At 59.5% G+C, this 55,780-nt stretch carries 60 protein-coding genes and 1 tRNA gene (1 of these 61 cut by a window edge); 19 read left to right on the top strand and 42 right to left on the bottom strand.

Translation table 11 applies throughout. The annotated features are described in order from the left end of the window. The 16 genes from G9Q84_RS26920 to G9Q84_RS26845 form a co-directional block, all read right to left on the bottom strand. Positions 1–41 carry the beginning of a DUF2590 family protein gene (locus G9Q84_RS26920; RefSeq protein WP_122757059.1) on the bottom strand. The gene continues 277 nt to the left of window position 1, outside the view, so only the first 41 of its 318 coding nucleotides appear in the window; its start codon is at positions 39–41; its stop codon lies beyond the left edge, outside the window. Then, positions 41–2,326 (bottom strand): phage tail tape measure protein, encoded by a 2,286-nt coding sequence (locus tag G9Q84_RS26915; RefSeq protein ID WP_181644380.1) that lies wholly within the window; start codon positions 2,324–2,326, stop codon positions 41–43. Before G9Q84_RS26915 ends, G9Q84_RS26920 begins: the two co-directional genes overlap by 1 nt. A gap of 6 nt (positions 2,327–2,332) precedes the next feature. Continuing rightward, entirely contained in the window at positions 2,333–2,473 is a 141-nt protein-coding gene (locus G9Q84_RS26910; protein WP_032887507.1) for a DUF6890 family protein, read from the bottom strand. A 23-nt stretch (positions 2,474–2,496) separates the two neighbouring features. Next, positions 2,497–2,781, bottom strand: a complete 285-nt coding sequence (locus tag G9Q84_RS26905; protein ID WP_032887505.1) for a putative phage tail assembly chaperone — start codon at positions 2,779–2,781, stop codon at positions 2,497–2,499. A gap of 37 nt (positions 2,782–2,818) precedes the next feature. After that, positions 2,819–3,268 carry a lysis system i-spanin subunit Rz gene (locus G9Q84_RS26900; RefSeq protein ID WP_181644379.1) on the bottom strand — a complete coding sequence of 150 codons (450 nt, stop codon included), beginning with the start codon at positions 3,266–3,268 and terminating at the stop codon, positions 2,819–2,821. Then, positions 3,268–3,801, bottom strand: a complete 534-nt coding sequence (locus G9Q84_RS26895) for a glycoside hydrolase family protein (RefSeq protein ID WP_181644378.1) — start codon at positions 3,799–3,801, stop codon at positions 3,268–3,270. Before G9Q84_RS26895 ends, G9Q84_RS26900 begins: the two co-directional genes overlap by 1 nt. Then, positions 3,798–4,094, bottom strand: a complete 297-nt coding sequence (locus G9Q84_RS26890; protein ID WP_122757064.1) for a hypothetical protein — start codon at positions 4,092–4,094, stop codon at positions 3,798–3,800. Before G9Q84_RS26890 ends, G9Q84_RS26895 begins: the two co-directional genes overlap by 4 nt. After that, positions 4,091–4,303, bottom strand: coding sequence for a TraR/DksA family transcriptional regulator (locus G9Q84_RS26885; RefSeq protein ID WP_032887498.1), 213 nt, complete (start codon positions 4,301–4,303; stop codon positions 4,091–4,093). Before G9Q84_RS26885 ends, G9Q84_RS26890 begins: the two co-directional genes overlap by 4 nt. Further along, entirely contained in the window at positions 4,303–4,752 is a 450-nt protein-coding gene (locus G9Q84_RS26880) for a phage protein (protein WP_032887496.1), read from the bottom strand. Before G9Q84_RS26880 ends, G9Q84_RS26885 begins: the two co-directional genes overlap by 1 nt. 5 nt (positions 4,753–4,757) lie before the next feature. After that, the gene (locus tag G9Q84_RS26875) at positions 4,758–5,870 is read right to left on the bottom strand and encodes a DUF2586 domain-containing protein (protein ID WP_181644377.1); all 1,113 of its coding nucleotides are present in this window, start codon (positions 5,868–5,870) and stop codon (positions 4,758–4,760) included. 11 nt (positions 5,871–5,881) lie between these two features. After that, positions 5,882–6,565 (bottom strand): phage virion morphogenesis family protein, encoded by a 684-nt coding sequence (locus G9Q84_RS26870; RefSeq protein ID WP_032887492.1) that lies wholly within the window; start codon positions 6,563–6,565, stop codon positions 5,882–5,884. After that, positions 6,552–6,998 carry a phage tail protein gene (locus G9Q84_RS26865; RefSeq protein ID WP_181644376.1) on the bottom strand — a complete coding sequence of 149 codons (447 nt, stop codon included), beginning with the start codon at positions 6,996–6,998 and terminating at the stop codon, positions 6,552–6,554. The genes G9Q84_RS26870 and G9Q84_RS26865 overlap by 14 nt, the downstream gene beginning before the upstream one ends. Continuing rightward, a complete protein-coding gene (locus G9Q84_RS26860; RefSeq protein ID WP_131697326.1) occupies positions 6,995–7,456 on the bottom strand; it encodes a head completion/stabilization protein in 462 nt (153 codons plus the stop codon). The genes G9Q84_RS26865 and G9Q84_RS26860 overlap by 4 nt, the downstream gene beginning before the upstream one ends. Before the next feature lie 98 nt (positions 7,457–7,554). Then, positions 7,555–8,280: a phage terminase small subunit gene (gene gpM, locus G9Q84_RS26855; protein ID WP_181644375.1), complete on the bottom strand. Its 726-nt coding sequence runs from the start codon at positions 8,278–8,280 to the stop codon at positions 7,555–7,557. Further along, positions 8,277–9,296 carry a phage major capsid protein, P2 family gene (locus G9Q84_RS26850; protein ID WP_181644374.1) on the bottom strand — a complete coding sequence of 340 codons (1,020 nt, stop codon included), beginning with the start codon at positions 9,294–9,296 and terminating at the stop codon, positions 8,277–8,279. Before G9Q84_RS26850 ends, gpM begins: the two co-directional genes overlap by 4 nt. 1 nt (position 9,297) lies before the next feature. After that, the gene (locus G9Q84_RS26845; protein WP_181644373.1) at positions 9,298–10,221 is read right to left on the bottom strand and encodes a GPO family capsid scaffolding protein; all 924 of its coding nucleotides are present in this window, start codon (positions 10,219–10,221) and stop codon (positions 9,298–9,300) included. Between the two features lie 161 nt (positions 10,222–10,382). On the opposite strand from G9Q84_RS26845, the gene G9Q84_RS26840 reads away from it, so the two are divergent. The 12 genes from G9Q84_RS26840 (at position 10,383) to G9Q84_RS26775 (ending at position 21,110) form a co-directional block, all read left to right on the top strand. Next, positions 10,383–12,434, top strand: coding sequence for a terminase large subunit domain-containing protein (locus G9Q84_RS26840; RefSeq protein ID WP_181644372.1), 2,052 nt, complete (start codon positions 10,383–10,385; stop codon positions 12,432–12,434). Next, complete coding sequence (locus G9Q84_RS26835; RefSeq protein ID WP_181644391.1) at positions 12,346–13,215, top strand: phage portal protein; 870 nt, start codon at positions 12,346–12,348, stop codon at positions 13,213–13,215. The genes G9Q84_RS26840 and G9Q84_RS26835 overlap by 89 nt, the downstream gene beginning before the upstream one ends. 74 nt (positions 13,216–13,289) lie before the next feature. Next, complete coding sequence (locus G9Q84_RS26830) at positions 13,290–13,547, top strand: Ogr/Delta-like zinc finger protein (RefSeq protein WP_181644371.1); 258 nt, start codon at positions 13,290–13,292, stop codon at positions 13,545–13,547. Between the two features lie 734 nt (positions 13,548–14,281). Beyond that, a complete protein-coding gene (locus G9Q84_RS26815) occupies positions 14,282–14,494 on the top strand; it encodes a helix-turn-helix domain-containing protein (protein WP_122757077.1) in 213 nt (70 codons plus the stop codon). 29 nt (positions 14,495–14,523) lie between these two features. Then, positions 14,524–15,003, top strand: coding sequence for a YmfL family putative regulatory protein (locus tag G9Q84_RS26810; protein WP_274603015.1), 480 nt, complete (start codon positions 14,524–14,526; stop codon positions 15,001–15,003). Further along, positions 15,000–15,362 carry a hypothetical protein gene (locus G9Q84_RS26805; protein WP_181644368.1) on the top strand — a complete coding sequence of 121 codons (363 nt, stop codon included), beginning with the start codon at positions 15,000–15,002 and terminating at the stop codon, positions 15,360–15,362. The genes G9Q84_RS26810 and G9Q84_RS26805 overlap by 4 nt, the downstream gene beginning before the upstream one ends. A gap of 73 nt (positions 15,363–15,435) precedes the next feature. Continuing rightward, a complete protein-coding gene (locus G9Q84_RS26800; protein WP_032887471.1) occupies positions 15,436–15,669 on the top strand; it encodes a hypothetical protein in 234 nt (77 codons plus the stop codon). Between the two features lie 2 nt (positions 15,670–15,671). Continuing rightward, a complete protein-coding gene (locus G9Q84_RS26795) occupies positions 15,672–18,470 on the top strand; it encodes a toprim domain-containing protein (protein WP_181644367.1) in 2,799 nt (932 codons plus the stop codon). Positions 18,471–18,485: 15 nt separating this feature from the next. Beyond that, positions 18,486–18,779 carry a hypothetical protein gene (locus G9Q84_RS26790; RefSeq protein ID WP_181644366.1) on the top strand — a complete coding sequence of 98 codons (294 nt, stop codon included), beginning with the start codon at positions 18,486–18,488 and terminating at the stop codon, positions 18,777–18,779. Between the two features lie 65 nt (positions 18,780–18,844). Further along, entirely contained in the window at positions 18,845–19,093 is a 249-nt protein-coding gene (locus tag G9Q84_RS26785; protein WP_181644365.1) for a hypothetical protein, read from the top strand. Between the two features lie 266 nt (positions 19,094–19,359). Next, entirely contained in the window at positions 19,360–20,523 is a 1,164-nt protein-coding gene (locus G9Q84_RS26780) for an Arm DNA-binding domain-containing protein (protein ID WP_181644364.1), read from the top strand. Positions 20,524–20,621: 98 nt separating this feature from the next. Then, on the top strand, positions 20,622–21,110 hold the full coding sequence (locus G9Q84_RS26775; RefSeq protein WP_181644363.1) for a hypothetical protein: 489 nt from the start codon (positions 20,622–20,624) through the stop codon (positions 21,108–21,110). Positions 21,111–21,782: 672 nt separating this feature from the next. Here the strand turns inward: G9Q84_RS26775 and G9Q84_RS26770 are convergent. Beyond that, positions 21,783–21,872, bottom strand: a tRNA-Ser gene (locus tag G9Q84_RS26770). A gap of 319 nt (positions 21,873–22,191) precedes the next feature. On the opposite strand from G9Q84_RS26770, the gene G9Q84_RS26765 reads away from it, so the two are divergent. The 3 genes from G9Q84_RS26765 to G9Q84_RS26755 all read left to right on the top strand — a co-directional run bounded on the left by G9Q84_RS26765 (position 22,192) and on the right by G9Q84_RS26755 (position 24,932). Then, complete coding sequence (locus G9Q84_RS26765) at positions 22,192–22,884, top strand: crotonase/enoyl-CoA hydratase family protein (protein WP_032887461.1); 693 nt, start codon at positions 22,192–22,194, stop codon at positions 22,882–22,884. Positions 22,885–23,097: 213 nt separating this feature from the next. Next, positions 23,098–23,820 carry a lysophospholipid acyltransferase family protein gene (locus G9Q84_RS26760; RefSeq protein WP_032887459.1) on the top strand — a complete coding sequence of 241 codons (723 nt, stop codon included), beginning with the start codon at positions 23,098–23,100 and terminating at the stop codon, positions 23,818–23,820. Between the two features lie 140 nt (positions 23,821–23,960). Then, on the top strand, positions 23,961–24,932 hold the full coding sequence (locus G9Q84_RS26755; RefSeq protein ID WP_032887457.1) for a magnesium and cobalt transport protein CorA: 972 nt from the start codon (positions 23,961–23,963) through the stop codon (positions 24,930–24,932). On the opposite strand, the gene G9Q84_RS26750 is transcribed toward G9Q84_RS26755, so the two are convergent. The 3 genes from G9Q84_RS26750 to G9Q84_RS26740 all read right to left on the bottom strand — a co-directional run bounded on the left by G9Q84_RS26750 (position 24,929) and on the right by G9Q84_RS26740 (position 29,096). Then, entirely contained in the window at positions 24,929–25,642 is a 714-nt protein-coding gene (locus G9Q84_RS26750) for an amidotransferase (protein ID WP_032887456.1), read from the bottom strand. The two genes, G9Q84_RS26755 and G9Q84_RS26750, sit on opposite strands and share 4 nt — an antisense overlap. Positions 25,643–25,726: 84 nt before the next feature. Further along, positions 25,727–27,874, bottom strand: coding sequence for a 3-hydroxyacyl-CoA dehydrogenase NAD-binding domain-containing protein (locus G9Q84_RS26745; RefSeq protein WP_122757085.1), 2,148 nt, complete (start codon positions 27,872–27,874; stop codon positions 25,727–25,729). 16 nt (positions 27,875–27,890) lie between these two features. Further along, positions 27,891–29,096, bottom strand: a complete 1,206-nt coding sequence (locus G9Q84_RS26740; protein WP_095185331.1) for an acetyl-CoA C-acetyltransferase — start codon at positions 29,094–29,096, stop codon at positions 27,891–27,893. A 641-nt stretch (positions 29,097–29,737) separates the two neighbouring features. On the opposite strand from G9Q84_RS26740, the gene G9Q84_RS26735 reads away from it, so the two are divergent. Continuing rightward, complete coding sequence (locus tag G9Q84_RS26735; RefSeq protein ID WP_122757086.1) at positions 29,738–30,544, top strand: c-type cytochrome; 807 nt, start codon at positions 29,738–29,740, stop codon at positions 30,542–30,544. 202 nt (positions 30,545–30,746) lie between these two features. Here G9Q84_RS26735 and G9Q84_RS26730 read toward each other — a convergent pair whose 3' ends face one another. From G9Q84_RS26730 to G9Q84_RS26665, 14 genes are all read right to left on the bottom strand, one after another. Beyond that, positions 30,747–31,550, bottom strand: coding sequence for a transglutaminase family protein (locus G9Q84_RS26730; RefSeq protein WP_095185329.1), 804 nt, complete (start codon positions 31,548–31,550; stop codon positions 30,747–30,749). Further along, positions 31,547–32,497 (bottom strand): alpha-E domain-containing protein, encoded by a 951-nt coding sequence (locus G9Q84_RS26725; protein WP_032887448.1) that lies wholly within the window; start codon positions 32,495–32,497, stop codon positions 31,547–31,549. Before G9Q84_RS26725 ends, G9Q84_RS26730 begins: the two co-directional genes overlap by 4 nt. A 5-nt stretch (positions 32,498–32,502) precedes the next feature. Continuing rightward, positions 32,503–33,912, bottom strand: coding sequence for a circularly permuted type 2 ATP-grasp protein (locus tag G9Q84_RS26720; protein ID WP_032887446.1), 1,410 nt, complete (start codon positions 33,910–33,912; stop codon positions 32,503–32,505). A 457-nt stretch (positions 33,913–34,369) separates the two neighbouring features. Next, entirely contained in the window at positions 34,370–34,711 is a 342-nt protein-coding gene (locus G9Q84_RS26715; RefSeq protein ID WP_015885395.1) for a ribonuclease E inhibitor RraB, read from the bottom strand. Between the two features lie 214 nt (positions 34,712–34,925). Next, positions 34,926–35,162: a hypothetical protein gene (locus tag G9Q84_RS26710; RefSeq protein ID WP_032887444.1), complete on the bottom strand. Its 237-nt coding sequence runs from the start codon at positions 35,160–35,162 to the stop codon at positions 34,926–34,928. 103 nt (positions 35,163–35,265) lie between these two features. Next, positions 35,266–35,871 (bottom strand): START domain-containing protein, encoded by a 606-nt coding sequence (locus tag G9Q84_RS26705; RefSeq protein WP_181644362.1) that lies wholly within the window; start codon positions 35,869–35,871, stop codon positions 35,266–35,268. Positions 35,872–35,912: 41 nt separating this feature from the next. Next, entirely contained in the window at positions 35,913–36,167 is a 255-nt protein-coding gene (locus G9Q84_RS26700; RefSeq protein ID WP_032887441.1) for a YkgJ family cysteine cluster protein, read from the bottom strand. Positions 36,168–36,329: 162 nt separating this feature from the next. Further along, positions 36,330–36,821: a translation initiation factor 2 gene (locus tag G9Q84_RS26695; RefSeq protein WP_099602921.1), complete on the bottom strand. Its 492-nt coding sequence runs from the start codon at positions 36,819–36,821 to the stop codon at positions 36,330–36,332. 104 nt (positions 36,822–36,925) lie between these two features. Then, a complete protein-coding gene (locus G9Q84_RS26690; RefSeq protein WP_032887437.1) occupies positions 36,926–38,365 on the bottom strand; it encodes an aminotransferase-like domain-containing protein in 1,440 nt (479 codons plus the stop codon). 272 nt (positions 38,366–38,637) lie between these two features. Next, positions 38,638–39,453 carry an OmpA family protein gene (locus tag G9Q84_RS26685; protein ID WP_032887435.1) on the bottom strand — a complete coding sequence of 272 codons (816 nt, stop codon included), beginning with the start codon at positions 39,451–39,453 and terminating at the stop codon, positions 38,638–38,640. After that, positions 39,450–39,812 carry a DUF4398 domain-containing protein gene (locus G9Q84_RS26680; RefSeq protein ID WP_095185327.1) on the bottom strand — a complete coding sequence of 121 codons (363 nt, stop codon included), beginning with the start codon at positions 39,810–39,812 and terminating at the stop codon, positions 39,450–39,452. The genes G9Q84_RS26685 and G9Q84_RS26680 overlap by 4 nt, the downstream gene beginning before the upstream one ends. A gap of 9 nt (positions 39,813–39,821) precedes the next feature. Further along, positions 39,822–40,637, bottom strand: coding sequence for a substrate-binding periplasmic protein (locus G9Q84_RS26675; protein ID WP_032887431.1), 816 nt, complete (start codon positions 40,635–40,637; stop codon positions 39,822–39,824). Between the two features lie 83 nt (positions 40,638–40,720). Further along, positions 40,721–41,650 carry an electron transfer flavoprotein subunit alpha/FixB family protein gene (locus G9Q84_RS26670; protein WP_027603632.1) on the bottom strand — a complete coding sequence of 310 codons (930 nt, stop codon included), beginning with the start codon at positions 41,648–41,650 and terminating at the stop codon, positions 40,721–40,723. Positions 41,651–41,652: 2 nt separating this feature from the next. After that, positions 41,653–42,402, bottom strand: a complete 750-nt coding sequence (locus tag G9Q84_RS26665) for an electron transfer flavoprotein subunit beta/FixA family protein (RefSeq protein ID WP_032887429.1) — start codon at positions 42,400–42,402, stop codon at positions 41,653–41,655. Between the two features lie 506 nt (positions 42,403–42,908). On the opposite strand from G9Q84_RS26665, the gene G9Q84_RS26660 reads away from it, so the two are divergent. Beyond that, positions 42,909–44,573, top strand: coding sequence for an electron transfer flavoprotein-ubiquinone oxidoreductase (locus G9Q84_RS26660; protein WP_032887428.1), 1,665 nt, complete (start codon positions 42,909–42,911; stop codon positions 44,571–44,573). Between the two features lie 58 nt (positions 44,574–44,631). Here the strand turns inward: G9Q84_RS26660 and glyA are convergent, their stop codons facing one another. The 5 genes from glyA to G9Q84_RS26635 form a co-directional block, all read right to left on the bottom strand. After that, positions 44,632–45,870, bottom strand: coding sequence for a serine hydroxymethyltransferase (glyA, locus tag G9Q84_RS26655; RefSeq protein ID WP_122757090.1), 1,239 nt, complete (start codon positions 45,868–45,870; stop codon positions 44,632–44,634). A 10-nt stretch (positions 45,871–45,880) separates the two neighbouring features. Continuing rightward, positions 45,881–47,122: a threonine synthase gene (gene thrC, locus G9Q84_RS26650; RefSeq protein WP_181644361.1), complete on the bottom strand. Its 1,242-nt coding sequence runs from the start codon at positions 47,120–47,122 to the stop codon at positions 45,881–45,883. A 95-nt stretch (positions 47,123–47,217) separates the two neighbouring features. After that, the gene (locus G9Q84_RS26645; RefSeq protein ID WP_050442841.1) at positions 47,218–47,649 is read right to left on the bottom strand and encodes a Rid family detoxifying hydrolase; all 432 of its coding nucleotides are present in this window, start codon (positions 47,647–47,649) and stop codon (positions 47,218–47,220) included. A 30-nt stretch (positions 47,650–47,679) separates the two neighbouring features. Beyond that, a complete protein-coding gene (locus G9Q84_RS26640) occupies positions 47,680–48,852 on the bottom strand; it encodes an NAD(P)/FAD-dependent oxidoreductase (protein ID WP_122757092.1) in 1,173 nt (390 codons plus the stop codon). After that, positions 48,849–50,054 (bottom strand): benzoate/H(+) symporter BenE family transporter, encoded by a 1,206-nt coding sequence (locus tag G9Q84_RS26635; RefSeq protein WP_032887422.1) that lies wholly within the window; start codon positions 50,052–50,054, stop codon positions 48,849–48,851. Before G9Q84_RS26635 ends, G9Q84_RS26640 begins: the two co-directional genes overlap by 4 nt. Positions 50,055–50,403: 349 nt before the next feature. Between G9Q84_RS26635 and G9Q84_RS26630 the strand changes: the two genes are divergently transcribed. Next, a complete protein-coding gene (locus G9Q84_RS26630) occupies positions 50,404–51,795 on the top strand; it encodes an aminotransferase-like domain-containing protein (protein ID WP_181644360.1) in 1,392 nt (463 codons plus the stop codon). Here the strand turns inward: G9Q84_RS26630 and G9Q84_RS26625 are convergent. After that, entirely contained in the window at positions 51,792–52,685 is an 894-nt protein-coding gene (locus G9Q84_RS26625; RefSeq protein WP_181644359.1) for an AraC family transcriptional regulator, read from the bottom strand. The genes G9Q84_RS26630 and G9Q84_RS26625 overlap by 4 nt on opposite strands. Before the next feature lie 182 nt (positions 52,686–52,867). Here G9Q84_RS26625 and G9Q84_RS26620 point away from each other — a divergent pair, with 182 nt between their 5' ends. Further along, on the top strand, positions 52,868–53,920 hold the full coding sequence (locus tag G9Q84_RS26620; RefSeq protein ID WP_032887416.1) for an NAD(P)-dependent alcohol dehydrogenase: 1,053 nt from the start codon (positions 52,868–52,870) through the stop codon (positions 53,918–53,920). Here the strand turns inward: G9Q84_RS26620 and G9Q84_RS26615 are convergent, their stop codons facing one another. Together G9Q84_RS26615 and G9Q84_RS26610 are read right to left on the bottom strand one after the other, a co-directional pair. Beyond that, on the bottom strand, positions 53,921–54,724 hold the full coding sequence (locus tag G9Q84_RS26615) for an IclR family transcriptional regulator (protein ID WP_032887414.1): 804 nt from the start codon (positions 54,722–54,724) through the stop codon (positions 53,921–53,923). Positions 54,725–55,319: 595 nt separating this feature from the next. Beyond that, positions 55,320–55,780: ABC transporter permease subunit (locus tag G9Q84_RS26610; protein WP_420875429.1), on the bottom strand; the 461-nt coding region annotated here is incomplete at its 5' end.

Here is a 55,780-nt window from a genome sequence, read left to right as displayed (position 1 = left end):
AGGTCATTGCCGGAAATCAGCAGGTCGATGTATTCGCTCATCAGCCGCCCACCGCCATGGCCAGCATGTTTTCCATCTGCAGCGGCGTCATAGGTTCCTTGTTGTGGATCTCCACTTTCTCAATGTGAGGGCCGCTGCGCTGGTTCTGGGTCGTGTTCTGAATGCTTTGCATCAGTCCTCCTTTGGGTACGGCCAGGGGTTTGGTTGGGCTGATTGCCGGGGTGTTTTGGTTGAGGGATTCGCGGGCCTGGATGCCTTTGTCCACCTTGTCCGGCAGCTCGGCGGCCTTCTGCATCACCACCGGCAGCGGCATGGTTTTCGGCGATGTGGCCAGGTCGGCGGTCGCCGGCGGCAGCATGATCGGCGCCGGTTGCTTCACCTCTGGCGCGAGCTTCTGCAACGGCACGGCAGGTGCAGCCAGGGGCAACATAGGGGCCATCAGCGGTTGCTTGACCGCGACGGGCTCAGTGGCGCGTTGGGCGAGCATCAGCGGCGCCGGTGCAGCAGCTGCGGCGGCAGCGGTCGCCATCGAGGTCGCCCCGGGCAAACTGGAGACGTCCGCCGGCGCGACGGTGCCGGCCACCAGATCCGGCACGGCCGGGGGCGTCGGCATATCGCCGAAAGTGGTCTCAATGTTGACGCCCGGGATCTTGTTGAGCATGGCGATCAGGCCATTAATCGCGGCGTGAAAAATCGCCACAATGCCGTCCCACGCTGCCTTCGCCATGCCCGACCAGCCGCCCATGGAAGTGAACCAGGCGCTGAGTGCTTCCAGTTGGGCCGAGACCCACTGAAACGCGGCGGTGTTCATCAGCGCAGCCACCAGGTCGTCCCAATAGACGATTACCGCCGTGATTGCCGCGACCAGCGCGACGATGCCAATGATCACGACTCCCACCGGGTTGGCCATCATGGCGGCGTTGACCAGCCAAATGGCGCCCTGCCACAGCAACATGGCGCCTCTGACCAGGCCGATACCGGTGTACATAACCACTAGCCCGGCAGCAAAAGCGGTGATCATGACGGTGTGAAATAAGAACATGGCAATGGACCGGAAGCCGGTCCAGGTCAACACGTTCCAGACCGTCACCAGTGCCAGCCAGACGGTTTTGCTCAGGCCCACGACGAACGTCAGCAGGCCCATGGCCGTGGCCAGGCCCAGGAACGTCAGCGAGACAATGCCGATCAGGCGGGTGATGTTTGGAAACAGCTGGGTCCAACGGGTCAGCGTGCCGGCGATGCCCACCAGACGATCCATCAACGGGGTCAAGATCGGAATCAGCGATTGCCCGAAAGCGATACGCAACGCTTGCACGGCCGCGCCGAACTGCTGCCAGGGGTCAACCATGGCCTTGGCCATCTTCTCGGCCTGCTCCAAGCCCCGGACTTTGCCAAGTTGGTCGATACCATTGCGCAAGCGGCCGGCATCCTTGGCCAGCGCGGCAATGACCTGGGCACCCTCACCACCGAACGCCTCGGTCAGCTTCACGCCGGCCGAGGCGCTGGTAAGGTCGCCGAGCTTGCCCTTTAGCTTGTCCATAATGTCGAGGATTGGCAGCGCCTTGCCCTGCTGATCCGACAGTTTCATCCCCAGCTTTTCCGAGGCGGCGCCCATGTTTTCAAACAGCGCCTTGTAGCGCCCGCCGGCATCGCCCCCTTCCATGGTGCTGCTGAGTGTACCGATCACCGCCATTTGCTCGGCCAGATCGACGCCGGCCGTGGTCGCAATCGCTCCGGCCTCCTTGAAGGCGTCTTTCATCGCCGCGCCACTGGTACGGAACAACTGGGTAGCCAGGGCCGTTTGGCCGCCCAGCTTTTCCACCCAGGCGCCTTTGCCCATCGCATCCGCCTGGGACTTCTGCAGGTTGTAGAGGGTGCCGACGTACTCGCCCATGGTGTGGGCATCAGTCTTGGTGGCCTTGGCCAGCACGTTGCTCGCGTTGGTGAACGTGGCCAACTGGCTGCCCGTCAGGCCCTTGATTGCACCTTCAACCAGGTACGCGGACGCGACGAACGCCTGGGCGTTTTCGCCGTAGTTGACGGAAAACTCCAGGGCCTTGGCGTTGAGCGAATCTAGCGCGTCTTCGGCCACGTTTAGCGAGCGAACTTCGCCCAGGGCGCGGTTCATCTCCAGGGCGGGCTCCAACGATGCACCCATGGCCATAAAGCCACCGGTGACCCCTGCCAGGCCGATACCCATGGTCTTGAAGTGCTCCTGGCTCTGGCTTGCCAGGTCGGAAAACCCGGTTTTCACCTTGCCCAACGGGGCGGTGACTTTGTCAGTCAGGGCAAGGATGAAATCCAGTCGAGAGGAGCGATCAGCCATCGGTGCTTATCCGTTAAACGCGTGGGCAATGCCGTTGGCCACGGCAAATTCCATGCGTTTCCAGTATTCGTCTTCAAGCCACTTGGCAGAGCCCAGGTTTTCCACCGTGGGCTCCGCACCAGGTAACCAGCGTGCGGTCAGGGCCAAGAGCTGGCCCAGGCTGTTTTCGGTCAGGCGCTCGGCGTATCCGAGGGCTTTTTTACGGTGATCTCGACGTCAGGGCTGAACTCTTCCAGCAGTGCGCCGGCGATCTGAATGACGGTCACCGGGTTGACCAGGTACAACTTGAGGTCGTCGCGCTGATCCGCTTTCACGCTAGTGGAAAGCAGGTTATGAGCCGGGGCGATCTTGTTGGTCTGGGTCATGGCGTTGAAGTACTTGGTGACCTCGGGCGCCCCCAGGGTGAAGTCGAAATCTTTGTCGGCGATGGTCAGGGTGATGGTGCGGCGAGTCATGGTGTAGCTCCGTGTGGTTCAGGGAAAAGTGGGGGAATCAGTGCAGGCAGAGCCGCACCTGGTCCTGCAGGCCGAGGATCATTTGCCGACTGAGGGCGAGTTGATCGACGAGGGTGAAATAATCCGGTCGAGCGTTTGTTGCGAGTTCGGCGGGGGCTGCATCAGCCACGCCGCCGGCGCCGGCATGGGCGGGCACTGCGGCTGGACAGGCGGCTTTGACGAGCAACCGCTGATCGCCAGCATCAACAGCGCGGCGGCGATTAAGGTTTTTATCGCGTGCATCGGTCAGTTCCTGGGTGTGCTTAACGTCATTGCTCGCGGCCTGGGTCATGCGCTCACCGTTGATACGGGCGGCTTCACGTAGGGCGTCGCGTTCGTCTTGCGCCTGGTCACGCTCGGCGCGGGCGGTGTCGCGCTGGCCTTGCAGCAGGTGAACGCTGAACCAGGCCGTCAGGCATAGCACCAGGATCAAAATGGCATCGCGCATCACAGACCCTCCACGCACATGGCCGCTTCGGCGCGCCGACGGGCGTGCAGCCCTGGTACAAAGCGCTTGCGCCCCTGGCCATCAGTGACCGACGACCACACCGGGGTTTTGCCATCAGGCCCCCAGGCGAGCGCCTTGCAGCCGTCCTTGATGCGGCCGGCGTTGATCAGGCCAACGGCCCGACTGGCGCAGGTGCTGGGCACGCCGAAGTTATGGCCGTGGCTGCTGAGTGCGTCGAACGTCTGCTGGCCGATGGCTGGATTTGTCAGGCAGTCGGCAAGGGCCAACTGGCCCTTTTCAACCACCAGCTGCTCCACCTCGGCGCAACGTGCCGGCGACCAGTAGTCACCGATCACCAGCGGATACGGGCTGGTGTAACGCGTGATGCCCTTGCACACGGTGGGCAGGCCACGGGCGAGTTGGTCGGGGTAGACGATGTTCTGGCCCTTCCCTTCCCACTTGCCCAGGAAGGCGAGCAACGGCGCGCTAACCAGCACGATGGCGCCGGCGGCAATCTTGCTGCGCAGGCTCACGGGAACAGCACCCGCAGCAACGCGGCACCGATCATCTGCGCCAGAATGCCCAGCACGGTCAGCACCGCCAACATACGGGTGACCTTGGTGCCGATGTCGGCCACGGTTGCCGTCAGTTCGCGCTGGCCATCGTTCAGATCTGAGAGCTGTACCGCCATGTGTTCGAACTCGCCTTCCAACCGGGTGACGCGGGTTGGCACGGTTGCGTGGCGGTCTTCCAGGTCGCTGAAACGGTGTTCAAGCACGGCGACGCGGCTTTCCAGGTTGCGTTTGGGCGTGGCGCGAATGGTCATCGGCGCTGTCCTTGCTCAATAAGGGATTGGCACGGCACGCAGTGGGTCATTCCGCCCAGGGCACGGCGCTGTTCCGGGATGGGTTTGTCGCAGTCTTCGCAGTGGGTCAGGCTTGGCCCGCTCGGCCGTTTGCGGGCCAGCTGGGCGGCGATGGCTTGATCACGCTCGCGTTGCTCCAGGGCCTGGGCGCGGTCGAACAGGCAGGACATCAACGCAGACCCTCGGTCTCGGTGCTGTCGAGGTACGGCACGCCATTGATGCGGATGAAATCCGGGCTAGTGACGTCAAACGGCAGCTTGTGCTTGGACTTCTCACCGCCTTTAGGAGCAATGCTCAACAGGCTGGAAATACGGAATTTGCAGCCGAACGCCTCAACGCGCATTTCCTCGTCGGCGGTCTTGGCAAAGAACACCAGGTCGAAGGTTTCCAGCTTGCGGAAACTGCCCGCTTTGCCTGCCGCCTCGATCACCAGGTTGAAGTTTTGGGTGTCCAGCTCCAGCTCGCCGGCGGCAGCCACGTCGCCATCAATAAAGCCGTCCGGGACGCCCTTGGTCTGGGCCACCGCCGAGTTGTCGGTGATGTCCAGGGTCGCGTTTTCGACGTGAACAAGCAGGTCGCCCATGTTCACGTCGAAGTTCATACCGCCAATGCGGGCCATAAGGGTTACTCCGAGTCGTCAGTGGAAAGATCCAGGGCGATGTTCGCCGTCAGGTCTTTCGGGCAGTTGAGGGGGCGCAGGACCAGGTACGCATCGACGGCGGTTTTGCTCTTCCAGACCAGGGTTACGTCGCCATCTTTGGGCGGCTCGATCTCGCCCGGGAATTGCTGGCCGGCGAAGGTCACTGACTTGGCCATCTGGCGCAGGGGCGCCATCAACGCCGAGGTGGCGGCCGCCATCGAGTTGGGCGAGTTGTTCAGCTTGCGATCACCCACGCGCTGAATCAGCAACATGCGTACACGCCGCGCTGCCTTGTCGATCACGCGCAGGTGCTCGATCACCTGGAAGTCGCTGCCCGGGGCATCCAGCAGATTGCCGTCGCCCCAAAACACGCCTGGGTAGTCGGGGTAGGTCTGCGGCACCGAAAGGCGTGCGGCGTCCAGCTGGGTCAGCACAGCAGACGGCAAAGGGTCGCCGGCCCGATCCCTCGGTTCGGTACCGAGACCAATAACGGCACCGGTGGCGACTCGCATCGGCGTATCAGCGATGCTTACTGCCGCGTTTGCGAGCCGTCCGGCAAGCACGCCCAGGTTATTGCCGTGCAGCTGCGGCACCGGCAGAACGCGGGGCGCGGCGAGACCTTTCACAATCGCGGTTTGCTCAACGACGTAGGCGTCCCAAGTTTGTTCCAGGGCGATGCCCGGGGTAGCTGCCATCACAAAGACGCGACGACCCAGGCGGTTGCTCAGATCAATGGCGGCATCGTGCATGGCCGACAGCTCGGCACCGCTGGTAACTGGATAGGTGATCACCACGGCCTCGACGGAGTACGTGCGAGTGGCAGCGGCCAGGGCATCCTGCCAGGTGATGTCTTCGGCGATGGGCGCCGCCACACAGGCCCAACGGTCGCCGCCATTCAGGCGTGCGGCTTGGATCTGAGTTTTCAGGTCGCTGGCTGGGACGCCCAGCTGGGTGTCCAGATCGCTTTGGGTGTCGAGCAACACCAGCTTGCCGACGTTTTTCGCGGCGGGACCGATGAACAAGAAATAGCGCTCGATCTCGGTGACGGCGCCTTGGCCGAGGTTGAGATTGTTGACGCTGACTTTACCGATGGCCATGCATTGCCTCGCTAGCGGGGTGAATTAAGGATTTGTTGGAGCACCTGGTTCAACAGCAAGCCGGTATCGTGCTCAGTGCTGACCCCAATGAACTGGCGTTTTGGCAGGGTTATTTCCCAGCTTTGGGCGCCGGTGCTTTCTTTCTTTTCGTCGTCCAGGATGCGAATGAGCAGGCCCGCTTTGGCGTAGTTAACGTGCTCTTTGATCCAGGCCACCGAGGGCCTGGTCAGCGCCTTTTTCCCGGCCTGGCGCACCTTGAAACCGAGACGGCGCAGGCGCTTGGCCTGCTTGTCGGTAGCGGCCAGGCCGGGAGAAACGTTGTTCCACTTGCGCATCTGCGCGGCGGTACGGCGCTCGCTGGCCCCGTTGTGCTGCTGCGCGGCGACCCAACTGGTCAGGGCGTTACGCCAGCCCAGCACGGCTTCATCCGGGCTGACCCGCGTGACCTGCATCAGCTTGGCCAGGCCCGCCTCCATCTTCTTTTTGCCCTTGGTCTCGCCCTTACGGGCGGCGAACGGGGTGCCATCGGTGTTCTTCTGGTCGCGCACGTTTTTTCGGTTCATCGTGCGTACGCGCTTGGTCACGTTGTTCAGCAAACGCCGGCGCAACTGCGGCGACAACGTCAGCAGCGCGAGTTGTTCCTGGACGCCCAGGTATCCCCGTGCGTCCAGCTCAAGCGTGCTACGACCTGCCATTGCTGGAGACCTCACCGTGTTCAGCTACCCATAGGTCGAATGGGATAAACGACCAGGACTTACCGAACGCCTCGATCTCGCCGGCGGGGTCTTCGGCCAGGTACTGCGGCTCGATGAACTCCAGGGTGATGTCCACGTCCGCCAGATCGTTATCGAGCATGGTGATGTCGAAACTCGCCCCGGGCAGGTCGTCGCGGTTTTGGTCGTGGGTTTCAAGCCAACTGCCCACTAGCGCCATAAGGCGCCCCGGGTGATCGGCGAAACGCTCCAGGGCAATGGTGGCGAGGTAGCGCATGTCACCCATACGCATACCGCCAACGTCGGGCTTCCAGATCAGGTCTAACTTGACCTGGTCGGTCCAGCTGTCGAGCTGTTCAGGCTCGACCAGGCGGCGCTCGATCAGGTAGGCCGTCATGGCCTGCAGCTTGATCACAGCAACGCGGCCGTGATGCGGCCACGGCCCTGCAGAGCGCGCACGGCCTGCTGACTGAAAGCCAGGAAGGTTTCCGCACGCTCGGGCGCTTCTTTGCCGGTGTTCTCGGCGCTTTCGCGGCGGGTCACGGTGGGGAACTGCGGCAGCGCGTTCCCTTTGGCGCGGCAGTACACGGCACGCTTGTAAAGCCGCACCTGGAAGGCGCGTTCAGGCAGCACCGTGGAGTCCGCGGACTCAACACGCGTGACGCCGTTGGCTTGCCAGCGGGCTTTGCACTTGGCCAGGTCGGTATTGACCTCGACCATTGCAGTGTTCAACGCATCGGCCAGCAGCTCCACCAGGTACTCCGCCGGCAGGCGTTGTTCCTTCTGGAATTCGGACACGGAGAGGTCGGGCCAAAAGCCGTCGTTCTCTATCGCCTGTTCCACAAAGGTGGTGGGTTTCCCGGAAAAGCTCATTGCTGACCGCTCAAATAGGGCGGGGAGCCTGTTTTCAGTGGGACGGTCCATAAATGGGCGGCTCACTTCCACAAGTCCCCGCTGGGGGGGGTAGTCGGTTATTCGGTGGCCGGGTTAGCGGCCGCTTGTTTTGCCAGGGCCTTGCGGACCTTTTCGATACGGGTGTCGTTGCCGGCCTGGGCGTACAGCTCCGTTGAACGCTCCAGGTGCTTGAGTGCGACCTCAAACTGCCCTGCCTCCATGGCGCGCATGCCGATCAACTTGTGGTACTTGCTCGGGATCTGCTCCGTCAGTTGCCACTCACCGTCAACCAGCGGCAGCAGGTCGGAGAGGTAAGGCTCCGGGCTGCGGTTGGCTTTGTATTCGGCGTAGGCCCACTCGCACACGGCGTCGGCGACAAAGGTCTGGATGTCACGGCGCTTGAAGCGCTCCGGCATCTGCTGGCCCTGCTCGATCAGGAAGTCGGCCAGGCCCAGGGCGTCTTCGAACTGGGCCGTGTCGAACAGCCAGACCAGTACCTGCACCGCGACGCGGTTGGGAAAATTCAGCCCCGACTCGCAATAGCGCTGGACGTATTCCTGGTACTTGGGCAGCAGCTCTTCGCGCTTGAGGGCCTGGCGTCCGGCCAGACCGTTGATTGCGCTGATGCGCTCCAGATCCTGGTCCAGTGCGGCTTCCTGCAGCAGCAAGTGCTTGCGCGCATTGGCAGGGCTGCTCAGGGCTTCCGCCGGCGAGTAAGGAAGCGTTGCGCAGGCGGCAGCCGCCACAACGGCGGCGCCTCCAAGGGCGATGGTGCGGCGCTTGTGCGCCAGGGCCAGACTCACGCCACCAGCTCCACGTTTTCGGTCATGGCGAACTTTTCCAACTGCTCGATCACATAACCTTCGTTGCGGCTGTTGTAGTCCTCGACGCGGGAGCGCTTCGGATTGTCGATGGTCTGCTTACGCCAACTGGAGTCCTGGAAGTAGATCGACAGGTTGTCCCAACTGGTGACGACGACGCCGTTGACCGGGAAGAACGGCACGCTAAAGCTCGGCAAGCCGCCGTAGGTGGCGATTACCTGGGCCTCTTCGATGCGCTCTTTTTCGGTCGGGGTGTCGCCCTGCTTCGAATACAGCTTGGCCTTGTCAGCGGCCAACAGGTCGGTGCCGATGATCGCGATCAAGTCGCCGGCATCGCGCAGACGTTCGTCCACCAGTTGTTTGGTGTCGTGCACCAGGGCATCCAAGTTGGCGTAGTCGCCACCGGCGCCGAGGGTGACTTTGCCGGCGACCTTGCCTTCCTTGAGTACCTGGGCCGGGATCTGCTCACGGGCTTGTTGCAGCCAGCCTTTGTTGACGTCCTGCAGCATCGGGTATTGGGCAATATCAGTCTGCGGAGCAGCGTGAGTGCCGTGGAAGCCGACCATGATGCGGTCCAGCGCGATCTGCTTTTGTACAGCTGCGGAATAGCGCTGGTGGAAGTCCGGGAACTTGGCCCAGGCGTCGATCTTGGCGTACGGCATGCCCACATCTGACTCGGTAGACGACAGTTCGTAGGTCGTCTGATCGAGCGCGGATGCATCCTTGGCTTCGCGGTCCTTGCTGTTGGTGTTCGTACGGCCAGTGACTGGACCCGACACGCCAATGAAGACCTTCTGACCTTTGATCTCGGTCACCGGGATGACGTTGATCCGCCCCAGGAAGTCCGACTTAGCCGTGATGGCGTCGTTCAGCTCCTGGGCGATGGTCGGATCGACGCTGAACATCTTGGTGGCAAGGTCAACGCCGTAGGTTTCCGCAATAGCGAGCTGCAGTTGCGCGAACATTTGGGCGCCGTAGGCACTCAGGGAATAGGCCATGTCAGAGCACCCGCTTTTTGACGGTGGTTACCGGGCCGGGATTGCTCGGCAGGCGGCGACCGGTGGAGTTGTTCTGCAGTGCGCTGAATTGCTCTTCCAGTTTTTTCAGGCTTGCCAAAACGGCCTTGTTCGACGCGCCACCGTTACGGCGGAATTCGCGCTCTTGCTCGGCAGTAGTGACGATGTCGTCCACGGCCGTGCTGACATCGTCGATCAGGTCCTGGTCAGGTTCCGGTGCATCTGCGGCGGCCGGTTCAATGACGGCCTGAAGGCCGGCAGCGACAACCAGTAGCTGAGCCACCAGGGCCGTCAAAGCCGTTGCTGTAGCTTCATCCATTGGGGGGTTGCTCTCTGTTTGAGGTGGAGTGGTTTCGGTGGGCAGCACATCGGCCGCAAAACGTTTGAAGAAGCCGGTCAAGGCATTGATCAGTCCGGTTTCTGCGGTTGCTTTGCTGTCGTCCTGCAGGCGGCCAAGTTCGACCGAGGCGGCGTAATAGGAAGCGCGGGTGTTCTGGTGGGAGAAATACAGCTCCTGGGTGCCCACGCTGGCGGGCTGGTCGGTAACGCCCATGCCGGTCAGGTAGGCTTTGCCCTTGCCTCGGAAGTCGGGGGTGATCTCGATGCTGGTGAACAGCTTCTGGCCCTGGTCATTCAGGTACAGCAGGCGGTCGTTGGGCTTCAATTGCGCTTCCAACGCTACTTCGCCCGGCTCCAGGTCGTCGGCTTCTTCCACCAGGCGCACCGCGTAGACGGTGCCGTGGGAGCCAGGCCAGCGTTCGTGATCGCACCAGATCACAGCCGTGTAAAAGGACGGCTTGTAGGTTTCAGCGATGTCGCGCAGTTCCTGGGGAAGGATCACGCGCCCATCGACGGTGGCACCGCTGGTGGCGACACGTTTCCAGAAAGAAACAAGGGAACGGGGCATGGGTCTAACTGCGCTCAATCGCTGAATGAGCCGCCAAGATAGGGAGCCGCCGAGCCCCGAACAAACGGTTCAAATGCGCGTTTCTCCTATATTCGACATATAGGTGAATCGCGGAATTTAACCCCGCGTTTCCAGCGTTTTCGCCGCATAGACTGCGGCGCATGTACTACTCGACCGAAGTTAAAGAAGCCGCCAAACGCCTGTTCCTGCGCCGCTGTAAGGCCAAGGAAATTCAGGCGCAGCTCAACCTGCCCAACATCCGAATCGTCTACTACTGGATACGCCAGGGCGGATGGGAGGACATGCTGTCGGACGAAGAACCGCTGACCGCCGTTGGCCGGCGAATCACTCTCCTCTTGGACAAAGCCAGCAGCCTCACCAAAGACGAGCTGAACGAGCTGGACCGACTGACCACCGTTCGCGAGCGCCTGTTAAAGCAAGCGGTCAAACCGTTGCCGGCGCCGGCGGGGGAATCTGCCGGCGAGCCCCAGGAACGTCGCCCTGGTGCGCGTGGCGAGCGTTCGGGCCGTGGCGAAGGTGGCGGCAAGAAAAAGGAGAAGAAGGCCAAGAACGACATCAGCGGGCTGTCCGAAGTGGACTTCCTGGATAAGTTCATCAGCAAGATGTACCGCTATCAGCAGGAACTGTTCGCCGCCAAGCAAAACCCGCTGACCTGTCGCATCCGTAACGTCCTCAAAAGCCGCCAGGTGGGCCTGACCTACTACTTCGCTGGCGAAGCGTTCATGGACGCGGTACTGAGCGGCGACAACCAGGTGTTCCTATCGGCCAGCCGCTCGCAGTCGGAAATCTTCCGCAGCTACATCATCCAGTTCGCCAAGCAATGGTTTGACATCGAGCTGACCGGCAACCCGATCACTCTCAGCAACGGCGCCGAACTGCGCTTCCTCAGCACCAACAGCAGCACCGCCCAGGGCTACCATGGCCACGTCTACGTGGATGAGTATTTCTGGATTCGCGACTTCGACAAACTCAGCACCGTGGCCAGCGCCATGGGCACGCACAAGAAGTGGCGCAAAACCTACTTTTCAACGCCCAGCGCGGTGTCGCACCAGGCTTACCCCTTCTGGTCCGGTGAGGAATTCCGCAACAGCAAACGCGGCAAGAAAGCCGGCGGTGTCTGGCCCACCGAAGCGGCGTACACCCAGGGCGCGCTGTGCCCCGATGGTCAGTGGCGAAAGACCATCACCCTGGACGATGCCATCGCCGGCGGTTGCGATCTGTTCGACCTGGAGCAGCTGCAGCTGGAGTACGACGAGGACAAATTCCAGCAGCTGTTCTACTGCAAGTTCATCGACAGCAGCCAGAGCGCGTTCGGGCTCAAGGATCTGGAGCGCTGCTACTCCGACCTGTCCTTGTGGGAAGACTACGACCCGGAACTGGATCGGCCTTTCGGCAACAGCCCGGTGTGGCTTGGCTACGATCCAAGCCGTACCCGCGACGACGCCACCTGTGTGGTGGTCGCACCACCGCTGGAACCCGGGGCGAAATTCCGCATCCTGGAAAAGCACAGCTGGCGGGGGCATTCGTTCACCTTCCAGGCTGCCCAGGTCAAGAAGCTCACCGAGCGGTTCAACGTGCAACACATCGGCATCGACATCACCGGCGTGGGCTATGGCGTGTTCGACCTGGTGCGCGACTTCTACGCGAAGGCCACGCCGATCCACTACAGCCTGGAAACCAAAAATACCCTGGTGCTCAAGGCCCAGGACACGATCCAGGGCAGTCGCATCGAGTGGGATGCAGGCTGGACCGACATCGCCCAGGCGTTCCTGACGATCAAGCGCGGCACCACCACCAGCGGCCAAGTGACCTACAGCGCTTCGCGTACCGACGCCACCGGTCACGCCGACATCGCCTGGGCGGTCATGCACGCCCTGGCCAATGAACCCCTAAACCACAACAAGCGGCGCCGCAGCCGCTACGTTACGAGCGGAACCAATGCCCAAGCCACGACACAAAAAGCCCCAAGCCAACCAGCAGGTGCAACAGCCACAGCCCATGCGTGCTTTCACCTTCGGGGAACCCGAACAGGTGCTGTCCGGCAATATCGGCGAGTACCTGGGGGTGTTCCTCAGCGACGACGGCGAAATCTACAAGCCGCCAGTGTCGCGGGCGGGCCTGGCCAAGCTGCTGCGCGCCAACGCGCACCACGGCGCCATTCCCAAGTTCAAGCGCAACCTGCTGCTGCGTGAGTTCATCCCCTCCGAGGGCTGCACCACGCAAACCATGGGCCGGGCGAGCCTGGACTACATGGTGTTTGGCGAGGCGTATTTTTACCGCGACACCAACGCCTTCGGCGAAGTGCTGGAGATGCAGCACCTACCGGCGATCAACATGCGCGTGAAGGTCGATGGCGGGTTCAGGATGCTGCAGCCAGAGGGTAAGTACATGGACTTCGACCAGGACGAAATCGAACACGTCCTGGACTACGACGTGGAACAGAACATCTACGGCGTGCCCGACTATCTGGGCGGCCTGCAGGCGCTGTTGCTCAACGAAGCCGCAACCCTGTTCCGCCGGCGCTACTACAGCAACGGTGCGCACGCGGGTTACATCTTCTACACCAACGACCCGGACCTGACCGAAGAGGACGAAGAAAACCTGCGTGCCCAGATCAGCGCCAGCAAGGGTGTGGGCAACTTCCGCTCGATGTTCGTCAACATCCCCAACGGCAAGGAGAACGCGATCCAGATCATCCCCGTGGGTGATTTTCAGGCCAAGGACGAGCTGGAGAAGGTGAAGAACATCACGCGCAACGACGTGATCGCCGCCTGGCGGATGAACCCTGCACTGGCCGGGATCATCCCTGAAAACAACGGCGGGTTTGGTGATATTGAGAAGATCGATCGCGTGTACACCAGCAACGAGATCAGGCCGATTTGCCAGTTGTTCAACCAGGTGAATGACCGGCTACGACTAGACAGGCGCATCAACTGGAGAGAGCCCGAGAAAGCAGCGGAAAGCGCTACCTAATGTTTCAAAGATAGAGAAAAACCCTGCACCACATGCGAAAATAGTGGCAATTTGCTGCACCTTGGGGAGGGAACATGCGAGTAACCTGTAAATGCGGACACAAAGGCCGAATTGCATCACGTGAGGTGCTATCTGCCGATTTTGCGAAACTCTACTGCCAGTGCCTTGACGCCCAATGCGGGCATAGCTGGGTGGCAAATCTCACGTTCTCTCACACGCTCAGCCCGTCTGCGCAGACGTTCGACAGGATGCTGATCGATCGGCTTAGAGACATGCCCAGGGCACAACAGCGGGAGTTGTTTGAACAGCTTGGTTTGCAGGCAGTTGCATGATGCAAACCGCCGACAACCACATGTCGGCGGCTCAGGAATCAATCTTCGTCGGACGGATCCGGGTTGCTTATCAGCGCTTCGGTCAACCTGCGCAATTGCTCCTGGTCACGTTGACTCAACTGGCGATAGAAGCCAATCAAGCGTCGCTCAATATGCGAAAGCTCATACCGCGCAGATGCAGCTATTTCAACGTAACCGGCATCGGCGTTAGTGCGATCCAACATGCTTACCACTCCATAAAATCCATTGCTGACGCACTGATATGGGGGCAAGCGGCTGGCAAGGCGCAAACATCGAGGTCAGCTCAGCCCTTTGGCAGCATCGTCTGCCATGGCCTTAATGAAACGCCGAATGGCTCTTTGATCATCCGCCGGGATACTGCGGTACTGCTGAACAATGCTGTCTTCATCCTCATTCAGCGAATCGAGGGCCAGAGTGCTACGCAGTCCCGTGAGGATGTAGGGCACGTCGAATTGGAACTGAACCATAACCTTACTCAGGTACGACGCCGTGGCATCGCTAGATCCAGCCTCGTAGTTCGCCTGCGTTCGTTTGGCTATCCCAAGTGCTTCCGCGACCTGGTTCTGCGTCATGCCGCACCGCTTCCGCTCTTCTTGCAGCCGAGAACCGATCTCTTCAGAAAGATGCACTTTTTTTCATCCTTACTATTTACAAGTGCACCTAAGTGCATCATTGTGCATCTCACACCACATGAAATTGCACGGATCTGCACTATGCCGAACTCAAGCGTTACCGAGCAAGCCCGCCAGCAAGCACGGGAAGCATTAGAAAAAAGGGGTCAGTCCGCCAAAGACTTCGCGACCCAACACCAGCTCAACCCAAGCACCGTCTATGCGGTCCTGAGTGGCCAAAGCCAATGCCGTCGTGGGGAGGCACATCGCGCTGCCGTCCTGCTTGGTATCAAAGACGGCGTCATCGCACAGTAATGGGCAACGTACTGAGGGAACAGCAGAAGATGGAAAGCCAGGTTCTAAAAACACGTCGCGAAGTCGTCAGTGCAATTATTTGCATCTTCGAAGGTGGCCGCGAATGCGCCGCTGCCAGGATTGGCCTGCCGCTCAAGAAGTTTGATAACCACGCATATGAGAACAACAACTGCCGTCCTTTGACAGATGCGCAGATTTTCCAGTTGGAGCAAGTCACCGGCACACAACACTTTGCCAATTACGTGGCGGCTATGTACGGCGGCATGTTCGTGCCGGTTACCCACCCCGAGAACCTGGATAACGTGGAGATGTACGCACGGGCCATGCAGAGTTCGGCCAAACAGGGAACGGTCGATCAAGCCATTGCCCAGGCGCTTGAAGATGGCGTGATCACCGACGCCGAAGCCGAGTTGATTCAGAACGCACACACGTTGCACATGGCAGCACGAACTGCCGAAGTCTATGCCGCGATAGACCTATACCGCGCCAAATCGGGGAAAGCACAATGAACAACGCCTCAACGGACATGGACTATCGCAGCACCATCCGCGCCGCTGCACTCACATTCCTGGAACGCCACCAGGGGGAACATTTGGGTGATCAGGGCCAATTCATTGAACGGACCATCAGCCACCTGGTGGATAGCTTCCAAGCTGATAAAGCGCTTGCCCTGCGGCTCACATGTGAGGCTTTGGGCGATCTTGCTGAAATCAATGTTCGACAACAGATCGACATCAAGGCCAGCAAATCAGATGCCGTGGTTATCACCGATCCCGTACGCGGCTGCACCTGGTCAGTGCCTGTTCACTTGATCTATGAACACCTGATAGCCGCCGGCCGTGCCACTCGCATTACCCCCGCTACCTAACACCCCTTTAGCAATGTCCTGAGCCTACCTGCCGTGGGTTTGGGTGAGCTGCGCCCAAAAACGAGGTTTCACGATGGCAACCGCCGTAATTGTCACCACCCAACTGCCACCCGCAGAGGCCGAAGCGTTGTTGGCCAACTTGCGCGAACAGTACCGCTTGAGCCTCAACGAACACTGGTATGCCGACCAGTTCCGCCTTGTGGCGGACGGTCTACGCCACGGCGCAATTCTCGCCCATGTCCCGGTAATGGCTGCGCAAAAACGCCTTATGGCAGCCCTGTCCCACAGCCTGAAAGCAGTGAAGTAACCATGAAAGAAGATCTTCGCCACGACGTGTTGCAACGCCTCCAGTCCGACTTCGGGCTCAAGCACCGCACAGGCACCGATTACATGCGCGGCGGCACATGCCCCAAGTGCAAAAAAAAGGAGCTGTACTCCCGGTTTGACACGCCATGGATGGTCATCTGTGGTCGCCCTGAAAAGTGCGGCCACACCCTGCACGTAAAAGAGCTGTACGACGATTTGTTCGAAGACTGGAGCAAACGAGCGCCGGCAACAGATCAACACCCCAACGCGACCGCACGCGCCTATCTGGAGTTCGCCCGGGGCTTTCGGTTTGAGCTGATCCAGGGCTGGTTCACCCAGGAAACCTTCTATTCCGTCGAACACAACGCCGGCAGCGCGACCGTGCGCTTCGCCCTGGACAAAGGTGGCTGGTGGGAGCGCCTGATTGATCAACCGCACCGCTTCGGCAAGATGAAGGCCCGCTTCAAGTCCAAGGACAGCTATCGCGGCGTCTGGTGGTGCCCGCCCTGCATCGATCTGCTTGAGGCCAAGGAAATCTGGATTGTCGAAGGGATCTTCGACGCCATTGCACTGGTGCACAACGACATCGCTGCCGTGTCCGCAATGTCGTCCAACGCGTTCCCCGTGGACTCTCTCAAGGAGCTGGTTAAAACCCGGGAAGGCGGAAAGCTGCCCAAACTGGTTTGGGCTCTGGACAACGAACCGAGCGCAAACGCCTACACCCGGCGCTGGGTGCGCGAAGCCCGAGCCCTGGGTTTCATCTGCGAGTCCGCGCAGATCCCGCAACGCGACGGCCGCAAGTCTGACTGGAACGATCTTCACCAGCGTTGGAACTTCATCCAGGACGAAACCAAACGTGCTGACCAGATCGCCACAGACCTCAAGCAAGCCCGCCACCAGGGCGCCCTGCTGCTGGCCGAAAGCGCGGCGGAAAAAGCATTGCTCATGTACGACTGGAACAAGCGCGGGGAATTTCACCTGGGCTTCGGGAGTCGCCTGTACTGGTTCAAGTTGGACATGGAGAAATTCAACCGAGCCATGTCCGACATCGAGGACAGCGAGAACCACGACGACCAGCTGCTAAACCAGGCGCAACAGCGCGAAAAAGCACTGCAGCAGTCCGGCAGCGTCGTGGAGATTGCTAACTGCTACCCCCAGGCGCTGTATTTCCAACGTAACGAGGTGACGGACGAGTCCTGGTACTACATGCGTGTGGACTTTCCCCATGACTCCGAAAGCGTGAAAAACACCTTCACCAGCGGCCAGCTGTCGGCCGCGAGCGAATTCAAAAAGCGGCTACTCGGTATGGCGGCTGGTGCCATGTTCACAGGCAGTGGCCAGCAGCTCGACAAGCTCATGAAAGATCAGCTGTTCGGCATCAAAACCGTTTCGACCATCGACTACGTGGGCTACAGCAAGGAGTACGCCTGCTACGTCTACGGCGACATCGCGATCAAGGACGGCACCACCTACAAGGTCAACAGCGAAGATTATTTCGAGTTCGGCAAGCTGCGCCTGAAAACCCTGCAGAAAGGCGTTCCGATCAAGCTGCAGCGTGAAGCAAAGGGCTTTGACGAGAAGTGGGTGCAATTGCTGTGGACCTGCTTCGGCGCCCAGGGCTTCGTCGCGTTGGTGTTCTTCTTTGGCTCGCTGTACTGCGAACAAATTCGCGCCCGCTACCAATCCTTCCCATTCCTGGAAGCCACGGGTGAAGCCGGCGCCGGCAAAACAACCCTGCTGAACCTCCTCTGGAAATTGCTCGGCCGCGAAGGCTATGAAGGATTTGACCCGATGAAATCTACCAAGGCTGGGCGGTCTCGCCTGATGGGCCAGGTCTCCGGCATGCCGGTAGTGTTCCTAGAGGCGGATCGCCACGGCGATGATCGGGCGCACGCTAAAACCTTCGAATGGGACGAGTTGAAAGACTTCTATGGCGGCGGCACCCTGGCTACGAAAGGCGTCAAGACCGCCGGAAACGAGACATACGAGCCACCATTCCGGGGAACGATTGCTATCAGCCAGAACGCGGCAGTGGTTGCACACGAAGCGATCATGACGCGCATTGTGAAGCTGCACTTCGTGCGCCCGACCGTCACACCTGAAAGCCGTACTGCAGCGGATCAACTCAACGCCCTGGACGGTGGCACCCTCAGCCACTTCTTGTTGCGGGCCGTGGGCAAGGAGTCCGCGGTGCTTGAGCTATTCGCCCAGCGAATGCCCGAACACGAATCGAAGCTGCGTCGTTTGCACACCCATTGCTTCGCCTGCAGCACGGCTTATGCCAGTGACCAGGGCAATTGCACCAGCTGCGGCTATGACCTGCGGGGCTACATCCGCGTGGAGCGCATCAGCAAAAACCACGCACAAATGCTCTCGCTGTTGGACGGTATTCGCCTGGTCCTGAAATTGAGTGATCCCCAGGTCGCCGCCACCCAGCGCCAGATCGTGAGGATGGCCATCGAGCGCCAGGCGTCGATCAGCTCCGACCATGCGGCCGTGGCCGAGTTTTGGGAGGTTTACGACTACCTCGAATCCTTGAGCGAAGACCCGGTGGTGGACCACAGCAGCGACTCCACCGTGATCGCTATCAACCTCAACGAATTCTGTGAGCGTGCCGCTGAACACAAACAGAAGCTGGCCGACGTGGCCACGTTGCGCGACCTGCTCAAAGAGTCCCGTTCCCGCAAGTTTCTAGACAGTAACAAAGCCGTACACAGCGCTGTACGTGCTGCGTTCAACAGCCGAAACCCGTGTTCACAACCCCGGCCGACCACAGTGAAGTGCTGGACATTCAAGGCGTAGAGGAGAGCAAGACCGATGCAGATCCAAGTGTTTATGGGAAATGCCGGCGACGGCAAAACAAGCAAGCTGCAGTCCGTGCAGGACCGCCTGGAATTCACCGGCGAGAGCGCGCCGATCATCCAGGCCGGTGCTTATGGGGAAGATAGCTTGTTGGAGATTCTGGAAGTCCGGGCGGCCGGTGGCCAGCGCGAAATCCTGGTGGACGACTGCAGCAGGCAACAGATTTTGAGGGTACTGGAGTGGCAATCATGCGTTGAGCATGAGCCGGATTTTGACGGCCTGGTGATCCACCTGGCCCGTAAGGACTGACCTTAAAAAGCAGTGTCGAGGAGTTGCAGCTCCCCGACACCTAACCGCAACAGAGGGCTATACCCATGCAAGCACAGAACCTAAGCAGCAGCGGCGCGAAGGCTACCATACCGGCACGCCACCTGGTGGCCACCGCGATTATCGGCGCGGCCGTCATTGGTTACCTGGTACACAAAACCCCGGAATCACGAACCCGCCTTGAAAGCCTCAGCCAGATGGCTAGCACCCTGGGCGAACTCAGCGAAACGGATGCCGCCGTCGTCGCCCAACTCCTCGCCAAGCCGGCAACCCGGGGCGTATCGCGCAATGTCTGACAGTCCGGCAGCACCAGCACGGCGCTTTCCTTGGAACATTGACTACACCAGCGTTTGCGACCAATGCGGTAATTGGCGCGTCCAGGGCAATCACTTGAAATGCAGCCGGCGGCGCCAGCTGCAGAACGCCCATCTACGTAGCCACAAGCCTAAACGGTAAGCAGCGTCCACCAGAAGATGCGCTACCAGATACTTGGCCCGGAAACGGGCCTTTTTGTTTCCGATCGTCAGACTGTCGATACACAAGCACAGCGTTAGGGGTTTACATGAGTGGGGTCGAAGCTCGCGGGAAATCCGTGAGAATCTATTTTCAATACAACGGGGAGAAATGCCGGGAAGCAATCCCGGGCGGCAACACGCCGGCCAACGTGGCCCAGGCTAAGCGCATGGTTGAAATCATCGAGTACGAGATTCAGGCCGGCACCTTCGATTACGCACGGCACTTTCCCAACTCGGTCAAGCTGGTAGAAAACACATTCGGCCACTACCTGGACCTGTGGTTAAAGATCAAAGCCAACAGCGTCGCGGCTTCCAGCTATCGGGGTTACGCCAACAAGGCGGAGGTTCACGTACGGCCACGCTGGGGGAAGGTACAAATCCAGAATATCGACCACCTGGATCTGCAGGAATGGATACAGGTAACCCTGTCGAAAACGCTCAAAAATAAGACAATCCGCGACATCATCAGCAACGTCCGCCAAGTGTTCCGGCTCTATCGCACCAGGATGAAAGTGGCGCACGACCCGACCGAGGGTTTAATGGTGCGACTGCCAGATCCCGAGGCACCCGACCCGTTCACCAGGGCGGAAATCAAACAGATCCTGGAAACCCACACCAACCGCACACAAGAGCTGTTGATGGTTCAGTTCATGATATGGGGCGGCCCCCGGGTTTCCGAGACCATCGCCCTGGCCTGGGAGGATGTCGACCTGGAGCAAGGCACGGTGACATTCCGTCGGTCCAAAGTGCGCGGGGCTTACCGGGTGACCAAAACCCGGCGATCAACGCGTAAGGTCCGTCTACTCGCTCCGGCCTGGGATGCGCTGCAGAAGATCGATGCACTCAATCGAAAAAAGAAGGCAGAAACCGTTGATATCGTTGAGCGGGACAACAAGACGGTGCGGCAACATAAATTGCACTTCGTCTTCCTGAATACGAAAAGCGGTTTGCCGCACGTCAGCGACTTCGTGGTTAGGGATAGGTTTTTCAAGGCTCACTTGCTCGCGGCCGGGGTTCGCTATCGCGGGCCTGGCCAGTGCCGGCACACGTACGCCAGCCAGTTGCTGACCACGGGGATAGCGTCGATTGACTGGATCGCCGAACAGATGGGACATACCAACGGGAACATGATCCGCCAGCACTATGGGACGTGGATCAATGAGGATGGTCCGGATGTAGTGGGGATGCTGGAGTTAGCCTTAAAGCTTTAAAGGTCACATCTATAGGCTATCAAAACGGCATTCATCAGTTGACAGCACTACTCAATCGCATACCCTCGATCCTCTTGATCATGGGGGCAGAGCGGCAAATGAATTGGACTGATATCGTTGACCAGGGAAGGGTGTACGGAATGTCGCACCTGCATCCATTCACCCAGGTCTTCACGATTGGTGCTCTGAACATCACCATGAATTTCACTTTCGGTTTTCATTGTTTTACAGATGACAAGCAGGCCGGAAAACTGATCGTAAACCAGGGCGAGCGCCGCTACTTTAGCGTTGATAGGTGGCATAGCAGTCAACAGATTGTGCCGTGGATTCAGCAAAGGATGCTGGAGGCTACTGTTCTTCTGTACTTCGATAAAAAGCATAAACGTCGCTACTTTTGCCTGGATATCTATGATTTTGCTCTGTTTTTGCAGATCAGCAAGCCAGACAACACCACCCATACCCTGAAAATCCACGTCATCTCTGCCTATGAAGTAGACCAATGGGGACGGCCAACGCTGCCTACCAAAGGACCCCGCCACAATTTATCCTGGGTGTTGAGCCAACGGGCACAAGGCATCAACCTTTAGACAAAAAAAAGCCCTGCTGCTTACGCATCAGGGCTTAGGTGTTTCGTTATCGGTCTAATCTTTTCACGCATTACGCGTTTATCCAGCCAAGGCTCGGAGAGGCGTTTCGGCCTCCGAATCAGCACCCCTTGCTTGCAAGGTTCCGGTCTGTGCTGACGAAGTTATCTTAGCAAGTGCTAAGCACTTATTCAACGGATAGTGGAATAGATTTCTCACTGGTTAGCGGATTAACTAGCTTTTTACGAATCATTTTAAGTATTCGGCTTGCAATCGAATCGCTATCAGTCGGCCGTTCGGCCAGCCTGGTACTCCGACTTTTCCTCTGCCGTGAGAGCCTTGGTGCTTATTACCGCACTGGTCATCTCCGTGGCGACTGTGTGGCCACACGCCGGACAATCAATATCTTCCCTCTCCTTCCCACCCGGGAAATTGCCACTCAGATAGCTTTTACGGAACAGCTCAGCGCACTGGGTACAGGTATAAACAGTCATTGTTCAAGCTCCCTTTGATGATGGCCGATTGTAATCAAGGCCGGTTCGAAGGTGGAGCCCTTAATTAGGCGAAAAACGGCCATCTGTCCCAGATCTGTCCCATATGGCCATTTTTCAGACGCCAAAAACCACAAACCCCCGACTTTCTCTAGGAAAATCAGGGGCTTGCGTTTTCAAAATGTGGCGGTGAAGGAGAGATTCGAACTCTCGATACAATTTCTTGTATACACACTTTCCAGGCGTGCTCCTTAAGCCACTCGGACACTTCACCGTATCTCGTCAAACCAGTTCAGTCTGTCGAGGCGCGCTAATGTAGTCGAAAGCCTTTCTGATGGCAAAGGTTTTTTTCAGAATTTTCATGCGGTTAGACGGTTATACCGGAATGGGCCCGCGGGAGGACGGTGATTATGCCAATCTCGGGGAGGGTTCAGAGGGTCTTCGCTGGGCACTATGCCCTGCTGCAGGCCATTTGCGACCGGGGATGCGGGAAAAGGCTGACTGGCCAGTCAGTCATTGCGCTTTACCGGAACGGGCGTGCTGGGTAACGTCTGCTGCATTCTTCTATAACAAGTCCTACAAGGAACCGCGTCATGAGTGAGTTGATTGCCTACCACCTCGAAGACGGTATCGCGACCCTGACCTTGAGCAACGGCAAGGTGAATGCCATTTCTCCGGATGTTGTCAGTGCGTTCAATACAGCGCTGGACCAAGCCGAGAAAGATCGGGCGGTGGTGGTGATCACCGGCACGCCGGGGATTTTGTCGGGTGGTTACGATTTGAAAGTGATGACGGCAGGCCCTAAAGAGGCCATCGGCCTGGTCACGTCGGGCTCGACGTTGGCGCGTCGTCTGTTGTCGCACCCATTCCCGGTAATTGTGGCGTGCCCTGGGCATGCCGTGGCCAAGGGCGCGTTTCTGTTGCTGTCGGCCGATTATCGGATTGGGGTGGAAGGCCCGTTCAGCATCGGCCTGAATGAAGTGGCAATCGGCATGACCATGCACCACGCAGGGATCGAGCTGGCGCGGGATCGTCTGCGCAAGTCGGCGTTCCACCGCTCGGTGATCAATGCCGAGATGTTTGACCCGCAGGGCGCGTTGCAGGCCGGTTTCCTCGACAAGGTGGTGGCGCCTGAAGAACTGCACGCAGCGGCACTGGAAGCGGCGCGCCAGTTGAAGAAGATCAATATGAATGCCCACAAGCACACCAAGTTGAAGGTGCGTAAAGCGCTCCTGGAAGCCTTGGACGATGCAATTATCCAGGATCAGGGTCACAACCTGAGCTAAGTCCCTACACCTGCTGCGCCAGAGCCCGACCTTGTGTCGGGCTTTTTCTTACACGTAAATCCGAAACGCCCCTAGCCGCTCTAGCCAGCCAGTGTCGGCACATGTTGAAACATACGCTTAAACATCGCCTATCTCCGACCTCTACCTGGGTAATTGCCGAAGTCAGTGCACATCCGTACACTGCGCCACCTTTTGTCCCGATAGGCCGTGTCGATGCTTTTTCTGCTGCGTATGTTGTTGATGGGCCTGCACTTTATGGTGGCAGGTGTGCTCGGGGTTCTTCTAGGTATCTGCCGGCCGTTCAACCCGGACAACAGCCGCCTGTGCGCGCGCCTGTATGCGCTGCCCGCGATGCGCATCTTGCGACTGAACGTGAAGGCCGATGTCGACTCGCTGCGCAACAAGCCCGGCACCTGCGTGGTCATCGCCAACCACCAGTCCAACTATGACCTGTTCGTGGTGGGCACTGTAGTGCCCCATCGCACAGTGTGTATTGCCAAAAAGAGCCTGAAATGGGTGCCGTTGTTCGGCCAGTTGTTCTGGCTCGCAGGCAATGTGTTGATCGACCGCGGCAATGCGCACAAGGCGCGCCGTGCGATGCTGACCACCACCCATACGCTGCAACACAAAGACACGTCGATCTGGGTGTTCCCGGAAGGCACGCGCAATCTGGGCAAGGGCCTGCTGCCGTTCAAAAAAGGCGCGTTTCATATGGCGATTGCGGCGGGTGTACCTATCGTGCAGGTGTGCGTCAGCAATTACGTCGTTCATATGAAGCTTAATCGCTGGAACAGTGGTGATGTGCTCATACGTTCTTTGCCACCCGTTCCTACAGCCGGGCTGACAGCGAATGACGTCCCTGCGTTGATGCAGGCGTGTCAGGCGCAGATGGATGCATGCATTGCAGAACTGGACCGCGAAGTGCAGTCCGCCTGAACACGTTATTTGGGCGCTCCTTCCCCATCGCGAGCAACCTCGCTCACCACACAAAGCTCGCCGCAACGACGTCTACAACGGAACGCCATTCAAGCTAAGCTGCCCAACATCTGTCCTCCAAACAAGAAGTGATCAGCACCATGGGTAGAGTTGTTGCGGCCGCCGTCTACAGCGCCGGTAAGAAAGTCTCTGATATCACCCTTGATGAAGGCGCCGCCTGGGCCGCCAAGCCCGGGCATTTTGTGTGGATCGGCCTGGAAGAGCCCGATGCCCAGGAGCTAGCCAACCTGCAGCGCCAGTTCAACCTGCATGAACTGGCCATCGAAGACGCCCTGGAAAAACACAGCCGCCCCAAGCTCGAAACCTTCGGCGATGCGCTGTTTATCGTCACCTATTCACCAGTGCGCGAGAACGGCAAGCTGGAGTTTATCGAGACCCATATCTTTGCCGGCACCGGCTATATCATCACCGCCCGCAACGGTCACTCAGCGTCCTACGGCTTTGTGCGCCAACGCTGTGAGGCGCGCCCGCTGTTGCTGGAGCATGGGGAAGATTTCGTACTCTATGCATTGCTGGATTTCGTCACCGAAAACTACCAGCCGGTCAGCGAGGCGATCCACGCCGAGATCGATGAACTGGAGCGCAACGTACTGTGCAGTTCACTGAGCGAACGCGATATTCAGAAGATCCACGGTCTGCGCCGCGATGTGCTGCGGCTCAAGCGGTATGTGGCGCCGATGGTGGAGATCAGCCAGGAGTTGCAGAAGCTGAGCTTCCCGTTTATCGACAAGAACATGCGCCCTTATTTTCGTGATGTGCAGATCCACGTGACACGGCAGATGGAGGACCTCACCACCCTGCGCGACATCGCCAGCCAGACGATCGAAATCGGTGTGTTGCTGGAGGCGTCACGCCAGAGCGTGGTGCAGCGCAAGTTTGCCGCGTGGGCGGCGATCCTGGCATTCCCCACCGCGGTGGCAGGGATTTATGGGATGAACTTCCAGAACATGCCCGAGCTGCAATGGCACTATGGCTATTTTGCGGTGCTCGGGTTTATTGCGGTGGGATGCACCAGCCTGTGGGCCAGTTTCAAACGCTCGGGCTGGCTTTAAGCTTTGTGCGCCACAAACCGCATCATCCATTCCGCCACGGTGGCGCCGTGGTGGTCGCGCTCCAGGCTGGCGACACCATTCGTGTAAACCGTTTCCCCGAGGGTTGTCTGAAGAATCTCCAGCAACTCGCGCGAATAGTCGTGGATAAATTCCGGGTGGCCTTGGAAGCACAGCACCTGGTCGCCAATGTGATACGCCGCAAACGGGCAAAAATCGCTGGAGGCGATGACCGTGGCATTGTCCGGCAAGCTGGTGACTTGGTCCTGGTGACTGATCAACAGCGTCAACTCAGGCACCTCAGGGCTCATCCACGGAGCCTTGGCATCGAGTTTGTAGTCATGAATGCCCATGCCCCAGCCTTTGCTGGCGCGCTCAGTCTTGCCGCCGAGCAGCAATGCCAACAACTGGTGACCGAAGCAGATACCGAGCAATTTGTCGCCACGCTCATAGCGCTGCAGCAAGTAGGTCTTGAGGGTCTGGATCCAAGGGTCGGTACCGAAGGAATCGGCCTTGCTGCCGGTAACGAGGTAGGCATCAAACACTTCATCGTCTGACGGATATTCGCCCTGCACCACGTTGTAAACCACAAACTCGGCAGCAATCGGCTGCTTGGAGAACAGGCGCTTGAACATCTGCCCGTAACCTTGGTACTGATCGATCAAGCCTGGACGCAGGATATCGGTTTCCAGGATGCAGACGCGTAGCGACATAAAAAATACCTGACACGGCGATGGGAATATTGAACACCCAGAGCCTGCCTTGAAACACCCCTTCAAGGCAAGCCCCTCCATTAATCACCGAAACACTTCACTCCTCGCCGCTTTCTCCAGCAACAACACTGGCGGCGCAAAGCGCTCCCCATATTGCTCAGCCAGATAACGCGCACGGGCGATGAAGTCGTTCAAGCCGTACTGATTGATAAACTGCAACGCCCCACCGCTCCACGCCGCAAAACCAATGCCGAAGATCGATCCCACATTGGCATCAGCGGTGGACATCAACACGCCCTCCTCCACACAGCGCACAGTTTCGATGGCTTGGATAAACAGCAAACGGTCGCGCACATCCTGTGGCGAAATCTGCTGGCCCGGCCGTTCAAAGCGGGCTTTCAACTCCGGCCACAGGTACTTCTGCCCTCCAGCGGGATACTCGTAAAAACCGCCACCCGCCGCCTTGCCCGCGCGTTTGTATTCATTCACCAACAGATCGATGACCGCCGTTGCCGGATGCCCTGGCACCGTCTTACCTTCGGCCTGCAAATCCTTGGCCGTCTGCTGTCGGATATGGCTCATCAGGCTGAGGGACACTTCATCGGACACCGCCAGCGGCCCCACCGGCATACCGGCCTTGCGCGCCTCGGTCTCGATCATCGGCGCGGCCACACCTTCACCGAGCATGGCGATGCCTTCATTGGTGAACGTGCCGAACACCCGCGAGGTGAAGAAGCCGCGACTGTCGTTGACCACAATCGGAGTTTTCTTGATTTGCAGGACGAAATCGAAACCTCGGGCCAGGGTTTCGTCCGAGGTCTGGGCGCCCTTGATGATTTCAACCAGAGGCATCTTGTCCACCGGGCTGAAAAAATGCAGGCCGATAAATTTGCCTTGATCCGCCACAGCTCTAGCAAGGCCGGTGATGGGCAACGTTGAGGTATTGGAGGCGATCACCGCATCTGCTCCGACCACACGTTGCGCGGCGGCCGAAACCTTGGCCTTAAGTTCACGGTCTTCGAAAACGGCCTCAATGATCAAATCGCAGCCGACCAAATCAGCATCCGAGGCAGTAGGGTAAATCCGCGCCAAGGTGGCTTCCCGCTGCTCGGCGGTCAATTGCCCACGGCTGGCCTTCTTGTCCAGCAGCGCGGCCGAATGTGCCTTGCCCTTCTCGGCGGCGGCCTGGGTGACGTCCTTGAGCACCACCTCGATCCCCGCACAGGCGCTGACATACGCAATTCCAGCCCCCATCATCCCGGCACCAAGCACACCCACTTTGCGTGTCACGTAAGGTGAAAAACCCTTGGGTCGCGAGCTGCCGGCGTTGATTTCATTGAGTTGGAACCAGAAGGTGCCAATCATGTTTTTCGCCACTTGCCCGGTGACCAACTCGGTGAAGTAACGGGTTTCGATCAGGTGCGCGGTGTCGAAGTCCACCTGAGCGCCTTCAACGGCAGCACAGAGGATTTTCTCTGGAGCCGGAAAACAGCCATTGGTTTTGCTGCGCAGGATCGACGGTGCAATCGCCAGCATCTGCGCGACTTTTGGGTTCGAGGGAGTGCCGCCGGGAATCTGGTACGCCTTGCTGTCCCAGGGTTGTTTAGCCTCGGGATTGCCGAGAATCCAAGCGCGGGATTTGGCCAGCAGCCCATCGCGGTCCACCGCCAGTTCGTTGATCAACCCCGCCTGGAGCGCCTGTTGCGGCCGTACTTTTTTACCTTCCAGCAAATACGGCAGGGCTTTTTCCAAGCCGAGCATGCGCACCATACGCACCACGCCACCGCCGCCCGGCAGCAAGCCGAGGGTGACTTCCGGCAATCCAAGCTGCACCGATTTGTCATCCAGCGCGACACGGTAATGACAGGCCAGGCAAATCTCCCAGCCGCCGCCCAGGGCCGCGCCGTTGATCGCGGCCACCACCGGCTTGCCGAGGGTTTCCAGGCGACGCAGCTGCGCTTTAAGCACCAACACGCTCTCATAGAAATCCTTGGCGTGGGACTTCTCGACCTTGATCAATTCATTGAGGTCACCGCCCGCGAAAAAAGTCTTCTTTGCAGAGGTGATAATCACACCGGCAATGTGGTCCTTTTCCGACTCCAGGCGCAGAACCGCAGCGGCCATGGCATCGCGGTAAACACCGTTCATGGTGTTGGCGCTCTGGCCGGGCATGTCGAGAGTCAGCACCACAATTTGGTCCTGGCCTTTTTCGTAACGAATGGCATCGGTCATTAGAAATTCCTTAGGCTCAGAGACGTTCGATAATAGTGGCGATGCCCATGCCACCGCCGACACACAGGGTGGCCAGGCCGTAGCGCTGCCGGCGCACTTCAAGCTCGTCAAGCAGAGTGCCAAGGATCGCGCAACCAGTGGCGCCCAACGGGTGGCCCATTGCGATGGAACCGCCGTTGACGTTGACGCGTGCGGCATCGATGCCCATGTCCTTGATGAATTTGAGCACCACTGAGGCAAAGGCCTCGTTGACCTCGAACAGATCGATGTCTTCCACGCGCAAACCGGCCTTGGCCAAGGCTTTTCGTGTGGCTGGCGCGGGCCCCGTGAGCATGATGGTGGGATCAGTGCTGGTAACTGCCGTGGCGACGATGCGCGCCCGCGGTTGCAAGCCCAGTTCGCGCCCCTTCGCTTCAGAGCCGATCAACATCAGTGCGGCGCCGTCGACAATGCCGGAGCTATTACCCGGGGTATGTACGTGGTTGATGCGTTCCACATGGCTGTAGACCCGCAGAGCCGTAGCGTCGAAGCCCATTTGCCCCATCATCTCGAAGCTCGGTTTGAGATTGCCCAGGCCTTCAAGGGTCGAGTCGCCACGGATAAATTCGTCATGGTCCAGCAGGACAATACCGTTCTGGTCCTGCACCGCGATCAACGACTTGCTGAAGGAACCGTCGGCACTGGCCCTGGCTGCTTTCTGCTGGGACTGCAGGGCAAAGCTATCGACATCCTGGCGACTGAAACCCTCCAGGGTGGCGATCAGATCCGCGCCGATGCCTTGGGGTGTGAAGTGGCTGTGCAGGTTGGTCTGCGGGTCCAGCACCCAGGCACCGCCATCGCTGCCCATGGGCACACGGGACATAGACTCGACTCCGCCAACCACCACCAGGTCTTCAAAGCCGGAGCGCACTTTCATCGCCCCCAGGTTCACTGCTTCAAGGCCCGAGGCGCAGAAGCGGTTGACCTGTACGCCAGCCACGCTGATCGCCCAGTTCGCTACCAAGGCGGCGGTCTTGGCGATGTCGGCGCCTTGGTCGCCCACTGGGGTGACGCAGCCGAGCACGATGTCATCCACTTGGTGGGTGTCGAGGTCGCTGCGTTGCGCCAGCGCCGTGAGCAGACCTGCCACCAGATTTACCGGTTTCACGCTGTGCAAGGCGCCGTCTGCCTTGCCTTTGCCCCGGGGCGTGCGTATCGCATCAAAGATCAAAGCTTGGGTCATGACATCCTCGAACCATTGCGCAGTAGTGCCCTTACCTTAGGCCCGATTGACACGGTTTCAATGACGGATGCGCTCATTGCTTTTGACCCCCACGCTCGGACGAACGGTAGGCCTCTAAGCGCATAGGCTGATTAATCGTTTTAGCTGTCTAGCCAAGGCATTGGCGCCAAGATGGCGTTCTGCCTCATGCCTTTTTAAGCTGAAATCCTGATTAGCTGATATGAAATGGATCTAAGCCGCGAAGAACGAGGGCTCTAAGGTTCAATCAGTAAGATGTTGCTGCCGGGTTTTGCTGGAGCAACTGTAAGAAAAGTGACACGTCATAGCGCCATACTGAAATAAAACGGCACGTATTTGACGCTCAGGAATAACAACAAAAGGCAGTCAGCCATGTTCAAGCATTCGAAAGTACGTCAGGCGGGACTTATTCTGTTCGCCACCACACTGATTCTGATCCTGCCCAATTTGACCAAGGTCATTGGGTGACCCTCTACCCTCCGCGCTTTGTGCATCAGGATTGCAGCTTTTTGGCAGCACCTGCCGGGACTTCGTGCATAGCGACCCCGTTGCAGGGGCTGCCTTTTTACGCGCGTTTTTCCGGTATCGTGAGCCCCATCGCCACTTAACCCGGGGCCTCTGTCTTGAAACCGATCTTCGCACTCTTAGCCTTGTTGCTTGCTCTGCCCGCAGCCGCGGCGCAATTGACTATCGAACTGGACCACACCCGCAAGACCTGGCAGACCGCCGACCTGCTCAAGCATCCGGATGCGCAGACGGTGCAGATCGTCGATGACGTTTCCTACAAGCGCAACATGACCTATCGCGCGGTGCCGCTGGCGGTGCTCTTACCAGGCCTAACGCCACAGAGCCATGTGCAAGCGGTTGCCCTGGATGGCTTCGCTGCAGAACTGACCGCCGCACCGCTGCTGGAACAAAACGGCGCCCGCGCGTGGTTGGCCGTGGAAGACCCGGCCAAACCGTGGCCCGCCCTGGCCGATGGCAAACACAGTGCCGGCCCGTTTTATCTGGTGTGGACCGACCCGCAAGCGGGGCACATCAGCCCCGAGCAGTGGCCGTTTCAAGTCTCGACAATCAAGCAATTGAAGACCGTAGCCGAGCGCTTCCCCGCGCTGCTACCCGATCCGGAACTGGCGGCGAATGATCCCATCAACCAGGGCTTTGCACTGTTCCAGAAAAACTGCCTGGCCTGCCATCGCCTCAATGGCGCAGGCGATGCGCAGGTGGGTCCGGATCTGAATATCCCCTACAGCCCTACCGAATATTTCGGTGGGGATTTCCTAAAGCGCTATATCCGTGATCCGCAGAGTTTGAGGCATTGGCCCCAGGCGAAGATGCCGGCGTTCGCTGCCAGTGTATTGCCTGACAGCGAGCTGGATTTGTTGGTGGGGTATTTGAAGCATATGGCGGGGCGTAAGCAGCAGCCCTGAGCCAGCCTCCTTCGAAAGATAGTTTTCGTGTAGTGAGCGGGCTTGCCCCGCGCTGGGCTGCGCAGCAGCCCCAATACAGCAGAATTTTGTCTGGCAGACATTACGCGGCGGATGGTCTTGGGCTGCTTCGCAGCCCAGCGCGGGGCAAGCCCGCTCACCAAAGAAAGCTCTCTCCCCCCAACAAGCCACGACCACTCATCATTTATTGCTGCTGCACAGAAACCACCGGCGTCGGCGCCACAAACACCTTGGCGTGCATTTGCTCATGCCCGCCGCCACGACGCATGCCGCGTACGGGGCAGGCATCCAGGTAATCCAGGCCCACAGCCAGCTTGAGATGCCGCTCCGGGCGCGCCAATTGGTTGGTCACGTCAAAACTGTACCAGGCGTCATCCAACCAGGCTTCGGCCCAGGCGTGGCTGGCCAGATGCGTACTGTCTTCGGTGTACAAATACCCCGACACATACCGCGCAGGAATGCCCAGGCTGCGTGCGCAGGCCAGGAACGCGTGGGTGTGGTCCTGGCACACGCCCGCAGCCCCAGCGAAGGCCTCGGCGGCGCAGGTGTCGACCTCAGTAGCGCCTGGCGTGTAGACCATCGCTTGGTTGAGCGCGTGCATCAGGTCGATCAGCGCGGTGCGATCACGACGCTGATGACAATGCTGTGCAGCGAAGCCACGCAAGGCGTCATCCGGTTCAGTCAGGCGCGTGCAACGCAGGAACGGAAACGCCGACTGGCTCTCATGCTCGGCTTCGCGTAATTCGTCGATATCCACTTGGCCACGGGCGCCGATGATGATGGCGTCATGGGGCTCGTCCAGAGTCAACACGTGCAGGATATTGCCGAACGGGTCCACTTGGGCGCGCACCGGGCGCGGCAGGTCCAGTTGCCAACTGAGCACGTGCTGACGCTCGCTGTCATGGGGCGTCAGGCGCAGGTATTGGATGCTGGCGCGAACCTGGTCCTCGTAGTGGTAGGTGGTTTCGTGGCTGATGGAGAGTCTCATGCCGCCTCCAGGTAGGAACTGTAGATGGCGTCGCCCAATTGGCGGACCAGGGGGATAAAGTCGGTCAGCCAGGCGTGCAGGCCTTCCTCAAGGATTTCATCGATCGCGGTAAAGCGCAGGCGCGCGTCCATTTCGGCGGCCAAGCGCTGGGCCGGTCGACCGTTGAGGCCGGGCAGGCTGGCAAGGATCTGGTCGATTTCTTCACTGCAGGCACGCAGCGAGCGCGGCACATCGGCGCGTAACAGCAATAATTCGGCGACTTGCCGAGCGCCAGGGGCGTCGCGATAGATCTCGGTGTAGGCCTCGAACGACGACAACGCCCGCAGCAAGGCACTCCATTGATAGTAGGCGTGGGCCGTGCCATCGGTGACGGCTTCAGCACGGTCGCCGGCCATTTCATAGCGCGCATCAAGCAAACGCAGGGTGTTGTCAGCGCGTTCGATAAAGGTGCCCAAACGAATGAAACGGAATGCATCGTTGCGCATGATGGTGCCGTAGGTCGCCCCTCGAAACAGATGGGAGCGTTCCTTAACCCACTCACAGAAGCGACTCATACCGTAGCGGCTGAGACCTTGCTGAGCGATATCGCGAATATCCAACCAAGTGGCGTTGATGTTTTCCCACATGTCGGCGGTAATTCGCCCACGCACCGCATGGGCACTGGCCCGCGCCGAGCCGAGGCAACTGTAGATGCTCGCCGGGTTGGCCGCGTCCAGGGCAAAGAAGTGCAGCAGGCGTTCGGCATGCAATTCACCGTGGCGCTCGCGGTAATCATCCAGGGTGCCGGTGATCAGCAGCGGCATGGCTAATTCATGCAGGCCATCGCCGCGCCCATCCTGGGGCATCAGCGACAGCGAATAACTGACATCGAGCATGCGCGCGAGGTTTTCCGCACGCTCCAGATAGCGCGACATCCAATACAAATCCGAGGCAGTTCTACTCAACATGGCATTCAGTCCTCAACCACCCAGGTGTCTTTGGTGCCGCCGCCCTGGGACGAGTTGACCACCAGCGAACCTTCGCGCAGCGCCACGCGGGTCAAGCCACCCGGCACCACACGGGTTTCCTTGCCGGACAGCACAAACGGGCGCAGGTCGATGTGGCGCGGGGCGATACCGTTTTCGACAAAGGTCGGGCAGGTGGATAAACATAGGGTCGGCTGTGCGATATAGGCATGAGGCTTGGCTTTGATTCGCGCCCGGAACGCTTCGATTTCAGCCGCCGTGGACGCCGGCCCCACCAACATCCCGTAGCCGCCGGAGCCTTGGGTTTCCTTGACCACCAGGTCCGGCAGATTGGCCAGTACGTGGGACAATTCGTCAGGCTTACGGCATTGAAAGGTAGGAACGTTCTTTAGGATCGGTTCTTCATCCAGATAGAAACGGATCATCTCGGTAACGAAGGGGTACACCGACTTGTCATCCGCCACCCCGGTGCCGATGGCGTTGGCCAGCACCACGTTGCCGGAGCGATAGGCCGCCAGTAGGCCCGGCACACCGAGCATGGAATCCGGGTTGAAGGCCAGCGGGTCGAGGAACGCGTCATCGAGACGGCGGTAGATCACGTCCACCGCCTTAGGTCCGTCGGTGGTGCGCATGAAGACGCGGTCATCACGTACGAACAGATCGGCGCCCTCCACCAGTTCCACACCCATTTCCCGGGCAAGGAACGCATGTTCAAAGAACGCGCTGTTGAAGCGCCCCGGCGTCAGCACCACCACGCTGGGGTTATCCAAAGGACTGGAGCTTTTAAGGGTGTCGAGCAACAGGTTGGGATAGTGGTCGATGGGCGCGATGCGCTGGGCGGCGAACAGTTCGGGGAACAGGCGCATCATCATCTTGCGGTCTTCGAGCATGTAGCTCACGCCGCTCGGTGTGCGCAGGTTGTCTTCAAGCACGTAGTAAGTGCCGTCGCCATCGCGTACGAGGTCGACCCCGGAGACGTGGGAATACAGGTCGCGATGCAGGTCCAGGCCCTGCATCGCCAACTGGTATTGCTCGTTAGCCAGCACCTGTTCGGCGGGGATGATCCCAGCCTTGATGATGCGTTGCTCGTGGTACAGGTCGGCAAGGAACATGTTCAGCGCCTTGACCCTTTGGATACAGCCGCGCTCCACAATTCGCCACTCACTGGCGGGGATACTGCGGGGGATGGTGTCGAAAGGAATGAGGCGTTCGGTGCCCTGCTCGTCGCCATAAAGCGTGAAGGTGATACCGGCGCGATGAAACAGCAAATCGGCTTCACGCCGGCGCTGGGCCAGCAGTTCTGCAGGGGTCTCGGCTAACCAGCGGGCGAACTCGCGGTAATGGGGGCGGACCTGCCCCGCTCCATCGTACATTTCGTCGTAATAAGTGCGGATCATGCCGTACTCCTTGTCACCCGGACGCAAGAACCATCGCAAGGCCCGTGCCAGCGGCATAAACACTTAAAAATCAGTGAGTTAAATAAAAGCGCAGCGCTGATCGCACCGTCCTGGTGCGCAGAACGCCCGTCGTATTGCTGCACGCTTCATCGCAATGCAGGCTTTGACTATCAACAGCATAGCCAGAGTTGATTTCACTGCCCGACGAAGGGTGCGGATAATCGCCTCCATCAGCTGAACAGGATCTTTCCTACAGCTTTACCCCTTGCACACTCGGTACCGTGACAGCTCGTGTACTGACTGACTCCTAAGGTCTTCCCTTTCAGCCATCCTTTTAGGATGGCTTTTTTTTTGGTGCACGAAAAGGCAGCGCAAGTTCCAGGAATTTTCTCGCAACCCATACAAAATCGGCCGACCCTAAGGTCAGCCGATACGCTGCGTTACTCATACAATTGCGCTACATGGGTAACCCACGCACCTCCTGCTTGACGCCCCATCCTTCGATGATCCCGCCCAGCGGCTCGACCACCGCCTCAAAGTCCTGCTCGAAATCTCCTATGCCGTCGTAGGTGGCGAACATGATTTTGCTCAGTTCCAGGTACCAGGCGCCATCGTCGCGCGCGCTGACCTGGGCATTCAGCGACTCTCCACGAAACTCACCCGCAGCCCTGCGCGCCCGTTCCTCATCCGGGAAAATGGCGTAGAACTCGATGGGGTGGAAGCGTGAAAAGTCGAAGCCGCCCTCTTTCATGCGGCGCAGAACGTTGGTGCTGATGTCTTCTTGATAGGCTGTGCTCATGAAACGTCCTCCTCAAACTGATGGATAGACTTTCCGTGCTTCCCAAAGCCCCGCGCGCTGCTGGCGCGGGCACCACGGCAATAACATCACCGCAGGAAAACAAGCATGTAGCTGACAAGACCAGACCTTAGCGATTCATTCGCTGATCTCACTTGCAGAGTAGCGCGAAGCTATCACCTCCACCAGAGGCGCATGGATGGCATAGCGGGAATGTTCAGACGGCGGGCGAGATATCGAGGATCTGGATACTGTTCTGGTCTTTCAGGATCTTGACCGTAGGCTCGGGCTTGCGGCCCTCCAGGTCATTGAGGTCGAGTTCTGCTGCGACGGGGACCAACTTGTTGCGAATCATGTGTGCCGCATCTTCGAGGCTGGGCTTTTGGTCGCAGGTGAACTGCTCCACGGACTGGACGCCGTGATCATCAACGAAGGTAATCTGCCACTTTTGCATCGGTGCCTCCTCGATAAAACCCGTGTTTGGGCTTACAACTATCTGGACCTTGAGGGCCCGGAAAACGTTCCGCTCAAGTCCGGAGACACCTGATCAACTGCACTTATTTTTCAGCGTGTTCTTTCAAGGCTTTCAAAGTGTTGAACGGCGCGTCCACCACAAACTTGTTCGCCAACCACGAAGGCACGCTGCCGCCTGGCTCGGTGTGAACCTGATAAGTGACTTCGGTTTCATTGGCGCCTTTACGCACCAGCTTCCAGAAACCCTCAACCTGGGCAACACGCACGTAACCTTTCTCTTCAGGCTTGTAGGTAGGCACGCCCTGCAACTTGCGGGTCACGCTGCCATCGGCGTCCTTGGTGGTGGTGACATGGATATACGAATCGCGATCGGTCACCGGGAACGGCGCCTTGAACTGGGTGTAAGTCCAGGCCTCATCGCCTTTCTTGTCCACCAGCTTCTGGGATTTGCACTCATGAATCCATGAACAGGCGCCTGCCACATCTTCTTGCAGGGCCTGGATCTTGGCGACAGGGGCCTTGATCACGGTCACACCACGATACGCCTTGTACTTGGAGCCGGCGATTTCGCTCAGGGAAATCTTGATACCGTCCTCATCCTTGGCGACTTGCCAATCCTCAGCCTGGGCAGTGGCAGCGAACAACACCGTAAACCCGCACAGCACAGCCATTCGTTTCAGCGAACCCATTGTTGTATTCCTTATTGTTGAAGTTCCGATAGTAAAGCCCATCAAGCCGCCGTCATCTGCTCCCACCAGCCGATCAACCGGATCGCGTCAGCTTGGTCGGTGCCGCAGACATCGATATCCGCCTTGAAATCACTGCACACCGCCGGGCGTTCCGGTTGGCCGAACAGTTGGCACAGCTGTTCGACCGACAGGTGCAGGCAGCGTTCGCCCGCCGGTTTGCCATGGGGCATTCCGGGTAATGGCGAACTGATGGAGGGAGCGATGCAGCAAGCGCCACAGCCTTCACGGCAATTCATGACCAGCAGGTCCTCGACGACTCAATAGGGATGGCCGGGCTAGAGTACGCCCTTAAACAGCCGTTTTAAAATGGTCTAACAGGGGTTTTTCGCATAAAAAAAACATGACTGACCAGTCTGCGACAGATGGTCATTGGCCTGCGTCACGTCTATAGGAAACGTTTATTGCTTGAACTCGAATTCCAGCGCGGCACCTTCCACGTCACGGCGCTCTTCGTTCCGCAGTTGTAGCTTCATCTCATTGCTGAGCAGACGGCCATTGATCTGGAAGGCACTGTTGTCGGTGGGCTTTTCGCCAAACATCGGCGGCAGCAACGGCACGCTCTGGGGCTTGGGCATGGTGCCGAGGGGCTGCAGGTGCCTGACCATGTCCGACGGCAGCGACAGATCCAACTGTGCCGGTGGCAGCTTGGTCTGTGCCACTTCCTGGGCTGACTTGGACTTTTTCGCCTTCGCTGCACGCTTTTTCGCCGTGGCGGCTTGTTTCTTCGTAACGGAGGCTTGCTTGGCGGGGCTTGGTTTCTTTGCCGGAGCGTTCTGCTCGGTAGTGGCAGCAGGCTTGTTTTCAGTCACAGGTGCCGCCGCCAGCACTGTGCTGACGTTGCACAGGCTTAACAGGCCAATCACCAAAACAGCACGAACAATCGAGGTCATATCGCCTACAGCATTAACGGCAGAGGGCCATATGCTCGCTTGTTGTGCGCGCCATGACAAGGGCGGTGATTAGCCAGCTATCGGAGTTGTCCCCTTTCAGCGCCTCAAAATCCTGCCGCGGTTTCCTGACACAACTGGCTGGCCAGCATCCCCAACGTCATCAGCGCCCGCTCTGCCTCGCGGTTCCACGGGGTGCCGCAGTTAAGGCGAATACAGTGGTTGAACTGCTCGGTGTTACTGAAGATCAACCCCGGCGCGATGCTGATGCCCTGTTGCAGGGCGCGCACGTGCAGTTCCTGGGTATTGACGCGTCCGGGCAAACTGACCCACAGGATAAAACCGCCGGTCGGACGGGTCATCTGGGTGCCTTCGGGAAAATACTGCTGCACTGCCAGTTGGAAGGCGCTGAGATTCTTGCGGTATTCCTGGCGGATGTAGCGCAGATGCCGGTCGTAGCCGCCGTTCTCCAAGTACGCCGCCACGCCCATCTGGGTGACACTGCATGCCGAATGGGTACTGAACATCTGCAGACGCTGGATTTCCTGCTGGTACTTACCGGCGATCATCCAGCCGATACGCACACCCGGCGACAACGTCTTGGAGAAGCTTGAGCAATAGATCACCCGGTCCAGGCGGTCGTAGGCCTTGAGGGCCTTGGTGCGACCGATTTCGAACATCAACTCGCCGTAGATATCGTCCTCGACAATCTGGATATCGAAATCCGACGCCAGGCGCAGCAACTGTTTCTGCCGCTCCTCGGGCATGGTGCCGCCCAAGGGGTTGCTCAGGCGCGTGGTCAGCACCAGGGCCTTGATCGACCATTGGTTGGCTGCCAGTTGCAGGGCCTCCAGGCTCATGCCGGTGGACGGATCACTGGGGATCTCAATGACTTTAAGGCCCAGCAAGTCGGCCAGTTGCAGCAAGCCGTAATACGTCGGTGATTCAGCCGCGATCAAGTCGCCGGGGCGCGTCAGCACGCGCAAAGACATCTGCAATGCATCGACACAACCGTGGGTGATGACTACTTCGGACGGGTCCACCACAACGCCCGCATCGCGCATGCGGATCGCCACTTGGCGGCGCAGCGGCTCGAAACCTGGGCTGAACATATAACTGAACGCGCGCGGGCTCTGGAACCGCGTGACCTTGGCCAACTGCTGGTGCAGCGCCCGCACCGGCAGGTAGTCGACACTCGGCACGGCAGCGCCCAGCGGGAACACGCCTTCGCGGCGCGATTCGCCCAAGACCTGCTGAATGATGCTGCTGCGCGTAACCAACCCTGGGCGCTCGACCCGTGCGATGTCCGGTGTCGGCGCCGTGAGCGCTGGCGTCTGGTGCACGTAGTAGCCGGACTGCGGCCGCGCCCGGATCAGCCCCTGGTCTTCGAGGTTGGCGTAAGCCTGCAATACCGTGGCGTGGCTCACATTGAGCTGGGAGCTCATCTTGCGCACCGAGGGCACGCGCTCACCCGGTTGATAGACACCGCGTCGGATGTCCTCAGCCAGTTGCTGGGCGATACGTTGGTAAAGCAACAGATTGGTCATGACGCAGCACTCGATTTCACGGGTATTTTATTTTTGTGTGAAACATACCGGCACAGTTTGAAAGTGTACGGGGACAGTTGCCACAATAGTCGAGCGCGCGCGGGAGTGACAGTAAAAACTGTAAGGGTGTCGGATAGAATTTTCAGGTGTATACGAAAAAACTGTGGGAGGGGTCTGGCTCCCGATTGCGGTGGTTCAGTCAGCCTTTTCGGTGACTGATATTCCGTCATCGGGGGCAAGCCCCCTCCCACAGTTTTGATCGGTACAAGACTTTAGCGAGCGGCGCCCAGTTGGCCTTTCTCGTCGGAAAACACAATCTCGACCCGACGGTTCTGCGCGCGACCTCGTTCGGAGGCGTTGGCTTCCACCGGGTATTGGTCACCATAGCCTTCGACCTGGATACGCTTTTCATCGATTCCCAGATCCACCAACACATCGGCCACCGATTGCGCGCGGTCACGGGACAGTTTGAGGTTTTCCTGCTGGCCGCCGGTGTTGTCGGCGTAACCCTCAATGCGCACTACGCGCTTGGGGTTCAATTGCAGGAACTGCACGATTTTCAGCACGGTGCGGTTGGCCGAGTTCTTCAACTCCGCTTCGCCGGTATCGAACAGCACATCGCCCAAGGTCATCACCAGGCCACGATCGGTCTGGGTGGTGGTCAGGCTGGCTATCTGTTCTTCCAGCCATTTGCCCTGTTGCTGCACGCTGATCAGCTTGCTTTCACGCAGGGCCAGTTGCAGGCGCTGGCGTTCCAGTTCGAGCTTGGCGGCGCGTTCCTCGTTGAGTGCCTGCTCGGTGTGTTCACGGGCGATGGCACTGTAGCGCTGGCTCAGGTAAGCGTAATGCACCACGTCGGCGCCGCTGCCCCAGTAGCTGGACAAGCGGTCAGCCCGCGCCAGGGATTCACCGGCGCGAATCACGTCTTTAGGCGCGATGCGCAGCACGTTGGCGTCTTCCTTAACCTTCTGGAAGTCGCTGCCGGCCTGTTGCAAGGCTTGCTCGCCATTCGGGTGACTGGCGCAACCGCCCAGCACCGCACTGCCCAGCAGCACGGTAAAACCCACTCCACGGATCATCCGACTCATTGGGCTTCCCCTAACTGCAATTGCTTGCGCAAGCGCGTGATGCGGGTGTTAAGCACGTTCAGTTGTTCCTGGCTCTTGCGAGTCAGCACCTGGGCTTCGGCCAGGCGCGCGTCCAACTCGGCCTGTTCGGCCTGCATGCGCGCGTCTTTGTAGGATTGGTCGGCCATTTCGGCCTTGGCCTGGGCGAATTTGTCTTCGGCCAGCTTCAGTTCAGGGGATTCATCGGCGCTGGCACCCACCGCGTTGGCTTGCTCCAGGGCTTGCTGGGTGAGGCGAATTTGTTCATTCGGCGCAGGATCGGCCGCACATCCCGCCAGAGCGACAACGGCGAGGGCCGCGAAAAAAGGTCGAAGAGTCACTGAAAATCCCTACTTTGTTGGGGTGCCGACGGGTTGTTGCAATTGCGCTTTCCAACGCTCCAGATTGCGCTGCAGCGCGGCTTCCGTCACACCAGACCCGGGCAATTCTGTCATCTTTTTGGTGAGCTGTCCGCGCAACCACGGATCATTGCAGGCCGAGTTGTGGGAAATCGCCAGGTACAGCCCCGGCTGATCGATCGGAACATCGCGGGCGATCAGGTCGTTGCTCATGCCCAGTGTCTGAGCCATGGCCATTGCGGAATAACGTCCCGCCAGCACGTACTCCACCTCCCCCAGCAGCAGTTTCTGGAACGCCGGAGTCAACGTCGGCAGGCGCTGTAAGGTCAGTTGCTCACCGGCGAAGGTTTCGAATCCGGCACTAAAACGGGAACGCTCCGATACTGCACCCTTGTGCCCGTGCAGGTCGGCAGCTGTGGTGTAGACCAGTGCCGAGTCTTTGCGCGTCCAGACGAGATAATCGGTCTGCACCAACGCCGGGTGGATGTAATCAAGATTTTCCAGCTCGCCGAGGTTTAGCGGCGTATCGGCGAATATATCCATACGGCCGCTGCGCACCTCATCCAAGGCCTGGGAACGCTTGCCGCCGTAAAGCAGGTCGATCTTCAACCCTAGGTCCTTTGCCACTTGCTGGAGCACGTCGGCGGTGGCGCCGATCAGGTGCGTGGGGTCTTGGGGGTCGCGCCATAACAAGGGCGGTGCGTCAGGGCTGCCGGTGATCACCAGGCGCTCACATTTGCCAGCGGCCAAGGTCAGGCTCGGCAGCAGCGACAGGCCCAGCAATAGTGCCCAGGGACGCAGTTCCATGGCGGTTTCTCCGATATTCAAAAAGGCCGGACAAAAAAAAGCCCGGTCGCAAGACCGGGCTCTTTATAAGTGAAGCGGCTGGATTAGACCAGCTTCTCCAACTCAGGTACGGCTTCGAACAAGTCCGCCACCAGGCCGTAATCAGCCACCTGGAAGATCGGTGCTTCTTCGTCCTTGTTGATCGCAACGATCACTTTGGAGTCTTTCATACCGGCCAGATGCTGGATCGCGCCGGAGATACCGACGGCGATGTACAGCTGTGGCGCCACGATCTTGCCGGTCTGGCCGACCTGCATGTCGTTGGGTACGAAACCTGCGTCGACGGCGGCGCGGGAAGCGCCAACCGCAGCGCCCAGCTTGTCGGCCAGGGCGTACAGGTGCTTGAAGTTGTCACCGTTCTGCATGCCACGACCGCCGGATACGACGATCTTGGCAGCGGTCAGCTCAGGACGGTCCGACTTGGCCAGCTCTTCGCCAACAAAGCTGGAAGTGCCAGCGTCGTGGGCAGCGGAGACGGCTTCAACGGCAGCCGAACCACCTTCAGCAGCAACCGGATCGAAACCGGTGGCACGCACGGTGATGACTTTGACGGCAGCAGTCGATTGCACGGTGGCAATGGCGTTACCGGCGTAGATCGGGCGCTTGAAGGTGTCGGCGCTTTCAACCGAGATGATCTCGGAGATCTGGTCAACGTCCAACTGCGCGGCAACGCGTGGCAGGATGTTTTTGCCGTTGGAGGTAGCGGCAGCCAGGATATGGCTGTAGCCAGCGCCCAGCTCTGCAACCAGTGGAGCGACGTTTTCCGGCAGTTGGTGAGCGTAAGCGGCGTTGTCGGCCAGCAGTACTTTGCTCACGCCAGCCACTTTGGCTGCGGCTTCAGCCACGGCGCCAGCGCCTTGGCCTGCTACCAGCACGTGGATGTCGCCACCGATTTTGGCGGCAGCAGCAACAGTGTTCAGCGTGGCCGGGGCCAGCACTTTGTTGTCGTGTTCTGCGATTACCAAGATAGTCATGGTTAGATTACCTTCGCTTCGTTTTTCAGTTTCTCGACCAGTTCAGCCACCGACTTGACCTTGATGCCCGCGCTGCGTGCAGCCGGCGCTTCGACTTTGACGGTCTTGTTGGTGGAGGCGGTGGAAACGCCCAAAGCGTCCGGAGTCAGCACTTCGAGAGGCTTCTTCTTGGCTTTCATGATGTTTGGCAGGGACGCGTAGCGCGGCTCGTTCAAACGCAGGTCGGTGGTGACGATGGCCGGCAGTTTCAGGGAAACCGTCTGTGCGCCGCCGTCGATTTCGCGGGTCACGGCAACGCTGTCGCCGCTTACTTCGACTTTCGAGGCGAAGGTGCCCTGGCCGTAACCGGTCAGTGCAGCCAACATCTGGCCAGTCTGGTTGTTGTCGCTGTCGATGGCCTGTTTGCCGAGGATCACCAGCTGAGGCTGTTCCTTGTCGACAACAGCCTTGAGCAGCTTGGCAACGGCCAGGGAGGTCAGGTCTTCAGCGGATTCGACCAGGATAGCGCGGTCAGCGCCCAGTGCCAGGGCGGTACGCAGCTGCTCTTGAGCAGTGGTAGGACCGATGGAAACCACGACGATTTCAGTCGCTACGCCTTTCTCTTTCAGGCGTACGGCTTCTTCCACAGCGATTTCACAGAAAGGGTTCATCGACATCTTGACGTTAGCAAGATCGACGCCGGAATTGTCCGCCTTGACGCGAACTTTCACGTTGTAATCGACAACGCGTTTGACAGCTACAAGAACCTTCATGGATTCCTCGTTACTCTCCGGTGAAAAGAAAGTCGCCTAGGCGAACCTGGCGGTTGATGCTCATCGGCACACAAGGGCACCTCCAAAAACCTGGGCAAATGACCTTGCTCACGGGAAATGACGACCGTTCGTCAGTGGTGACTGAGAGGTCATTCTTTATCGCGGCGTGTAAACTGCGCGCCGGTGTTTAGGCGTGCGTCACCTGTTTCGCTTTTGGACGTGCTCTTGAAACCTGCTGTCTGCCTACGGTAAGCGCAAAACCGACCGTATATTGACCGGAACGCCTATTCTGGTCAATACGGCAAAATGGCCAGTCATAAGCCGCGTTGCTTTGATTTTCCTAGCCTGCGGGCAATTCAAACAAACGTTTGTATTGGACGCTGACAGTGGTCTATATATAATGCGCCACCTAGAGAGAAAGGTGGGTCTTGCCGTTGCCGCAAGACGACACCGAACCTCCACCCATTAGAAAAAAAGCCTGTTGAGCCTTGAGTAGGAGATAGCCTGTGGAACGCGAATACATGGAATTCGACGTGGTCATCGTCGGCGCTGGCCCGGCTGGCCTGTCCGCCGCCTGCCGACTGAAGCAGAAGGCCGCCGAAGCCGGTAAGGAAATCAGCGTCTGCGTGGTCGAGAAAGGCTCCGAAGTCGGCGCACACATCCTCTCCGGTGCCGTGTTTGAACCACGGGCCCTGAACGAACTGTTCCCGGACTGGAAAGAACTCGGCGCCCCGCTCAACACACCCGTGGTGCGCGATGACATCTATGTACTGCGCAGCCCCGAAGCTTCCACCAAAGTGCCTGACTTCTTCGTGCCCAAGACCATGCACAACGAAGGCAACTACATCATTTCCCTCGGCAACCTGTGCCGCTGGCTCGCCCAGCAGGCCGAGAATCTGGGCGTGGAAGTCTACCCAGGTTTCGCCGCCCAGGAAGCACTGTTCGACGAGAACGGCGTGGTGCGCGGGATCATCACCGGTGACCTCGGCGTCGACCGCGAAGGCAATCCTAAAGAAGGCGTGTACACCCCAGGCATGGAACTGCGTGGCAAGTACACGTTGTTCGCCGAAGGCTGCCGCGGGCATATCGGCAAGCAGTTGATCCAGCGCTTCAACCTGGACAGCGACGCCGACGCCCAACACTACGGCATTGGTCTCAAGGAAATCTGGGAAATCGACCCGGCCAAGCACCAGCCAGGCCTGGTGGTCCACACCGCCGGTTGGCCGCTGGACATCATGAGCAACGAGAACACTGGCGGCTCCTTCCTTTATCACCTGGAAAACAACCAGGTGGTCGTGGGCCTGATCGTCGACCTGTCCTACAGCAACGCTTTCCTGTCGCCGTTCGATGAGTTCCAGCGCCTCAAGCATCACCCGGTGCTCGCACAGTACCTGGAAGGCGGCAAGCGCATCAGCTACGGCGCTCGCGCACTGGCCAAGGGCGGCATCAACTCGTTGCCGAAGATGGTCTTCAAGGGCGGCGCTTTGATCGGCTGCGACCTGGGCACCATGAACGTGGCCAAGATCAAAGGCAGCCACACCGCCATGAAGTCCGGCATGCTCGCTGCCGACGCCGTGGCCGAGCGCCTGCTGGCAGAGTCCGAAGGCGGTGATGAACTGACCAATTACGTCGACAGCTTCAAAGCCAGCTGGCTCTACGAAGAACTGTTCGCCACCCGCAACTTCGGCCCGGCGATGCACAAGTTCGGCCCGATCCTCGGTGCGGGCTTCAACTGGTTCGACCAGAACATCCTCGGCGGCAAGATGCCGTTCACCTTGCACGACACCAAGCCGGACTACGCCTGCCTGAAGCTGGCCAAGGACAGCACGAAGATCGACTACCCCAAGCCAGACGGCAAGCTGAGCTTCGATAAGCTGAGTTCGGTGTTCATCTCTGGTACCAACCATGAAGAAGAGCAGCCGTGCCACTTGAAGTTGAAAGACCCGAGCATCCCGATCGGCACCAACCTGCCGCTCTACGATGAACCGGCACAGCGCTACTGCCCGGCCGGTGTGTATGAAGTGATCACCAAGGAAGACGGCGAGAAGCGCTTCCAGATCAACGCCCAGAACTGCGTGCACTGCAAGACCTGTGACATCAAGGACCCTTCGCAGAACATCACGTGGGTCACGCCGGAAGGCGCGGGTGGACCGACTTACCCGAACATGTAAGACGATTGCCTGAAACACAAAAAGCCAACGCCCAAAAGCGTTGGCTTTTTTGTTTGCGTCAGCTCAGCAGATAAACCGGAAAGCACTCGCACAGGTGCATCACCCGGCGCCGGGTGTTCTCCAGCAGCGTCGTGTTGTTCGGCTGCTCCAGCAGGTCGGCGATCAGGTTTGCCACTTCAGCACACTCCGCCTCCCCAAAGCCCCGGGTGGTCAACGCCGGCGTGCCGATGCGAATGCCGCTGGTGATCGCCGGTTTTTGCGGGTCGTTGGGGATCGCATTCTTGTTCAAGGTGATGTGCGCACTCTCCAGCAACGCTTCGGCATCCTTGCCAGTGATGTTCATCGCGCGCAGATCAAGCAGGAACATATGGCAATCGGTGCCTCCCGACACCACACGCAAACCACGGCGGGTAAGGACGTCGGCCATGGTGCGGGCGTTGTCGATCACCCGTTGCTGGTAATGCTTGAACCCATCGCTAAGCGCCTCATTGAACGCCACAGCCTTGGCTGCGATGACATGCATCAGCGGGCCGCCCTGGTAGACCGGAAAAATCGTCTTATCAAGCAACGCCGCGTATTGCGCCTTGGCCAGGATCAAGCCGCCGCGCGGGCCACGCAGGGTTTTATGAGTGGTCGAGGTGATGAAGTCGGCAATGCCGACCGGCGACGGGTACACGCCCGCCGCGATCAAACCGGCGTAATGCGCCATGTCCACCATCAAGTAGGCGCCCACCTCATCGCAGATCTTGCGAAAGCGATGGAAGTCCAGGGTGCGCGAATAGGCGGAGGCCCCGGCGATGATCATCTTCGGTTTGTGCTGCCGGGCCAGGGCTTCCATTTCGGCGTAGTCCAGGGTCTCGGTGTCAGGGTCCAGGCCGTAGGAAAACGCCTGGTAGAACTTGCCCGAGAAATTCACCGATGCGCCATGGGTCAGGTGACCACCATGAGCCAGGGACATCCCCAGAATGGTATCGCCGGGCTCCAGCACCGCGAGAAACACCGCCTGGTTGGCCTGCGACCCGGAGTGCGGCTGAACGTTGACGTATTCACAATTGAACAGTTTGCGGGCGCGTTCGATGGCCAGGTTTTCGATCTCGTCGACGACCTTGCACCCACCGTAATACCGCTTGCCCGGATAACCTTCAGCGTACTTGTTGGTGAGCACCGAGCCCTGGGCCTGGAGCACTTCGTCGCTCACATAGTTTTCTGAAGCGATCAGCTCCAGGTGGGTTTCCTGACGATTGCGTTCACGGTCGATCAGGCGGGCAATGGCGGGGTCGAAATTTTGCAGGCTCATGGTGGGATTCCTAGGTCAGCAGGTCGGCCAGGGGCTGGGATTGCACCCGTGTCTGGCCCCTGGTCGAGTTGGAGAGAAAAATGGAGGTGTCTTTCAAACCGCTGCCGGTGATCAGGATCACGGCGGTCTGCGGGGTGTCGGGGTGTGCTTCGGCATACTTGAGCAGCCCGGCGAAGGCACTCGCCGCGCCGGCCTCGGGAAACACACCGGTGCTGGCGGCCAAGCGGGAAGCCGCCGAGACAATGCTCGGATCGCTGACGCAAATGAACTCGCCGCCGCTGGCCGTCACGGCGCGCATGGCTTTGAGACGGTCGCGCGGCAAGGCCACATTGATGCTGCTGGCCAGGCTGGTGGGGGCAATGCGTTCAATCTGCTGCATCGGTCGGTCACTGCGCCAGGCCCGGTACATAAAGTTGCTGTGCTCGGCCTGGACGCCGATCAGACGTGGAATACGCTCGATCCAGCCCATTTGCAGCAGGTCGAAGAACCCCTTGTAGACCGAGCCCAGAATGCAGCCATTACCGACCGGCACGAACACCAGATCCGGCACCTGCCAGTTGAGCTGCTCGCACATCTCGAAGGCCACGGTTTTCTTGCCTTCGCTCATGTACGAGTTGATCCCGGTGGTGCGGTTGTACCAACCGTGGGTTTCACAGGCGTTGAGGCATTGTTCGAAGGCTTCGTCGTACTGGCCATCGACCAGTACAATCTCGGCGCCATAGCCTTGCATCTGAGCGAGCTTCTCGCGGGGCGCACTTTTGGGCAGGTAAATCACGTTATGCAGGCCCAGGCTTGCACTCATCCCGGCCAGGGCCGAGGCGGCGTTGCCGGTACTGGCCACCGCCACGGTGCGTGCACCGGACTGCATGGCATGGGCCACCGCCAGGGCGCTGGCGCGGTCTTTCAGCGAGCCGATAGGCTGGCGCGATTCATCTTTGATATAGACCTTGATCCGCGCGCCCCTACCGAGCAGTTCCGGGCGCGAATACAGCGGCGTGTTCCCCACCAGCAGCGGCGGGATGAACTGCGTCGAACGCAATGGCATCAGCCGGTCATAACGCCACATGCCTCGGGCGTGATCATGGACCAGGGTGTCCCTGGACCATTCGCGCTTGAGCGTCGAATAATCGTAAAGCGCATCGAGGGCACCGTCGGTTTTGCAATGAGGGCAGTAGTAGCTGACCTCATGCGGCTGGTAGCTGCGATCGCAGACCAGGCACTGCAACACATACTCGCTGTACGAATGTTTCATGACCAACCCCCTGAAAATACGCGGTGCGGGTGCTTTTGCTGCCGACGTCGGTCCACTGCCCCGGACCGACGGGCACTGCACGCAGAGAGTGGGCTTCAGACCACCATGATGGCGTCGATGGCGACCAGGGTATTGCGCGCCAGGGCGCTGGCCCCGGCAGTGGTGCGCGCCGGGTATGGCTGGGTGAAGTACTCCTCCATCACCCGGTTGAGGGTCGGGAACTCGCTCAAGTCCGTGATGAACGCCGTGACCTTGACCACGTTCGCCAAAGTGCCGCCTGCGGCCTCGGCCATTTGCTGCAGATTGTCCAGGGTCTGACGCAACTGGCCTTCGAAGTCCTTGGCCAGCACCTCGTTGTTCAGCGCCGAGACGGGAGTCTGTGCCGACAGGTAGATGGTTTGCCCGTGACTGACCTTGATCCCTTGGGAATACGTGCCCAGGGGCAGCGGCGCCTTGTCGGTGAAGATCACGTTTTCTTCGCCCAGGAAAGGCTTGGCGACGGACTGGTGTTGAGCGTTGGTCTGCATGGTGACGTTCCTTGTGAAGTGGGTGGAGGGTTAGTGCAAATCGGCAACCTGTTTGACGGCCAGGCTGGAAAACGCCTCGTCGCGGCAACGCGCCGGGGAGAAATGCTGGTAGTTGAGTTGCAGCGCCGCCAGATCGGTCGGCATGGCGATGCCCAACGCCGCGTGACTGCACAGCCGGGCAATGGCTGGCGCGGCTTGAATGCCGTAGCCACCGAGGGCGGCTAGCCAGATAAAGCTCTCGTGTTGCGGATCCTGGCCGAGCACCGGGGACCGGTCGGCAACAAAGGTACGCAGGCCTGCCCACTTGTTGATGATCGAGCGTGGACGAAGGCGAGTAGTGCTTTGCAGACGGTCCATGGTGATCGCCAGGTCCAGCTCGTCAGGCAGCGCGTCACAGGGCAGCGACGGGTTTTCATCGCAGGGCGAGACGATCAGGCGCCCGGCTTCCGGCTTGATGAAAATGTCTTCGTCCACCGTGCCCAGGTACGGCGTGTGGTGCACGTCGCACTGCGGATCCACCGCCAGCACCGTGCGGCGCAACGGCCGCACACCAACCTGGGGCACCCCGCAACGCTGGGCAAACTCATCAGCCCAGGCGCCGGCAGCGTTGACCACGATCGACGCCTCTAACCGTTGGCCGTCAGCGGTGTGCAAGGTCCAGTGATCGTTGCGGTGTTCGCCGCGCACCACTTCGGCTTCGCGCTTGACCACACCGCCGCGCACCCGCAGGCCGCCGAGGTAGGCGCAATGAATGCCGTGCACATCCAGGTCGAACGCGCTGGGCTCATAGATGCCTGCGCTCCAGGCGCCTTCGGCCAGGTAGGGCACCAGTTCGAGCACCTGTTGGTCGTCGAGGAACTTTGCCGTGGGCACTTGCCCGAGCACTGCGGTAAACCGCGCAGCCAGTTTGTCCACCCGCTGCGCTTGCGCCACGATCAAGGCACCGCGTGGCGACCACAATGGGTGTTCGGCCAGGCCTTCGGGCGGGTTCTCGAAAAAGCCTCGGGAAGCGCAGGTCAGCGAGCGGATCTGCTGGTTGCCGTAGCTTTCCATGGAGATCGCCGCCGAACGGCCAGTGGTGTGATAGGCCAGTTGCTGCTCCTGCTCCAGCAGGCAAACGCTGCCGTGGGCCGCCAGCTCATACGCCGCCGACACGCCAGCGATGCCACCGCCCACCACTATGAAATCGTAACGTGCGGTCATGGACGGCTGCCCTCAGCCATCGCGATGGCCTTGCTTTCTCGGGTGTAGGTCAGCACGAAGTGGGCGACGAGACCGAAGATCAACCCCCAGAACGCCGCGGCCAAGCCGAGGAAACTCATGCCCGAGGCGGTGACCAGGAAGGTGATCAACGCGGCTTCCCGTTGCTTCTCGTCGGCCATGGCACCGGTCAGCCCGGCGCTGATCGCACCGAACAGGGCCAACCCGGCGAGAGACGCAATCAACTCTTTAGGCAAGGCGGAAAACACCGAAGCCAGGGTCGCGCCGAAGGTGCCCATCAGGATGTAGAACACCCCGCAGGCGATCCCGGCGATGTAGCGTTTGTCGCGGTCCTCGTGGGCTTCGCGGCCGGTGCAGATGGCAGCGGTGATCGCGGCGAGGTTGAAGCCGTGGGAACCGAACGGTGCCATCAGCACCGAACCGATCGCCGTCACCGAAATGATCGAGCGCGCCGGGGTGTTGTAGCCCGAAGTGCGCAACACTGCCATGCCCGGCACGTACTGCCCGGTCAGCGTCACCAGCGCCAGCGGCAGGCCGATGTTGATGATGGCGTGCCAACTCCATTCCGGCGCGATAAACACCGGGTGCGCCACAGCGATGGTGATTGCCGTGCTGTTCAACTCTCCAAACGAGGCGGCGACTGCACAGCCGATAATCAACACCGAAAGAATTGCGTAGCGCGGCGAGAGGCGTTTGAAGATCAGGTAGGCCGCGATCATCGACAGTACCAGCGCGGGTTGCAGCTTGATCGAGGTAAACAGCTCGGCGCCGAAGCGGAACAGAATGCCAGCAAGCATGGCAGCGGCGATGGCCTTGGGCAGTCGACTCATCAACTTGTCGAATGCGCCGGACAACCCCACCACGGCAATGATCACCGACGCCACCACATAGGCACCGATGGCCTGTGGCAGCGTCACCGTCGGCAGCATCGAAACGAGCAATGCCGCGCCAGGTGTGGACCACGCGGTAATCACCGGAACCCGTAGGCGCCAGCTGAGGAACAGGCCAGTGATGCCGCTGCCGATGGAAATCGCCCAGATCCACGAAGACACCACGTCATTGGGCAGGTGCGCTTCCTTGGCCGCCTGAAACACGATGATCAAAGGGCCGGCATAAGAAATGATCACGGCAATAAAGCCCGCGATGACGGCTGACAGGGATAGATCCTTTCTGAGTGTGTCCATGATGTCTCGACTTGGCGCGGCGGGGCCAGGCAGTGAACAGGGGAGGATTGAGTCGATTGCTTCGATTCGAGATGAGTGTATTTTAAGGAATTGAGTTGATTCAATAGCTGGCGAGGTTGTTACGGGATGTTTTTTTGCTATACGTGCCTTTTTTCGCGCCATTACGCATTTAATTATTTGATTTATAAGGAGATTAAAAAACAAAAAAATATCTGAACCTAGCGATCAATATCGATTCAATCACGGGATCAATCGAATCAATTCGCCAATTGTGTCGATTTATTAGTTGCCTAACCTCCATGTGATATGCTCGGATATTCATCATTTCTACGATGGGCAGTGATCATTCATGTGGGTTCCCCAGCTAAGCGAATTCGGCCAGCCGATGTATTTGTCGATTGCCGATGCGTTGGCACGCGATATCGGCAACGGCGTATTGAACGAAGGCGATCGCCTGCCGACCCTGCGGGAGCTGGCCACGACGCTGAATGTCACGCCGGGCACCATCAGCCGCGCGTACAGCGAAGCCCAGCGGCGTCGCTTGGTGCAGGGTGAAGTGGGGCGCGGCACGTATGTGCTCAATCAAAAGCAGTTGGAACTGCCGGCGAGTAACAGTGCGTCCGTACCCTTGAATCTTGGGCAGTCCGAACTGCTCGATCTATCGATCATCAAGCCCTACAGCGAAACCCTGGAATACTGGCTGCGCGATGCATTGGTGAGCATGGCCAAGAGCACCGATTTCGCGCGCGCCCTGGACTACGCACCCGATGGCGGCCACCCGGCTCATCGCGAGGCGGGTGCACAGTGGTTGCGGCATTCGTTGCCCGATGCGCAGTGGCAGCAAGTGATCATCACCGCCGGAGCCCAGCATGGCTTGATGGTGGCCATGAGCGCCCTGACCAACGCCGGCGACCTGGTGCTCTGCGAAGCGCTTTGCTACCCCGGCATCATTTCCCTGGCCCACGGCCTGGAGCGCCGTCTGCGGGGCGTGCCGATGGATGACGAAGGCATCATCCCCGAGGCACTGCGCGAACTGTGCCAGCGCGAAAAACCGGCGATGCTGGTCTGCGTGGCAACCTGCCAGAACCCGACGGCGGCGATCATGTCGCAAAAGCGTCGGGCGCAAATCGCGGCGCTGGCCGAAGAGTTCGACTTCATCATTCTCGACGATGACATCTACGGTTTTCTCGCCACCGACCCGCCAATCAAACCGCTGTCGGCGTTCGCCCCGGACCGTTCGGTGTACCTGACCAGCCTGTCGAAGTCGGTGATGCCTGCGCTGCGCATCGGCTACCTGTATAGCCCGCCAAAACTACTGTCACGCTTGACGTCGATGGTCCGCAGCAGCGTGTGGATGCCGTCGCCACTGACTGCGCAACTGGCCAGCAATGTCGTCACCGAAGGCCTGGACAAAAAACTGATCCGTATCCAGCGCAACGAAGCCGCCGGGCGCCAAGCGATTGCCCAGGAGATCTTCGCCAATTACGAACTCAAGACCCAGCCGTACTCCTACCATGTCTGGCTGACGCTGCCCGAGCCCTGGACCAGCGACGAATTCACCATGCTGGCGCGGGCCAATGGGGTGCTGGTGCTCAGTGGCACTCAGTTCCAGGCCGAACGTTCCGGGGTGACGCGCAGTGTACGGCTGGTACTGATGTCGCCCACCAGTCAGGACGAGCTGCGCTTCGCCCTGACCAAGTTGGCCAGCCTGATCGATTCTGACCCGCGACGTTACTACTAAGCCGCGCGCTCTTCCCCTGGGTTGCGCTCGAAGTAGCGCTTGTATTCGCGACTGAACTGCGACGTGCTCTGGTAACCCACGTTGTGCGCCGCCTGGGCCACGCCCATGCCTTCCACCAGCAGCAATTGCTGGGCCTTGAGCAGGCGCAGACGCTTGAGGTACTGCACCGGCGACAGCAAGGTGCAGCGCTTGAAGTGCTCATGGAAGGTCGACGCACTCATGTGCGCATACCCGGCTAACGTCTCGATATTGAGCGGCTCGGCGAAATGGGCATGCAGGTGACTCAACGACGTGGCAATCCGCGAGAATTGCCCCTGTTGCTCTACCAACGCACGCAGCACATCCGCCTGCGGCCCGCGCAGCGCGGTGAACAACAATTCGCGCACCCGCGCTGGACCCATGATCCGGCTTTCCAGCGGATCGTGCAGGCACTGCAACAACCGTTCGACGCAACCGCGCATGGCGTCATCCAGCACCACCGAACTCATCGACTCCAGGGTTTGCGGGGTCGGTGGCGGCCCAGCCTGCATGCCCATGGCCATCACCAACTCCCCCAACACCACACGGTCGATACCCACCGACACACCCAACAGCGGTGCTCCGGGCGCCATGGCGAATGTCTCGCACTCGAACGGCACGGGCATCGCCTGGATCAAGTAATGCCCAGCGCCATACTCCAGGGTCCGCGGCCCCAGATAAGCGAGTTTGCTGCCTTGGGCCACGAACATCAGGCTCGGCTCATAGATCTGCGGGCCGCGCGCCACGTCGCAACTGGCGCGCAGCACCTTCACACCGGGCAGATGGGTAGGGGAAAAACCTTCACAGGGCGTGAGCCCCTCAATCAGGGAAACCAACGTGGCGTTGGCGTCGAGATGGCGGGTCAACAACATGGCAAAAAACTTCGCGAAAAAGGGATGATAGCATCATCGCAGGTCTGGCGGCACATAAATCCAAACAAGGGGCACTCCCGGACGAATAGGCATGAGACTCGGAGCAATCGCCATGGTCGCCTCGACGGTCGATGGGGAGAATGGCCCGCCTCACTTGTCACTGCTTTTTGCGAGGTTTCACCATGTATACCGCCATCGGTTATGCCGCCCAGTCGGCCACCACTCCCCTCGCCCCCATGTCGTTTGAACGCCGCAGCCCGCGCGCCGATGACGTGGCGATCGAGATTATGTACTGCGGCGTCTGCCACTCCGACATCCACCAGGCGCGCAACGAATGGGGCATCGCTGTGTACCCGCTGATGCCCGGCCACGAAATTGTCGGCAAGGTCACGGCCGTCGGCGCCAGCGTTACCGCGCATAAAGTCGGCGACCTCGTCGGCGTAGGCTGCATGGTCGATTCGTGCCGTCACTGTGAAGCGTGCAAATCGGACCTGGAGCAATACTGCCTCGAAGGCCCGACCATGACCTACGCCACGCCGGATCGTGTGGATGGCAGCAACACCATGGGCGGCTACTCCGACAGCATCGTGGTCAGCGAGCACTTTGTGGTGAAGATTCCGGCCAAGCTCGACCTGGCCAGCGCCGCGCCGATCCTGTGCGCCGGCATTACCACTTACTCGCCGCTCAAGCACTACGGCGTAAAGGCCGGCGATAAAGTCGGGATCCTGGGCATGGGCGGTCTGGGCCATATGGGCATCAAGTTCGCCAAAGCCATGGGCGCGGAGGTCACGCTGTTCACCCGCTCCGCGAGCAAGGCTGAAGAAGGCCGTCGCCAGGGCGCCGACCACGTGATCGTGTCCACCGACGCCGAGCAGATGAAAGCTGCTGCCGGGCACTTTGATTTCTTGCTGGACACCATCCCAGTTCAGCACGACCTCAACCCCTACCTCGACGTGCTGCGCTTTGACGGCGTGCACATCCTGGTCGGTTTGATCGAGCCAGTGGACCCGCCGGTGAATGCAGCCAAACTGGTGTTGGGCCGTAAGGTACTGGCCGGTTCGCTGATCGGTGGCATTGCCGAAACCCAGGAAGTCCTGGATTTCTGCGCCGAGCATGGCATCACCTGCGACATCGAAATGCTCGACATCCGCCAGATCAACGAGGCCTATGCCCGCATGATCGCCGGTGATGTGAAGTACCGCTTTGTCATCGACATGGCGACCCTGAAGGTCTGATCAGACCTTCGCGCCCAACTCCGCTGAAAGCCGCGCTGCGACTTGTTTGATGACAGGGATCAGCTCGGCCATTTTCTCCAGCGGCATATAAGGCACGGTACTGGCGATGCTGATGCCGGCGACGATTCGCCGGCTCGCATCGCGCACCGGTGCCGCCACGCAGCGGATCGACGGTTCGTTGTCTTCCAGATCGAACGCATAACCGCCCACCACATATTCATGCATACGCTGCTCGAACTGTGCCCAGGATTGCTCCGGGTGCTGCGGCCACTGCAGGTTCTTTCCTCCCGCCGGCAGGCTGGTTTCGTACAAGCGTTGCCACTCTTGCACCGTGTCATCCAGCAGCATTGCCTTGCCTACGCCCGTGCGCGCCAACGGCATGCGATGGCCGACCCGTGAGCGCATTTCCGGGCCATTACGGCCAGGGTTCTTGTGCAGGTACAGCACGTCGTCAAATTCGCGAATCGCCAGGTGGATGGTGTCACCGGTCAGCGCCGACAACTCGTCCAGATACGGCACCGCCAGGGTCACCAATGGCAGCTCTTCCCGTGCCTGGAAGCCCAGTTCAATCAACTTTGGACCCAGCAGGTAACCGACTTGCGGCACTACGCGCAGGTAACGCTCATCCACCAGGCAACTGGCCAGGCGGTGGGTGGTGCTGCGGGTGGTGCCGATGCGCTTGGCGATCTCTTTCAGATCCCGCGCACCGGCCGCCACTGCCTGCACCACGCCCAAGCCACGCAGCAGGGTCTGGGTGCCGGTGGGGGCGGCGTCTTTGACGGGGGTGTGGGCGTTTTCCTGCATATCGGGCCTATAAGTATGAAAGCGCGGGCATTATGGCAAATACCGCCCGTCAATACAGTTGAGATCTATAGGTGGGAGGGGCTTGCCCCCGATGGCGGTGTGTCAGAGACAAATGTGCAAACTGACACTCCGCTATCGGGAGCAAGCCCCCTCCCACATTCGGCTTTCATAGGGTTTGGATCAGCGTTGTTTCATGAGATCGATGACCACCGCCAGTAGCAGGATCAAACCGCAGATCACGCATTGATGAACCCAATACAAACTTACAACCAGAACACCGTATTCAAATTCTCCGCCGATTAAAACTGTGGGAGGGGGCTTGCTCCCTCCCACATTTGGCCTTCATAGGGTCTGGATCAGCGTTGTTTCATGCGGTCGATGCCCCCCGCCAGTAGCAGGATCAAACCGCAGATCACGTATTGATGAACCCAGGACAAACTTACAGCCAGAACACCGTGTTCAAATTCTCCGCCGATTCAAACTGTGGGAGGGGGCTTGCTCCCGATTGCAGTGTGTCAGCTATATATTCATTACCTGACCCACTGCGATCGGGAGCAAGCCCCCTCCCACATTTTGGGCTTCACATGGCGAGGGTTTAGCGTTGTTTCATGCGGTCGATGACCACCGCCAGTAGCAGGATCGAACCGCGGATTACGTATTGATAAAACGTGTCGATGTTCTTCAGGTTCATCGCGTTCTCGATGATCGCCAAAATCAACACCCCCGCGATCACATGGCGGATCATGCCAATCCCACCACTCAACGACACCCCGCCCAGTACACAGGCCGAGATCACCGTCAGCTCAAAGCCCTGCCCGATCATCGGCTGGCCCGAGGTCATGCGCGAGGCGAGGATCACGCCGGCCAGCGCGCCGATCAGACCGTGCACGGCGAAGATCAGGATCTTGGTGCGGTCAACGTTCACCCCCGCCAGCAACGCCGCTTCCGGGTTGCCGCCGATGGCCATGGTGTTGCGCCCGTAGGTGGTGTAGTTCAGCAGCCAGCCGAAAAACACAAAGCACACGATGGTGATCAAAATCGGCACCGGCACGCCGA

It is taken from the genome of Pseudomonas sivasensis (assembly GCF_013778505.1).
Lineage (GTDB): Bacteria > Pseudomonadota > Gammaproteobacteria > Pseudomonadales > Pseudomonadaceae > Aquipseudomonas > Aquipseudomonas sivasensis.
The sequence above is the reverse complement of the archived record's forward strand: the minus strand, read 5'-3'. Positions and strand labels throughout refer to the sequence as shown.

Bases quoted from the DNA above. Each gene is read 5' to 3' on its own strand.
- G9Q84_RS26915 (WP_181644380.1), bottom strand. From the start codon at position 2,326: ATGGCTGATCGCTCCTCTCGACTGGATTTCATCCTTGCCCTGACTGAC.
- G9Q84_RS26905 (WP_032887505.1), bottom strand. From the start codon at position 2,781: ATGACTCGCCGCACCATCACCCTGACCATCGCCGACAAAGATTTCGAC.
- G9Q84_RS26900 (WP_181644379.1), bottom strand. From the start codon at position 3,268: ATGCGCGATGCCATTTTGATCCTGGTGCTATGCCTGACGGCCTGGTTC.
- G9Q84_RS26890 (WP_122757064.1), bottom strand. From the start codon at position 4,094: ATGACCATTCGCGCCACGCCCAAACGCAACCTGGAAAGCCGCGTCGCC.
- G9Q84_RS26885 (WP_032887498.1), bottom strand. From the start codon at position 4,303: ATGTCCTGCCTGTTCGACCGCGCCCAGGCCCTGGAGCAACGCGAGCGT.
- G9Q84_RS26880 (WP_032887496.1), bottom strand. From the start codon at position 4,752: ATGGCCCGCATTGGCGGTATGAACTTCGACGTGAACATGGGCGACCTG.
- G9Q84_RS26875 (WP_181644377.1), bottom strand. From the start codon at position 5,870: ATGGCCATCGGTAAAGTCAGCGTCAACAATCTCAACCTCGGCCAAGGC.
- G9Q84_RS26870 (WP_032887492.1), bottom strand. From the start codon at position 6,565: ATGGCAGGTCGTAGCACGCTTGAGCTGGACGCACGGGGATACCTGGGC.
- G9Q84_RS26860 (WP_131697326.1), bottom strand. From the start codon at position 7,456: ATGAGCTTTTCCGGGAAACCCACCACCTTTGTGGAACAGGCGATAGAG.
- G9Q84_RS26850 (WP_181644374.1), bottom strand. From the start codon at position 9,296: ATGGCCTATTCCCTGAGTGCCTACGGCGCCCAAATGTTCGCGCAACTG.
- G9Q84_RS26845 (WP_181644373.1), bottom strand. From the start codon at position 10,221: ATGCCCCGTTCCCTTGTTTCTTTCTGGAAACGTGTCGCCACCAGCGGT.
- G9Q84_RS26840 (WP_181644372.1), top strand. From the start codon at position 10,383: ATGTACTACTCGACCGAAGTTAAAGAAGCCGCCAAACGCCTGTTCCTG.
- G9Q84_RS26830 (WP_181644371.1), top strand. From the start codon at position 13,290: ATGCGAGTAACCTGTAAATGCGGACACAAAGGCCGAATTGCATCACGT.
- G9Q84_RS26815 (WP_122757077.1), top strand. From the start codon at position 14,282: ATGCCGAACTCAAGCGTTACCGAGCAAGCCCGCCAGCAAGCACGGGAA.
- G9Q84_RS26810 (WP_274603015.1), top strand. From the start codon at position 14,524: ATGGAAAGCCAGGTTCTAAAAACACGTCGCGAAGTCGTCAGTGCAATT.
- G9Q84_RS26805 (WP_181644368.1), top strand. From the start codon at position 15,000: ATGAACAACGCCTCAACGGACATGGACTATCGCAGCACCATCCGCGCC.
- G9Q84_RS26800 (WP_032887471.1), top strand. From the start codon at position 15,436: ATGGCAACCGCCGTAATTGTCACCACCCAACTGCCACCCGCAGAGGCC.
- G9Q84_RS26795 (WP_181644367.1), top strand. From the start codon at position 15,672: ATGAAAGAAGATCTTCGCCACGACGTGTTGCAACGCCTCCAGTCCGAC.
- G9Q84_RS26790 (WP_181644366.1), top strand. From the start codon at position 18,486: ATGCAGATCCAAGTGTTTATGGGAAATGCCGGCGACGGCAAAACAAGC.
- G9Q84_RS26785 (WP_181644365.1), top strand. From the start codon at position 18,845: ATGCAAGCACAGAACCTAAGCAGCAGCGGCGCGAAGGCTACCATACCG.
- G9Q84_RS26780 (WP_181644364.1), top strand. From the start codon at position 19,360: ATGAGTGGGGTCGAAGCTCGCGGGAAATCCGTGAGAATCTATTTTCAA.
- G9Q84_RS26775 (WP_181644363.1), top strand. From the start codon at position 20,622: ATGAATTGGACTGATATCGTTGACCAGGGAAGGGTGTACGGAATGTCG.
- G9Q84_RS26765 (WP_032887461.1), top strand. From the start codon at position 22,192: ATGAGTGAGTTGATTGCCTACCACCTCGAAGACGGTATCGCGACCCTG.
- G9Q84_RS26760 (WP_032887459.1), top strand. From the start codon at position 23,098: ATGCTTTTTCTGCTGCGTATGTTGTTGATGGGCCTGCACTTTATGGTG.
- G9Q84_RS26755 (WP_032887457.1), top strand. From the start codon at position 23,961: ATGGGTAGAGTTGTTGCGGCCGCCGTCTACAGCGCCGGTAAGAAAGTC.
- G9Q84_RS26750 (WP_032887456.1), bottom strand. From the start codon at position 25,642: ATGTCGCTACGCGTCTGCATCCTGGAAACCGATATCCTGCGTCCAGGC.
- G9Q84_RS26745 (WP_122757085.1), bottom strand. From the start codon at position 27,874: ATGACCGATGCCATTCGTTACGAAAAAGGCCAGGACCAAATTGTGGTG.
- G9Q84_RS26740 (WP_095185331.1), bottom strand. From the start codon at position 29,096: ATGACCCAAGCTTTGATCTTTGATGCGATACGCACGCCCCGGGGCAAA.
- G9Q84_RS26730 (WP_095185329.1), bottom strand. From the start codon at position 31,550: ATGAGACTCTCCATCAGCCACGAAACCACCTACCACTACGAGGACCAG.
- G9Q84_RS26725 (WP_032887448.1), bottom strand. From the start codon at position 32,497: ATGTTGAGTAGAACTGCCTCGGATTTGTATTGGATGTCGCGCTATCTG.
- G9Q84_RS26720 (WP_032887446.1), bottom strand. From the start codon at position 33,912: ATGATCCGCACTTATTACGACGAAATGTACGATGGAGCGGGGCAGGTC.
- G9Q84_RS26715 (WP_015885395.1), bottom strand. From the start codon at position 34,711: ATGAGCACAGCCTATCAAGAAGACATCAGCACCAACGTTCTGCGCCGC.
- G9Q84_RS26710 (WP_032887444.1), bottom strand. From the start codon at position 35,162: ATGCAAAAGTGGCAGATTACCTTCGTTGATGATCACGGCGTCCAGTCC.
- G9Q84_RS26705 (WP_181644362.1), bottom strand. From the start codon at position 35,871: ATGGGTTCGCTGAAACGAATGGCTGTGCTGTGCGGGTTTACGGTGTTG.
- G9Q84_RS26700 (WP_032887441.1), bottom strand. From the start codon at position 36,167: ATGAATTGCCGTGAAGGCTGTGGCGCTTGCTGCATCGCTCCCTCCATC.
- G9Q84_RS26695 (WP_099602921.1), bottom strand. From the start codon at position 36,821: ATGACCTCGATTGTTCGTGCTGTTTTGGTGATTGGCCTGTTAAGCCTG.
- G9Q84_RS26690 (WP_032887437.1), bottom strand. From the start codon at position 38,365: ATGACCAATCTGTTGCTTTACCAACGTATCGCCCAGCAACTGGCTGAG.
- G9Q84_RS26685 (WP_032887435.1), bottom strand. From the start codon at position 39,453: ATGAGTCGGATGATCCGTGGAGTGGGTTTTACCGTGCTGCTGGGCAGT.
- G9Q84_RS26675 (WP_032887431.1), bottom strand. From the start codon at position 40,637: ATGGAACTGCGTCCCTGGGCACTATTGCTGGGCCTGTCGCTGCTGCCG.
- G9Q84_RS26670 (WP_027603632.1), bottom strand. From the start codon at position 41,650: ATGACTATCTTGGTAATCGCAGAACACGACAACAAAGTGCTGGCCCCG.
- G9Q84_RS26665 (WP_032887429.1), bottom strand. From the start codon at position 42,402: ATGAAGGTTCTTGTAGCTGTCAAACGCGTTGTCGATTACAACGTGAAA.
- glyA (WP_122757090.1), bottom strand. From the start codon at position 45,870: ATGAGCCTGCAAAATTTCGACCCCGCCATTGCCCGCCTGATCGACCGT.
- thrC (WP_181644361.1), bottom strand. From the start codon at position 47,122: ATGAAACATTCGTACAGCGAGTATGTGTTGCAGTGCCTGGTCTGCGAT.
- G9Q84_RS26645 (WP_050442841.1), bottom strand. From the start codon at position 47,649: ATGCAGACCAACGCTCAACACCAGTCCGTCGCCAAGCCTTTCCTGGGC.
- G9Q84_RS26640 (WP_122757092.1), bottom strand. From the start codon at position 48,852: ATGACCGCACGTTACGATTTCATAGTGGTGGGCGGTGGCATCGCTGGC.
- G9Q84_RS26635 (WP_032887422.1), bottom strand. From the start codon at position 50,054: ATGGACACACTCAGAAAGGATCTATCCCTGTCAGCCGTCATCGCGGGC.
- G9Q84_RS26630 (WP_181644360.1), top strand. From the start codon at position 50,404: ATGTGGGTTCCCCAGCTAAGCGAATTCGGCCAGCCGATGTATTTGTCG.
- G9Q84_RS26625 (WP_181644359.1), bottom strand. From the start codon at position 52,685: ATGTTGTTGACCCGCCATCTCGACGCCAACGCCACGTTGGTTTCCCTG.
- G9Q84_RS26620 (WP_032887416.1), top strand. From the start codon at position 52,868: ATGTATACCGCCATCGGTTATGCCGCCCAGTCGGCCACCACTCCCCTC.
- G9Q84_RS26615 (WP_032887414.1), bottom strand. From the start codon at position 54,724: ATGCAGGAAAACGCCCACACCCCCGTCAAAGACGCCGCCCCCACCGGC.